Source organism: Streptomyces sp. AC512_CC834 (assembly GCF_019049325.1).
In the GTDB taxonomy this organism is placed as follows: domain Bacteria; phylum Actinomycetota; class Actinomycetes; order Streptomycetales; family Streptomycetaceae; genus Streptomyces.
Map to the genome: position 1 here is coordinate 1 of NZ_JAGMUO010000039.1, position 57,671 is coordinate 57,671.

A 57,671-nucleotide genomic window follows, 5' to 3' on the forward strand; every position below is an offset into this window, starting at 1 on the left:
CCGCCGCCACAGAAACCGACTGAACCACCACAACCACAGACCACATGGGTCACGATTCAATCGGCCAAAGTGGGTCCGCGTTCAGACGCCCCCGACACAGTGGCGCAAAGTCCTGACGGACTGGCGCTCCGCAGGCACCGCAGAACTCGCTGATGAGGTGCGGGTGCGTGACGCGCTCATCTCGCTCGACGACACCGACTACGACATCGGGCAGACCATCCGTCTCGCAGCGGTCGCCATCGAGGAGAACCTCGACTTCCTTCTGCGCAATCGGCCGTGTGTCATCGCATCTGATGGCCGACGTCTGCGGCCGACGGCACCCGGGGTTGCGTTCGCGGAGCCTCAGGACTCCGAACCACGCGGTGCCAGCCCGCTGGAGGCGCTGGGCATTGTCGTGAACCTCCATGCCGGTTACTCGGATGAGTCGCAGTGGTCTCGACGTGTCCTTGACTGGCTGCGGAAACAGGACTCTCTCGTACGGCGTGATGACACCGCGGCCCTACTGCGCCGAATCGAACGGATGGGGCGAGCTGGGAGGCGAATTGGAGGCGACACTGGATGCGGAGTCGAGCAACTCGTGGCGGTCCAAGCTGCCCTGGGAGAAGTGTCGAAGAAGGTACGTGAGCGACTCGGTCCCGGGATCGGAAGGGCCGTGCTCCTCGACGGCTACGAGTACGACTCCGACGGTAACAAGATGCCGTGCAAGGTGCCGCCCGCACACGCCTACCTTCCCCAGGCCCTTGAGAGCACCGACGGAGATCGTTTCTCCGTCGCCTCTGGAAAGACGCCCGGCATCAAGTGGGTGCACCGCTCCTATGCAAGCACTCTGCTGTCCCAAGCACAGTGCGGACTGAGCCGTACGGCCTTCCTGCGCCTCCTCGGGGTGGCGGACGCCCCCCGGCTCAAGGAGCTTCAGACGGGCCGGGATACCAAGGGATACGAGGCGGACTTGCGTATCGGTCTGTCGCGCGACTGCTGGCTGTCCCCCGCTTCGCGCACAAGTGAGCTGCGCCGATTGGGCGCGGGTTACACGTTGGACGACCGCAGCAGTCCGGACTTGGACGCCGTGGTGCAGCACATTGTCGCCGAGCAGAACCCGCAGGAGCGCAGGCGTCGCACGGCGGCCTTGCTTCAGACGCTCGGCAGGCCCGGCATGGTCACCTCCTCCGAACACGCGGACGTGCAGGCGGCGGAGGCGTTCCACCGATGGAAGATACGTGGCCAGACGGCAGCTCTCTGGGTCTGGCGGCTCCGAGAGACCGCCTGGTTGGAGGACACCAGCGGCAAACTCTGCACTCCGGGGCAGGTGCACTTGCGCACGCGTGACGCGCAGGCGCTCTACGGCCAGGACGACCCGGGGTACCTCAACCCTGCGATCCAAGAAGCCACGTCCAACCGGATCGACGTCCTGGCGGCTCTCGGGGTGAATGGAGACCCCGACGTCCCCCAGCTGATCGATCGACTACGGGAACTCCGCCGGCGCTCAACGGCTCCCGGCTTGATGGACGACCGTCTCAAGGCAGAGGTTTACCTTGTCTACCAGGCTTTGGCGGGGCGGCTGAGGAGCGAGACGGCGAGCACGTACGGCAGCGCTCTGCGGAAGGTCCGGGATGCCTTTAGGGGCACCGATTTCGTGCTCACCGACCAGGGGTGGCAAAGGGCCAGCGACTGTTTCCGTGGTCCCACAATCCTCCGCAGCTTCCGGCCCTTCACCATTCCTGACCCCGAGTTGAACCCTCTCTGGGATGCTCTCTGGATCGAGGAGCCAAGCCCCGAGGACCTCGCTGACGTGCTCAGGGAGATCGCGCAATCCGGTACCCAGCTCCAGGCGGACCAGCAGCGCGTGATGCTGGAGGCGCTGAGGTCCCTCGCCGGCACCGTCGCTTCGACTGATGGTCCCGTCTCTCTTGGCCTGCGTTCCAAGCTGCGCTGGCTGCCGCTGCGCACCACCCTCGGTTGGACGAAGCAACGGCCTGTGTACGCGGTAGACCACCCCGCCATCGCACGTACGCTGGGAGATCACCTGCACGTTTGGCAGCCGGGCGGAGATCTCCAGCAATTCACTGGCTTGTTGGGTGTCCTCAAGGTGCACAAGCTGGAGGCTTCGGAAGCGTGTGTCGTCGCCCCGGACAGTGCACGTCCCGATCGGCAGCTGACCGAGGACTTCCGTTGGGCCGTGAGCAGTCTGCAGGACACTCTCGTACGGGATGAGCCGGACGCCGCCGAGGCTTTCACGGGCTGGGACTGGCTGAGGGACCTTGAGGTGCGGGTCGTGCCGGGGCTGCGGATTCGGATGCACCCGGGCGAGGACCATGAGGTGATCGAGGTCCCGGTCGACGCACATGTCGACCGGGAAGCCAAGGCGCTCTTTGTCAGCACCCCCGAGGCGCTGAGAAACACCCGGGGAGGTGGGTTGGCCGTGGCCTCCCTCTTCTCGGCCGAGCGTGCTCACGTCGGCCACCGCTGGCGCGATCTCTGGGAGGAGGACTGGCCGCAGGATGCTCCCGTCACTCCGCTGGTCCCGTCCGGCCAACAAGATCACGAGGACCGCGAGCGGTTGGCCTCGCAGCTGCGGGAGCGGGAATTGTCGCGGCCTCCGGGTCCCGTGGTTCCGGCCAAGCCGAGCAGCCCTGTGAATCCACCCGCAGGAATCCCGTCACCCTCGTCGATGCCTGCGCCTCCGTCGATTCCCCTGCCTCCCGGCGCGGGGTCCCCACCCGTCCCTCCGACGGCTGAGCCTCGCAAGCTGGTGTCCTTGGTCGAACTACAGGCGCGTACGCCACAAGCCACCCGTACTGCGTCCGCATCGCAGCCTCGCTCTGCGCCATCCTCAAGAAGCCGGCGTGCTGCCTCGTTGCCGCAACCGCGTCAGGGCGGGGCCGCGCCCAACGAGCGTTCCGGACTGCTCGGCTATCAGGACCGGGACAAGGAGAAGACCGTCCTGGCACTGCTTGCCGAAATTCTTAGCGCGAGTGGTCGGACACTGGAAGATCAGCGAGGTCTTCAACGCCTGGGGGCGGATGCCGTCGACTCAACAGGACATTTCTACGAGATCAAGGCTCATGGCGGACCAGAGCCTGCCGACGTCTCTCTCACCAGCGCGGAACTTACGCGTGCTCTTGCAGAGGGAAGTAACTACTCGCTCGTCATCGCCTCGAACCTGGAAGAGGGCAGAGGGACTCCGACACTTCGGATCATCACCGATCCGTTGTGCTTCTTCGAGGTCGAATCCATGGCTGACGTGAAGCTGAAGGGCGTACGTGACGCGGATGCCGATGCGGACGTGTGGCAATGGCCGGATGCGGGGGTGTGAGAGGTCTGCCCCGTGCGGCGCGCCGATGCTCGCACCCGCTCGGACGGTTGTGAGGGAGGAAGAGCACGGCTTCCCACTCGCCGCGCTTGGTGAGTGATCGAGCGGCCTTGGCGATGGGGTGATGGGAGCCGTTTGGGAGTCGGCTCCCAAACGGCTCCCAAAATGGCCCAGGAACCACTCAAGGGCCCGACCCGCACTGCGGATCAGGCCCCTGACCTGGTACATCACTGTCGGGGTGGCGGGATTTGAACCCACGACCTCTTCGTCCCGAACGAAGCGCGCTACCAAGCTGCGCCACACCCCGATTGTCGCCGCTCGTCGCGGCGACGTCGTTTACTTTAGCCCACCGGTGGCCGGAGGCGAAATCCGGTTTAACGGGGGCGGCGGAGTGGGTTCGGGCGGATGTGGTCGAGGGCGACGAGGAGGACGGCCAGGGCGTAGAGGGCGAGGCCGATGAGGAGGGCGTTGCCGAGGACGCCCTTGTAGCCGTGCTGGTCGACGTCGAGGAAGGGGTAGAGGTAGCGGCCCTGGGAGCCGGGGACGAGCAGCTCGCCGCGGGCCAGGGAGAAGGCCAGGTAGGCCAGGGGATAGAGGAGCCACACGGGAGCGTGGCGCAGGTGCAGGCGGCCGGGGGTGGTGAGCAGGAGCCAGTCCAGGGCCGCGGCCAGCGGCACCGCCGTGTGCAGGATGTGGGTCGCGGCGGTCTCCCAGCCCGTGCCCGTGCTCCCGCCCGTGCCGTCTGTCACCGCGAAGGGGCTCGACGCGTTCGCCAGGAGTACGTGGTGAACGAGGCCGGCGGCGGCGACGTAGAAGAGGGCCGCGCCCGTGAGGGCACCGGGCAGGGGGTGGTGGGCGGACCAGGCGCACCGGGCGGAGGCGAGCATGGCCAGCGCCAGCAGGATGCCGCTCTGGATCGTGAAGTGGCTCAGGGCCGTCGTGGGTGGACCGCCCGTCACCAGCTCGATCGTCACCCCGGTCAGCGCCAGCAGGGCAGTGAGGAGGCGGAAGGTCGCGACCGGTCTGCGGCGTACGGGGGTCACGACGGCCGTCGCCGGTACGACGGTGGGCAGCAGGGCGGCGTGGCCCGGGACCGGGGGGAGGTCCGGGATGTCCCTGGGTATCGGGGCTGTCATGGCCTCAAGCTAGACAGATCGGACATAGGGGGCGATGTGGGTGGGCCGTGTGGGTTACCCGGCCCGCCTATCCCCCGTCGGCGTAGGCGTAGGCGCGGGCGTCAGTGCTCGCGGCTCACCAGCGTCAGCAGCGAGGCCTCCGGTGGGCAGGCGAAGCGGACCGGCGTGAAGCGGCTCGTGCCGCAGCCGGCCGAGACGTGGAGGTAGGACGTGCGGCCCTCGGCGGTGTGCGTGGACAGGCCCTTCACGCGGTCCGTGTCCAGGTCGCAGTTGGTGACCAGGGCGCCGTAGAAGGGGATGCACAACTGGCCGCCGTGGGTGTGGCCGGCCAGGACCAGTGGATAGTCGTCCGCGGCGTAGGAGTCCAGGACGCGCAGGTACGGCGCGTGCACCACGCCCATCGAGAAGTCCGCCGCGCCGGACGGGCCGCCCGCCACCTCGGCGTACCGGTCCCGCTTGATGTGCGGGTCGTCCAGTCCCGTCAGCTCGACCGACACGCCCTCGACCTTGAGTGTGCCGCGCGTGTTCGTGAGGTTCTGCCAGCCCGCGGCGTCGAAGCCGTCGCGGATGTCCTCCCACGGGTTGTGGACGACCCCCACGGCGGGCGCGTTGCCGTTCAGGCCGTGACGGCCCTGGACCTTCTCGACCAGGTACCGGCCGGGGTTGCGGAACTTGGGGCCGTAGTAGTCGTTGGAGCCGAAGACGTAGGCGCCCGGGAACTCCATCAGGGGGCCCAGCGCGTCCAGGACCTCGGGGACGGCCTGCGGGTCGGACAGGTTGTCGCCGGTGTTGATCACGAAGTCGGGGCACAGCCCGGCCAGCGAGCGCAGCCAGCGCTGCTTCTTGCGCTGACCGCCGACCATGTGGATGTCGGAGACCTGGAGTACGCGCAGCGGGCCCATGCCGGCGGGCAGGACGGGGACCGTCACCCGTCGGAGGCGGAACAAGCGGGGTTCGATCCCCGCCGCGTAGGCCAGACCGGCGGCGCCAACCGCCGTGATTCCCAGGGGCACTCCGTATCGCGCGCGCATACGTCCATCGTGTCAGACCGGGTGGTCAGACGTGGTGACGGGAGGCCGACCGTGCCCGGACGCGCCGGGGTCCGCGAAATGAGCGGGCGCTCTTCCGTGCACACCTGCGACAATCAGGTTCATGACCACGCTCAAGTCGAAGCTGCACGACGACCTCAACGCCGCGATCAAGAAGCGCGACGAGCTCCGCTCCTCGACCCTCCGGCTGACGATCGCCGCGATCACCAAGGAAGAGGTCGCGGGCAAGGAGAAACGGGAGCTCTCCGACGACGAGGTGCAGAAGGTGATCACCCGCGAGGCGAAGAAGCGCCGTGAGGCCGCCGAGGCCTTCGCGCAGGGGGGTCGTGCCGAGAGCGCCGAGCGGGAGAAGGCGGAGGGCGAGGTACTCGCCGCCTACCTGCCCAAGCAGATGTCCGACGACGAGCTGAACGCGATCGTCGCGCAGGCCGTCGAGGAGGCGCGGGCGGCCGGCGCCGAGGGGCCGCGGGCCATGGGTGCCGTGATGAAGATCGTGAACCCGAAGGTGGCCGGGCAGGCCGAGGGCGGCCGGGTCGCCGCCGCGGTCAAGCAGCGCCTGGCCGGCTGAGCCGCAGGGGCGAGAGCACTGGCGTAGAGCACGGGTGTAAAGCACCGGGGTAAAGCACGGGTGCAAAGCAGGCGAGGGCACTCTCCGCGGTCGCGGAGAGTGCCCTCGCCTTCTTTGCCTACGCCAGGTACAGAGGTAGAGGTAGAGGGACAGACGTATACGGGGTTACGGCGTGTCAGTCCCGTCCGCCGGGGCCGTTGCTCCGGCCCTGGATCAGGTTGCCGGGGAAGCCGCCGTCGTTGCCGTTGTCGCCGGTCCCGCCGTCACCCAGGCCGCCGATGAAGCCGTCGTCGCCGTTGTTCCCGTCGTCGGGCTTGTCCTCGTCGCGGCCCTTGTCCTTGTCCTTGTCTTTGTTCTTGTCCTTCTTCTTGTCCTCGTCCGGGATGTCGACGAGGTTGAACGAGGGGGATTCCTTGCCGGACAGGGCGCCGGTCATGGCGTCCTTCCAGATCGGGCCCGGGACCGCGCCACCGAAGACGAGCGGGTGGTAGACGCCGCCGATCGTGATGTTCTTCATCTCGACCTTCTGGGTGGCGCTGCCGACCCAGACGGCGCTCGACATGTTCGGCGTGTAGCCGACGAACCAGGCGTTCCTGCGCTCGTCGGTCGTACCGGTCTTACCGGCGTTGTCGCGGTCGCTCAGGCCGGCCGCCTTACCGGTACCGGAGTCGACCACGCCCTGCAGCAGCGTGTTGACGCTGTCCGCGGTCTTCTCGCTCATGGCCCGCGAGCAGGTCGACTTCGGCACCTCGAGCGACTTCTGCTTGTTGCCGACCTTCTGGGTGATCGACTCGATCACGACCGGCGTGCAGTACATGCCGCGCGAGGCGAAGGTCGCGTAGGCGCTCGCCATGGTCAGGGGGGACATACCCACCGAACCGAGGGCGAGTGCGGAGGGGTTCTGCGGCAGCTTGTCGCCGTTGCCCTGGTGGACGTGGAGCTTGTCCGCCATGTTGGAGACCGGGCACAGTCCGATGTCGGCGAGCATCTGCACGAAGTAGGTGTTGACCGACTTGGCCATCGCCTCCTTCAGCCGGTACGGGCCGACCTCCGACTCGTTCTCGTTCTCGACGTGGTAGCTCTTGTCGTTGATCCAGGGCTTGTCACAGGTCTGGATGGGGCTCGGGTAGTCCATGCCGAACGGCGACGGGTACTCCTTCGTCGCCGGTACGTTCTCCTCCAGCGCCGCGGCCGCCAGGAACGGCTTGAACGTCGAACCCGTCGGGAAGCCGAAGTTGGAGCCGCCGTCGGAGTGGTCGACCGAGTAGTTGATCTCCGTCTCGTTCTTGCCGTAGCCGTACGGCTTCGACTGGCCCATGGCGACGATCCTGCCGGTGCCCGGTTCGACCATCGTGATCGCGGCGGCCACCGAGTCCGACTTGTTGACGTGGTTCTTCAGGGAGTCGTTCACCGACTCCTGGGCCTGCGGGGAGAGAGTCGTGCGGACGGTCAGGCCGCCCTGGTTCCAGACCTTGGCCCGGTCCTTGCGGGTCTTGCCGAAGACCTCGTTGCTCAGGAACACCTCGCGCACGTAGTCGCAGAAGAAGCTCGCGCTGTTCACGGCGGTGATGCAGCCGTTCTTGGGCTTGCTGACCTTCAGCCCGAGCGGCGCCTTCTTCGCCTTGGCGGCCTCCGCCGTGGAGATGTCGCCGACCTGGGCCATGCGCGTCAGGACGACATTGCGCCGCTTGGTGGCCTCCGCCTCGTCGTTGACCGGGTCGTACCGGCTGGGCGACTGGACGATGCCCGCCAGGAGGGCGGACTCCTGGATGTTGAGGTCCTTGGCGTGCTTGGAGAAGTAGCGCTGGGAGGCCGCTTCGACGCCGTAGGCCTGCTGGCCGAAGAAGGTGATGTTCAGGTAGTTCTCGAGGATCTTCTTCTTGCCCAGCTCCTCCTCGACCTGGATCGCGAGCTTCAGCTCCTGGATCTTGCGGCCGATGGTCTGCTGGGTGGCCTGGGCGACCTTCGTCGCGTCGTTGCCCGCCTCCTCCACGAAGACGTTCTTGACGTACTGCTGCGTGAGCGTGGACGCGCCCTCGGAGACCTCGCCGCTGCGCGCGTTCTTGTTGAGCGCGCGCAGGACGCCCTTCAGGTCGATCGCGCCGTGCTCGTAGAAACGCGAGTCCTCGATCGCGACGATCGCCTTCTGCATGTACGGCGAGATGTCCTTGAGGTCGACCACCGTGCGGTCCCGCGAGTACACCGTGGCGATGGTGCCGCCCTCGGCGTCGAGGATGGTGGTGCGCTGGCTCAGCGGGGGAGTCTTCAGATTGGCCGGGAGTGCGTCGAAGCCCTCCACCGACCCCTTGGCCGCCAGCCCCAGCGCGCCAACGGCGGGCAACGCGATGCCGGCCAGCACCGCTCCCGCGAGGACACTGACACCGAGGAACTTGGCGGCCTGCTGCGTTGGCGACAGACCACCGCCCGAGCGCTTCTTTGGCATGGAGGCAGCCTACGTTCTCATTCGCCGGACACGCGTATATGCCTTGGCCTAAGCTGCACTCAACTGTCACAGCAGTGCGGCCACGTATCAATACGTCCGGCGACCCCGAATCGTTCCGGATCCGCTCGAATTTTTTCCGAGAGGCCCCGCTGGGGGGCGCGTTGGGGTGCATCAGCGCGCGTCACGGCGTGTGGGGTACGTGTCCGAATCCGCCTCGTGTGTCAATCGGTGTCCGTTGTGGCGCAACAGAGATGACCTGAATGCCGGGATCGTCACGCATGTCGCCAGCTCACTCCCCCGGGTGATCTGCCGCTTACCCATAGTCCGTTCGGGCCATTCAAGATTGGGCCCGACGGGGGTGTTGCGCTGTGCCCACCTTCCGTAACGTCCTCAACTGGCGGCGGTGAATATGCCGCTGCCGCCGTGGGGGAGCCTCGATTCGGGAGAGGACGGCGCCGGTATGGGCTGGGTAACCGACTGGAGTGCGCAGGCCGCCTGCCGCACTACCGATCCGGACGAACTGTTCGTTCAGGGAGCAGCGCAGAACAGGGCCAAGGCGGTGTGCACCGGATGTCCGGTACGCACGGAGTGCCTGGCCGACGCGCTCGACAACCGCGTCGAGTTCGGCGTGTGGGGAGGCATGACGGAGCGGGAGCGCCGCGCACTGCTGCGCCGGCGGCCCACCGTGACGTCCTGGCGCCGACTGCTGGAAACGGCGCGGACGGAGTACGAACGAGGGGTCGGCATCCTGCCCCTCGACGACGACGAGGTGTACGAGAACTACATGGCCGTGGGCTGAGCTGAGCCTGCCGGGCCCTCCGGTGACTCCGCGGACGCGGAGGCCGCCCGGGGTCGGATGCGCACGCTCCGGTTCGGACGCGGACGCCTCGCTTCGGATATGAGCGCCCCTGTTCCGACGCGCACGCTCCGGTTCGGGATGCGGGCGCCCCGGTGGTTCCGACGCGCACGCCCCGGTCGGATCACACGCCCGTCTCGGGCAGTTCGGGGTGGCCCGTCGCAAGGCGGATGCCGATGTCCCGCAGCCCCGCGAGGTCGTGCACGTCGCCGGGCAGCGCGGCCACTTCGGTGACCGCGACCTCGGGGTGACGCGCGGTGAAGCGGTCACGTGTGCGCTGCTCACGGGCGAGCAACTGCATCCGGTCCGCGTGCAGCCTCAGCAGGCCCGCGGTGAGCCGGTCGACGGACCGCTCCGGAGCCCCGCCCGGCGCGGCGCTCGGTGTGTCGTCGGGTTCGCGGCCGGGCGCGGATCCCGGTGGGTCGGAAACCTCGGGGTCGGGGGAGGACCCGGAGGAATCTGAACTGCCGTACATGTCGGGAGAGTTACGAACTCCAGCTTTCCCGCCGTCCTGATCCACAATGCGGGGATCCTCAAGATTTTCCGCGGCGGCGAGCGCCCGCTCGGCCGACAGCCGGGCGGCGCCGCTGCCGTGGACCCGGTTGAGCACCAGACCGGCCAGCGGCATGTCCTCGGCCGCCAGCCGCTGGACGAAGTACGCGGCCTCGCGCACCGCGTCCCGCTCCGGGGCCGCGACCACCAGGAACGCCGTCCCGGGCGCCTGGAGCAGCTTGTACGTCGCGTCCGCGCGCGTACGGAAGCCGCCGAACATCGAGTCCATCGCGGCCACGAAGGTCTGCACGTCCTTGAGGAACTGTCCGCCCAGCACCTTCCCCAGGACGCCGGTCATCATCGACATGCCGACGTTCAGGAACTTCATGCCGGCCCGGCCGCCGACCTTCGCCGGTGCCAGCAGGACCCGGATCAGTTTGCCGTCCAGGAAGGAACCGAGGCGCTTGGGCGCGTCCAGGAAGTCCAGCGCCGACCGGGACGGCGGCGTGTCGACGACGATGAGGTCCCATTCGTCCTTCGCCCGTAGCTGCCCCAGCTTCTCCATCGCCATGTACTCCTGCGTGCCCGCGAAGCCCGCCGAGAGGGACTGGTAGAAGGGGTTGCCCAGGATCGCCGCCGCCCGTTCGGGGTCCGCGTGGGACTCGACGATCTCGTCGAAGGTCCGCTTCATGTCGAGCATCATGGCGTGCAGCTCACCGCCCGCCGAGTCGTCGACGCCCTTCACCCGGCGCGGGGTGTTGTCGAGCGAGTCGATGCCCATGGACTGCGCGAGCCGCCGGGCCGGGTCGATGGTGAGCACGACCACCTTGCGGCCGCGCTCCGCCGCGCGCAGGCCCAGGGCCGCCGCGGTGGTCGTCTTGCCGACCCCGCCCGAACCGCAGCACACCATGATGCGGTTCTCCGGGTCCTCCAGCAGGAGGTCGACGTCGAGCACGCGCGCGGGGGTCAGGCGCCGCGCGCCCTCCTGGTGGCGGGCCGGGTCGTCCGGGCTCATGCGATCCCCTGCTTCCGCAGCTCGGTGGCCAGTTCGTACAGGCCCGCCAGGTCCATGCCCTCCACGAGCAGCGGGAGTTCGTTCGTCGGCAGGCCCAGCTCGCCCAGGGCCGCCCGCTGCTCGTGCTCCAGTGTGTACCGCTCGGCGTACTCCTCGGCCTGTGCGAGGAGCGGGTCCACCAGCCGCTCGGCGTGTCCGCCCCGCCGCGCCCCGCCGAGTCCCGCCCCGGACAGGGACCGGGCCAGCGCCGTACGCGGTGTGTCCCGTACGTGCTCCAGGTCGGTGGCGTCCAGCACCTGGGGCCGGACCATGTTGACGACGACCCGGCCCACCGGGAGCCGCGCCGCCCGCAGCTCGGCGATGCCGTCCGCGGTCTCCTGGACCGGCATCTCCTCCAGCAGCGTCACCAGGTGCACGGCGGTCTCCCGCGACTTCAGCACCCGCATCACGGCCTGCGCCTGATTGTGTATGGGGCCGACCTTCGCGAGTCCGGCCACCTCGTCGTTGACGTTGAGGAAGCGGGTGATGCGGCCGGTGGGCGGGGCGTCCATGACGACGTAGTCATAGGCGAAACGCCCGTTCTTGTCCTTGCGTCGCACCGCCTCGCACGCCTTGCCGGTCAGCAGGACGTCCCTGACGCCCGGCGCGACGGTGGTCGCGAAGTCGATCGCGCCGAGTTTCTTCAGGGCGCGTCCGGCGCTGCCCAGCTTGTAGAACATCTGGAGGTAGTCCAGAAGGGCCAGTTCCGCGTCGATGGCGAGGGCGTACACCTCCCCGCCCCCGGGAGCGACGGCGATCTTCCGCTCCTCATAAGGCAGCGCCTCCGTTTCGAAGAGCTGCGCGATGCCCTGGCGACCCTCGACCTCGACGAGAAGCGCGCGCTTCCCCTCGGTGGCCAGGGCCAACGCTAGGGCCGCGGCCACCGTGGTCTTGCCGGTACCGCCCTTGCCGCTGACGACCTGGAGCCTGCTCACGTATTCGAGCGTAACCAGTCCGCGCGCCGAGTACGCCCGGGGCTGTGGACAACGGCGTCGTGGTGGGCCCGCGGAGGCGCCTGGGACAACGGCTAGAGTCGGCCGTATGACCAAGTGGGAATACGCAACCGTGCCGCTGCTCGTCCATGCCACGAAGCAGATTCTGGACACCTGGGGCGAGGACGGCTGGGAGCTCGTCCAGGTCGTGCCCGGGCCGAACAACCCCGAGCAGCTCGTCGCCTACCTGAAGCGGGAGAAGCAGGCATGAGCGCCGTCGAGGCGAAGCTGGCCGAGCTGGGTCTGACGCTGCCCGAGGTCGTCCCGCCGCTGGCCGCGTACCAGCCGGCCGTGCGGTCCGGGCCGTACGTGTACACGTCCGGCCAACTGCCGATGCTGGACGGCAAGCTCCCGGTCACCGGCAAGGTGGGCGCCGAGGTCACGCCGGACGAGGCCAAGGAGCTGGCCCGCACCTGCGCGCTGAACGCCCTGGCCGCGGTGAAGTCCGTCGCCGGTGACCTCGACCGCGTCGCGCGTGTCGTGAAAGTCGTCGGCTTCGTCGCGTCCGCGACCGACTTCACCGGCCAGCCCGGCGTGATCAACGGCGCCAGCGAACTCCTCGGCGAGGTCCTGGGCGACAAGGGCGTGCACGCCCGCAGCGCGGTCGGCGTGGCGGTACTCCCGCTGGACGCGCCGGTGGAGGTCGAGGTCCAGGTGGAGCTCGTTCAGGCGTAAAGGCGCAGGCGCAGGCGCAGGCGCGGGTGCGGGGGTGGGTGGTGGCGGAGGCGTTGCCAGGCCGGCAACAAGGCTCGCCATCGCCGATCCGCCCCCGCAGGATCGGAGTCGGCGCCTCGTACGGGGCGGGATGCGGACGCTGTGGCCGGTTCCGGTCTTCGGTCTCCGGTTCCGGTTCCGGTTTCGGTTTCGTTTCGGTCCCGGTCCTGGTCCGTTGGGGCGCCCGACCGACCGTATGCGCCAGGAGGAGCCATGCCGCAGCAGCCCGTGACCGGTCAGCCGACCGATCTGCACCCCGTGCACGATCAGCGCCCTGTGCGCGATCAGCGGTCCGTGCGCGACCAGCAGCCCGTCCACCGTCTGGTGCCCTCGCCCGCCGGCCGGATCCACCTGGTGGAGCAGGGCAGCGGACCCCTGGTCCTGCTCGTGCACGGTTTCCCCGAGTCCTGGTACTCCTGGCGCCGCCAGCTTCCCGCGCTGGCCACCGCCGGGTTCCGCGCCGTCGCCGTCGACGTACGCGGCTACGGGCGCTCCTCGCGGCCGGACGCCGTCGAGGCGTACCGGATGCTCGACCTGGTGGCGGACAACGTCGCCGTGGTCGAGGCCCTGGGTGAGCGCTCCGCCGTGATCGTCGGCCACGACTGGGGTGCGAACATCGCCGCGCACTCCGCGCTGCTGCGGCCCGACGTGTTCCGCGCGGTCGGCCTGCTGAGCGTGCCGTACACCCCGCCGGGCGGCCCGCGGCCCAGCGACGTCTTCGCCGGCATGAGCGACCCCGCCGGGCCCTTCGGCGGGCAGGAGTTCTACGTCTCCTACTTCCAGGAGCCCGGCCGCGCCGAGGCCGAGATCGAGCCCGACGTACGCGGCTGGCTCGCCGGGTTCTACGCCGCGCTGTCCGCCGACACCATGCCCGCCCCTCAGGCACCCGACCCGCACTTCGTCGCCCCCGGCGGCACGCTGCGCGAGCGTTTCCCGGCAGGCGGGCGGCTGCCCTCCTGGCTGACCGAGGCGGAGCTGGACGTCTACGCCGGGGAGTTCGAGCGCACCGGCCTGACCGGCGCCCTCAACCGGTACCGCAACATGGACCGCGACTGGGCCGACCTGGCCGGGCACGAGGGCGCCGCCATCACCCAGCCCTCCCTGTTCCTCGGCGGCGGCCTGGACGCCTCCACCACCTGGCTGTCCGACGCGATCGAGGCGTACCCGGCCACGCTGCCCGGCCTGAGCGCCTCGCACCTGCTCGAGGGCTGCGGCCACTGGCTCCAGCAGGAGCGCCCCGAGGAGACGAACCGGCTGCTCACCGAGTGGCTGACCGGCCTGCCCTCCTGACGCCCGCCCGGCCCCGGGGGTCACTCGAACATCCGCCCGTCACCGGATAGCCTCCGGCCATGGGGAACGATCGGGCGAGTGGTCGGGCAAACGGTCAGTGGTATCCGCCGGAGTGGCCGGATCGCATCCGCGCGCTGGCGGACGGCACCCTCACGCCGGTTACCCCGAAGCGCGCGGCCACCGTCATGCTCCTGAGAGATCCCGGCGCGGGTACGGATCCCGGCGCGGGCGCAGGCCCCGGCCCCGGCCCGGGTACGGATCCCGGCGCGGGCACAGGCACCGGCCTGGGCGCAGGCCCCGGCGCGGGCACGGATCCCGGCGTGGGCGCAGGCCTCGGCACGGACGCCGGCGCGGGCACGGACACCAGCGCGGGCACCGGTTCCGGCGCGGGCACCGGTCCCACCACGAGCACCGGCCCCGCCGTCCACATGCTGCGCCGCCGCACCTCCATGGCGTTCGCCGGGGGCGCGTACGCCTATCCGGGCGGCGGGGTCGACCCGCGCGACGACGACCGCGCCATCGGCTGGGCGGGCCCCACGCGCGCGTGGTGGGCGGACCGGCTCGGGGTCGACGAGGCGGGCGCCCAGGCGATCGTCTGCGCGGCCGTACGGGAGACGTACGAGGAGGCGGGCGTCCTGCTCGCCGGCCCGACCGCGGACTCGGTGGTCGGCGACACCACGGGCGCGGACTGGGAGGCCGACCGGGCCGCCCTGGTCGACCGCGAGCTGTCCTTCGCGGAGTTCCTGGACCGCAGGGGCCTCGTCCTGCGCTCCGACCTGCTGGGCGCGTGGGCGCGCTGGATCACCCCGGAGTTCGAGTCCCGGCGCTACGACACCTGGTTCTTCGTGGCCGTCCTCCCCGAGGGGCAGCGCACCCGCAACGCCTCCACGGAGGCCGACCGCACGGTGTGGATCACGCCGTCGGACGCCGCGGCCGGCTACGACAGGGGTGAGCTGCTGATGATGCCGCCGACCGTCGCGACCCTGCGCGGTCTCGCGGCGTGCGGTACGGCGGCCGAGGCGCTGGCGTCGGCTCCGGGCCGCGACATGACGCCCGTGCTGGCCCGGGCCCGGCTGTCCGGCGACGAGGTCGTCCTGTCCTGGCCGGGACACGACGAGTTCACCAAACACGTCCCGAGTACGGCGCAGGCGCCGGCGACACCATCCGACCCGACCGGGGGAGCCCCCGCATGACGGACGCAGCCGCACTGCCCGGACAGCCGCGGGGTGGTGTCCTGACGGGACCGGCCACCGCGCGCGCGGTGAACGTCCTGGCCCCCAACGCCTCGGCGATGACCCTGGACGGCACGAACACCTGGATCCTCGCCGAGCCCGACTCCGACCTGGCCGTCGTGGTCGACCCGGGTCCGCTGGACGACACCCACCTGCGGCACGTCGTCGACACCGCCGAGCGGGCCGGCAAGCGCGTCGCGCTGACCCTCCTGACGCACGGTCATCCGGACCACGCGGAGGGCGCCGCGCGCTTCGCCGAGCTGACGCGTACGAACGTACGGGCGCTGGACCCGGCGCTGCGGCTGGGCGACGAGGGGCTGGCCGCCGGTGACGTCATCGGGGTCGGCGGCCTGGAGCTGAGGGTCGTACCGACCCCTGGGCACACGGCCGACTCGCTGTGCTTCCATCTACCGGCCGACCGGGCGGTCCTGACGGGCGACACGATCCTGGGCCGCGGTACGACGCTGGTGGCCCACCCCGACGGCCGTCTCGGCGACTATCTGGACTCGCTGCGCAGGCTCAGGTCGCTCACGGCCGACGACGGGGTGCACACGGTGCTTCCGGGCCACGGGCCCGTCCTGGAGGACGCCCAGGGCGCCGTGGAGTACTACCTCGCTCATCGCGCGCATCGCCTCGCTCAGATCGAGACGGCGGTGGAGGACGGCCACCGGACCCCGGACGAGGTCGTCGCCCACGTGTACGCGGACGTCGACCGTTCCCTGTGGCCGGCGGCGGAGCTGTCGGTGCGGGCGCAGCTCGAGTACCTGGGCGAGCACGGACTGATCTAGCTGGGCGGACACGGGCCGCCGATCCAGCGGCCCGGTGCCCGCCGAGGTTCCGGCGTCAGCGGGAGCGCTTTGCGAGCCGTTCCACGTCCAGCAGGATCACCGCGCGGGCCTCCAGCCGGAGCCAGCCGCGCCCCGCGAAGTCCGCGAGCGCCTTGTTGACCGTCTCGCGGGACGCGCCGACCAACTGGGCCAGCTCCTCCTGCGTCAGGTCGTGCACCACGTGGATGCCCTCCTCCGACTGCACGCCGAAGCGGCGGGAGAGGTCCAGCAGGGCGCGGGCGACACGGCCGGGGACGTCCGAGAAGACCAGGTCGGACATGGCGTCGTTGGTCTTGCGCAGACGGCGCGCGACGGCACGCAGCAGCGCGGTGGCCACCTCCGGGCGGACGTTCAGCCAGGGCTGGAGGTCGCCGTGGCCGAGGGCGAGCAGCTTGACCTCGGTCAGCGCCGTGCCGGTCGCCGTGCGCGGGCCCGGGTCGAAGAGCGACAGCTCACCGATCAGCTCGCTGGGGCCGACGACGGCCAGCATGTTCTCGCGCCCGTCGGGGGACGTGCGGTGGAGCTTGACCTTGCCTTCCGTGACCACGTAGAGGCGGTCTCCGGGGTCCCCCTCGTGGAACAGGGTGTCGCCGCGGGCGAGGGTCACCTCACTCATGGAGGCGCGGAGCTCCGCGGATTGCTCGTCGTCGAGCGCCGCGAAGAGCGGGTTGCGCCGCAGAACGTCGTCCACGAGTTCTCTCCTTGTCGACCGGCTCAGAGGATCTTGTTCCCCCGGTGTACCAGGGGTCCGTGGTGCCCATTTTGCCGGACAGTCCAAACAGTGTGATCTGTCACAAGGATGCCGTACTGATGTCCGGAGGTATGCGGCAGGGGTCCAATTGGGCGCCGATCTTCGGGGTCCGGGGCGGATGTCGGTGCCGGGTCGTACGCTGGCCGGGTGTCCAAATCGCCGGTGAGAGCACAGGCCGAGGGGGTTGCGCGGGTGAGTGTACGTCGCGATTCCGCTGTGGGCGAACAGGGTCCCGATGGCGGTAGGAAACCGGCGAAAGCAACAAAGAGGGCAGTGCCTGCCAAGAGGGTGACTGCGGAGAAGGATGCCGTGAAGAAGACCGCCGCGAAGAGCCCGGAGTCCGCCACGAAGGCGGCACCCGCCAAGGACACGAAGGCGGCACCCGCCAGGAAGAAGAAGGCGGCACCCGCCAAGGACAAGACGGCGGCGTCGGCGAAGAAGGCCGCGCCTCTGAAGAGGCAGGCCCCCGCGAAGAAGCCCGCCATCGCCCCCAAGAAGGCCACCGCCGCCGTCAAGGGCGTCGCACCGGCGAAGACCGTCGCCGCGAAGCCCCCGCGCGGCGAGTCGCGCACCGCACTGGTCCGCCGCGCCCGCCGTATCGACCGCGAACTCGCCGAGGTCTACCCCTACGCCCACCCGGAGCTGGACTTCGAGAACTCGTTCCAGCTCGTCGTGGCCACGGTCCTGTCCGCCCAGACCACCGACCTGCGGGTCAACCAGACGACGCCCGCGCTGTTCGCCAAGTACCCCACCCCCGAGGACCTGGCCGCCGCCAACCCGGAGGAGGTCGAGGAGATCCTGCGCCCGACCGGCTTCTTCCGGGCGAAGACCAAGTCCGTCATAGGGCTGTCCAAGGCCCTCGCGGAGGACTTCGGCGGCGAGGTCCCCGGCCGCCTCGAAGACCTCGTCAAGCTGCCCGGCGTCGGCCGCAAGACCGCCTTCGTCGTGCTCGGCAACGCGTTCGGCCGGCCCGGCATCACCGTGGACACGCACTTCCAGCGCCTGGTGCGCCGCTGGCGGTGGACCGAGGAGACCGACCCGGACAAGATCGAGGCCGCCGTCGGAGCGCTCTTCCCGAAGAGCGACTGGACCGACCTCTCCCATCACGTGATCTGGCACGGCCGCCGCATCTGCCACGCCCGCAAACCGGCCTGCGGCGCCTGCCCCGTCGCCCCGCTCTGCCCGGCGTACGGCGAGGGCGAGACGGACCCGGAGAAGGCGAAGAAGCTGCTGAAGTACGAGAAGGGCGGCTTCCCCGGCCAGCGTCTGAAGCCCCCGCAGGCGTACCTGGACGCGGGCGGGAAGCCGGCGCCGCCGCTGGGGGCCGGGTGACGGAACGATCTCGGGGGCGTCGGGCGTTGGAATCGGCAGGACGGGGGTGGAGATGACACGGGCGAGCGACACGCAGGGCCACACTGGGGGCGCGATTCTCGGCAAGGAGGGTCTGCCCGGCTGGCTGGACCCGGTGGTGCGGGCCGTCGAGACGGTGCGTCCCACAGAGCTGAGCCGCTTCCTGCCGCCCGCGGACGGAGCCGGCCGTCAGTCCGCCGTCCTGATCCTCTTCGGCGACGGCGACGGCGACGGCGACAGCCACGGTCACGGCGAGAGCGACGCCGAGCTCGCGGGTGCGGGTGCGGGCGTTGGTGGGGGCGAGGGCGGTCGCGGCCCCGAGCTGCTGCTCATGGAGCGGGCCGGTTCCCTGCGCTCCCACCCCGGCCAGCCCGCCTTCCCGGGCGGCGCCCTCGACCCCGAGGACGGTGATCCCCGCGGTGACGGGCCGCTGCGGGCCGCCCTGCGCGAGGCCGAGGAGGAGACCGGCCTCGACCCGGCCGGCGTACAGCTCTTCGGGGTCCTGCCCAAGCTCTACATCCCGGTGAGCGGCTTCGTCGTCACGCCGGTGCTGGCCTGGTGGCGCGAGCCCACCCCGGTCGGCGTCGTCGATCCCAATGAGACCGCGCGGGTCTTCACGGTCCCCGTGGCGGATCTCACGGATCCGGCCAACAGGGTGACCACCGTCCATCCCAGCGGATACCGGGGTCCGGCATTCCTGGTCGAATCGGCGCTCGTGTGGGGCTTCACCGCCGGCATCATCGACCGGTTGCTGCACTTCGCGGGCTGGGAGCGGCCCTGGGACCGGGAGAAGCACGTCCCGCTGGACTGGCGCGCATGACAGGGTGGCCTGCGTACCGCAGACGACAAGGCGAGGCTTGAATCAGTGAACGTGCTGGACATCCTGTTGCTGCTGGCCGCCGTCTGGTTCGCGATCGTCGGTTTCCGCCAGGGCTTCGTCGTCGGCATCCTGTCCGTGATCGGCTTCCTCGGCGGCGGGCTCGTCGCCGTCTATCTGCTGCCGGTCGTCTGGGACGCGCTGACGGACAACGCTGAGGTGAGCACGACCGCCGCCGTCGTCGCGGTCGTCATCGTCATCGTGTGCGCCTCCGTCGGCCAGGCCCTGACGACCCATCTGGGCAGCAAACTGCGCCGGTACATCACGTGGTCCCCGGCCCGCGCCCTGGACGCCACCGGCGGCGCCCTGGTCAACGTCGTCGCCATGCTCCTGGTCGCCTGGCTGCTCGGCTCCGCCATCGCGCAGACCACGATGCCGACGGTCGGCAAGGAAGTACGGCAGTCCACGGTGCTGGCGGGCGTGCAGGAAGTACTGCCCGCGGACGCCAACTCCTGGTTCGAGAGCTTCACCTCGGTCCTCGCGGAGGACGGCCTCCCGCAGGTCTTCAACCCGTTCTCCGACGAGTCGAGCCCCCCGGTGCCGGCACCCGACCCGGCGTTGGCGAACAGCCCGGTCGCCACCACCGCCAAGCGTTCCATCGTCAAGGTCATGGGCACCGCCCCCGACTGCGGCAAGGTCCTCGAGGGCACCGGCTTCGTCTTCCACGACCGCCGCGTGATGACCAACGCCCATGTCGTGGGCGGCGTCGACGAGCCCACGGTGCAGATAGGCGGGGAGGGCCGGAAGTATGACGCGACGGTCGTCCTCTACGACTGGCGGCGCGACATCGCCGTACTGGACGTGCCGGAACTGGACGCGCCCGCGCTGCGGTTCACGGACGAGGACGAGGACGCGAGCCGCGACGACGACGCGATCGTCGCCGGCTTCCCGGAGAACGGGGCGTACGACGTCCGCGCCGCGCGGGTACGCGGGCGCATCACGGCCAACGGACCGGACATCTACCACCGCGACACCGTGGCCCGAGACGTGTACTCGCTGTACGCGACCGTCCGGCAGGGGAACTCCGGTGGCCCGCTGCTGACGCCCGACGGCGAGGTGTACGGCGTGGTCTTCGCCAAGTCCCTGGACGACCCCGACACCGGTTACGCGCTCACCGCGGACGAGATCCGCGAGGACATCAGCAAGGGCCGCACCGCCAACCAGCAGGTGGACAGCGATAGCTGCGCGCTCTAGAGGTCCCGGAGTCGGCCACGTCGGCCACGTCGGCCACGTCGGTCACGTGGGAGTCGGCCGGGCGGCTCGGGTGCGCTCAGGTGCGTGGATGGCGCAGGCGTACGGAGACCCAGCGGGCCCGGCGGCGCAGGATGCGCGGAATGCCCACCCGTAGGTCCGCACCCGCAAGTTGCGGGGTGCCGCCTCGTCGGTGGGTGCTGCTCACGCCGCTCGTGGAGCGGCCGTCGCGTGCTACGTCACTGTAGTCGTGCGTCCAGCCCATACCCGGACGTGTGCCCCCGCCCCAAGGTCGATAACCGTTCCCAGGGCCCCCAATTGGCCTATGCGCCGGGCAAGTGGCCGCTCATAGGACAAGCGTTCCGGTTCGGATACCGGGTGCGTCCGTTCGGTGACCGATCAGTGATCGGTGAGTCACCGGTCAGTCACCGATCGGGTTCGGGATCCTTCAGCCAGTTGATCAGTTCGGTCGAGAAAGCGACCGGATCCTCTTCGTGCGGGAAGTGTCCGAGTCCGTCGAACAGCCGCCAGCGGTACGGCGCTTCGACGTACTGTCCGGACCCGGCCGCGCTCCGCGTCCGCATCACGGGGTCCAGCGAGCCGTGCAGATGCAGCGTCGGCACGCGCACCGGCCGCTTCATCCGGCGGTAGAACTGGATGCCGTCCGGCCGGGCCAGGGAGCGCACCATCCAGCGGTACGGCTCGACCGAGCAGTGCGCCGTGGACGGGATGCACATGGCGCGGCGGTACGCCGTCACCGCCTCGTCGTCCAGCAGCCGGGGCCCCGACCAGTCGTGGAGCAGCCGGCCGACCAGCGCGCCGTCGTCCGCGGTCAGTTGGCGCTCGGGGACCCAGGGGCGCTGGAAGCCCCAGATGTAGGAGCCCGCGCGGCTCTGGCGGACGTCTCCGAGCATGGCCGAGCGCCAGCGCCGGGGGTGCGGCATCGAGGACACCGCGAGCCGCCGTACGAGCTTGGGCCGCATCGCGGCGGCCGTCCAGGCCAGGTAGCCGCCGAGGTCGTGGCCGACCAGCGCGGCGTCCGGCTCGCCGAGGGAACGGACCACGCCGGTGATGTCGAGGGCGAGACCTGCGGGGTCGTAGCCGCGCGGGGTGCGGTCGCTGCCGCCGACGCCGCGCAGGTCCATGGCGACCGCGCGGAAACCGGCGTCGGCGAGCGCGACGAGCTGGTGCCGCCAGGTCCACCAGAACTGGGGGAAGCCGTGCAGGAGCAGCACCAGCGGCCCGTCACCCAGCTCGGCGATGTGGAAGCGGGCGCCGTTGGCCGCGACGTCCCGGTGGGTCACCTCGGGCCCGCCCGGGATGCCGAGCCGTACGACCGAGGTGGGGTTGGGGTGCTGCGCCGAGGGGGATTGCCCCGAAGGGGTGGTGGAGCCCGTCATGAGGACGAGCGTGCCACAGCCTCGATCGCTTCGGGGGATCGGTCCGCGGGCAGTTCCGGACGCGGGTGCGGCTTGGCGTTCTGGAGTACGCCCGCCGACTCCTTCACCGAGGCGGCGACCTTCTGCGGGCCGCGGCCCTTCTTGGCCTTCTTCGCGAAGACGACGCCGATCAGCGCGAGGAGGCCCGCGACCAGGACGTTGGCCGCGAAGGACAGCAGGAAGCAGACCGCGAGGTTCCAGCCGCTCCAGGTCCGGATGCCGTAGGCCAGCGCGAAGCTCAGCATCGGCAGCGAGAAGAGCAGCAGCAGGCCCGCGGCGGAGAACGCGCCGCCGCTCGTCGCCCCGCGCTTGACGTCCTGCCTGAGCTGCGCCTTCGCCAGCGCGATCTCGTCGTGCACGAGCGCCGACATTTCGGTGGTCGCCGAGGCGAACAGCCGGCCGATGCTGTGTTCGGCGCCGACCGGGCTGCCGTCGGGTGCGCTCATCGCGGTCTCTCCCTTTTCTGCTGGCTTTTCTGCTGGCTCATCTGCGTACGGTTCCGTGGCGTCGTCCCGGGGCCGGTCGTGTTCGGTCCGGCCCGGGTTCGGTTCGACTGCGTACGGTCCCGTCTTTTGTACCGTCTCGTCAGATCATGCCGGACCGCCGCCCTCATCGCCTGCCCCGCCCGCCACTTCGGCAAGCCGCGCCGACTCCATCTCCTCGGCGATCCGGCGGTGCTCGGCGGCCTTGCGCTCGTAGACGGCGGCCACGCGCAGGTGGTAGGCGGGGTCGTCCTCCTCGTATACGTCCGGGACGCCGCTGAGGTCGTCGTCGCGCTCCTCCTCCGCGACCATCCCCCGGTACTTGGCGTTCCGTATCTTCAGCAGCACCGTCGCCAGGGCAGCCGCGATGAGCGAGCCGGTCAGGACGGCGGCCTTGACCTGGTCCGTCATCGTCGCGTCGCCCTCGAAGGCCAACTCGCCGATGAGCAGCGAGACGGTGAACCCGATGCCGGCCAGGGTCGCCACCGCGAACACGTCGGCCCACTGCAGGTCGTCGCTGAGCGACGCTCTTGTGAAGCGGGAGGTCAGCCAGGTGCCGCCGAAGATGCCCAGCGTCTTGCCGACGACGAGCCCGAGCACGACACCGAGGGTCTCCGGTTTGGTGAACACGTCGGCCAGCGCCCCGCCGGAGATGGCCACGCCCGCGCTGAACAGTGCGAACAGCGGCACGGCCAGGCCCGCCGACAGCGGACGCACGAGGTGCTCGACGCGCTCGCCCGGGGAATGGTCCTCGCCCTCGCGCGTGTGGCAGCGCAGCATCAGGCCCATCGCGACGCCGGCGATGGTGGCGTGGATGCCGCTGTTGTACATCAGGCCCCAGATCACCAGGCCGAGCGGGACGTACACGTACCAGCCGCGCACTCCCTTGCGCAGCAGCAGCCAGAAGACGGCGAGGCCGGCGACCGCGCCGCCGAGCGCGGCGAAGTTGAGGCCGTCCGTGAAGAAGACCGCGATGATCAGGATCGCGAACAGGTCGTCGACGACGGCGAGTGTCAGCAGGAAGGCGCGCAGGGCGCTCGGGAGTGACGTGCCGATGACGGCGAGTACGGCGAGCGCGAAGGCGATGTCGGTGGCGGTCGGCACGGCCCAGCCGGACAGGGAGCCGCCGCCGACGCTGTTGGTGAGGGTGTAGACGACCGCCGGTACGGCCATGCCGCACAGCGCCGCCACCACCGGGAGCGCGGCGGCCTTGGGGTCCTTCAGGTCACCGGCGACGAGTTCGCGTTTGAGCTCGATACCGGCGACGAAGAAGAAGACCGCGAGGAGCCCGTCGGCGGCCCAGTGCGCGACCGAGAGGTTGAGGCCGAGGGCGCCGGGCCCGAAGTGGAAGTCGCTGACGCTCTCGTAGCTGTCGTGCAGCGCCGGGATGTTCGTCCACACCAGGGCGGCGATCGCGGCGAGGAGCAGCAGGACACCGCCGACGGTTTCGGTGCGCAGCGCCTCCGCGACGTAGTTCCGCTCCGGGAGGGACAGCCGCCCGAAGGCTTTGCGGGCGGTGCGGGGGGTGCGGGGCGCGGTCACGAGGAGAACCTCCGGTGGGTGGGCAGCACGGAATGCATGCCGACCAGACTTCCCGGCGCACCATGAGGATCTTGATGAGTCTCTTACGTCCTCCCCAGCCTACCCGGGCCGCGGGCTGCGCACATGGCGAGGGCTCGCACCCGGGCCGTGGGCTGCGCACACATGGCGAGGGCACCCGGCGTGTGTGCGACGCCGGGTGCCCTCGGTCCGCGTGCTTCAGTCCTCGCTCGCCGCCGCCGGGAGCTTCGTCTGGATGAGGTCCATGACCGTCGAGTCGGTGAGCGTCGTCACGTCCCCGAGCTGCCGGTTCTCCGCCACGTCGCGCAGCAGGCGCCGCATGATCTTGCCGGAGCGGGTCTTCGGCAGCTCCGCCACCGGCAGGATCCGCTTGGGCTTGGCGATCGGGCCGAGGGTGGTGCCGACGTGGTTGCGCAGATCGGCGACGAGGGTCTCGCTCTCCGCCGCCGTACCGCGCAGGATCACGAAGGCCACGATGGCCTGCCCGGTGGTCTCGTCCGCCGCGCCGACCACGGCCGCCTCGGCGACCGACGGGTGGGAGACCAGCGCCGACTCGACCTCGGTGGTGGAGATGTTGTGGCCGGAGACGAGCATCACGTCGTCGACCCGGCCCAGCAGCCAGATGTCGCCGTCGTCGTCCTTCTTGGCACCGTCGCCCGCGAAGTACTTGCCCTCGAAGCGGGACCAGTACGTGTCGATGAACCGCTGGTCGTCGCCCCAGATGGTGCGCAGCATCGACGGCCACGGCTCGGTGAGGACCAGGTAGCCGCCCCCGCCGTTCGGCACTTCGTTCGCCTCGTCGTCCACGACGGTGGCACTGATGCCGGGCAGCGCGCGCTGGGCGGAGCCCGGCTTGGCGTCCGTGACGCCCGGCAGCGGTGTGATCATCATCGCGCCGGTCTCGGTCTGCCACCAGGTGTCGACGACCGGGGTGCTGTCCGCGCCGATGTTCTTGCGGTACCAGATCCACGCCTCGGGGTTGATCGGCTCGCCGACCGAGCCGAGGACGCGCAGGGACGACAGGTCGAACTTCGCGGGGATGTCGTCGCCCCACTTCATGAACGTCCGGATCGCGGTGGGCGCCGTGTAGAGGATCGTCACGCCGTACTTCTGCACGATCTCCCAGAACCGGCCCTGGTGCGGGGTGTCCGGGGTGCCCTCGTACATGACCTGCGTCGCGCCGTTGGCGAGCGGGCCGTAGACGATGTACGAGTGCCCGGTGACCCAGCCGACGTCGGCGGTGCACCAGAAGACGTCGGTCTCCGGCTTGAGGTCGAAGACGGCCCAGTGCGTGTACGCCGTCTGCGTGAGGTAGCCGCCGGAGGTGTGCAGGATGCCCTTGGGCTTACCCGTCGTGCCGGACGTGTACAGGATGAACAGCGGGTGCTCGGCGTCGAACGCCTCGGGCGTGTGCTCGGCGGACTGCCGGTCGACGGTCTCGTGCCACCACTTGTCGTGGGCGTCGTCCCAGGCGACCTCCTGGCCGGTGCGGCGGACGACGAGCACGTGCTCGACGATGCCGGCGCGCTCGACGGCCTCGTCGACGGCGGGCTTGAGCGCGGACGGCTTGCCGCGCCGGTATCCGCCGTCGGCGGTGATGACGACGCGGGCGTCGGCGTCCTGGATGCGGGTGGCCAGCGCGTCCGAGGAGAAGCCGCCGAAGACGACCGAGTGCGCGGCGCCGATGCGGGCGCAGGCCAGCATCGCGACCGCGGTCTCGGGGATCATCGGCATGTAGATCGCGACCCGGTCGCCCTTCTGCACGCCCAGCTCCAGCAGGGCGTTGGCGGCCTTGGAGACCTCGTCCTTGAGCTGCGCGTAGGTGATGGCGCGGCCGTCGCCGGACTCGCCCTCGAAGTGGATGGCGACGCGGTCGCCGTTGCCGGCCTCCACGTGCCGGTCCACGCAGTTGTAGGCGACGTTCAGGGTGCCGTCCTTGAACCACTTGGCGAACGGCGGGTTCGACCAGTCGAGCGTCTCGGTCGGCTCCTTCGCCCAGGTCAGACGGCGGGCCTGCTCGGCCCAGAAGCCGAGCCTGTCAGCCTTGGCCTGTTCGTACGCCTCTGCCGTGACGTTGGCGTTCGCGGCCAGGTCGGCGGGGGGTGCGAACCTGCGTTCTTCCTTGAGCAGGTTGGCCAAGGATTCGTTGCTCACGACATCTCCCTTTCTCAGGGTTGTCCGTTGTGTCCCAGGCCACAGCTCATCAGACCCGGGGGGCCGATGACAAGGGTCGACGGGCAACTGGTTTAGACCTGTCTGGCGGCCGCGTGTCTCATACGTCCTTGCGCGCCTTGTGCGTCCTTCGTGCTCCGTGGTCATCCGTACCCACGGATGCCGAAGGCGCGGGGTTCAGAGGCTGTAACGCCCCTCACACTCCCCGCGCCCCGGCTCCGGGACCGCTCAGGCGGTCAGATCGGTCTCCAGCACCAGCTTGAACACGCCGTCTCCGGCGTCCTCGGAGAGCAGATACGCCTGGGCCTCGCCCACGTGGAAGTACATGCCGTGCAGCTCCACGTCCCCGGCGGCCAGTGCCCGGGACACCGACTCGTGGGCGCGCAGGTGCTCCAACTGCTGGACCACGTTGGCCAGGCACAGCCGCTCGGCCGCGTCGGCCGGCCCGCGTCCGGCGAGCCGGGGCCGGGCGCGTTCGTCCCCGTCCTCACCCGCGTCCTCGCCCTCGGGCACGCGCTCCAGGCTCGGCAACCCGTGCCGCAGCCACCGCTGGAGCGGCGTCCGCGCGCCTGCGGGCTCGGCGCTGAGCAGCGCCTGCATCGCCCCGCACCCGGAGTGTCCGCACACCGTGATGGACCGCGCCTTCAGCACGTCCACCGCGTACTCGATCGCGGCGGCCACCGAGTCGTCGCCGCTCTCCGCGCCGGGCAGCGGAACGAAGTTGCCGACGTTGCGTACCACGAAGAGGTCGCCGGGGCCGCTGGAGGTGATCATCGACGTGACCACCCGCGAGTCGGCGCAGGTCAGGAAGAGCTGGGAGGGCTGCTGTCCCTCCCGGGCCAGCCGGGCCAGCTCACGGCGCACCAGCGGGGCGGTGTTGCGCTGGAACGCGCTGATGCCACGGGCGAGTTCGCGTCCGCTGGGGCCACTGAGACCACCAGGCCTGCTGGGGTCACCGGGCCCGCTGGGGTCACTGGGTCTGTCGGGCCCGCCTGACTGTGCCTCTCGCTCGGGTGTGCTGGTTGCGCCAGGTGTGCCGGGTGCGCCAGATGCACTGGTTGCGCCGGGAGTGCCAGGTGCGCCCGGGCGGGTCGGGCCAGCCGGGCCGGTCGTGCCGGCCGGGCCGGTCGTGCCGGTCGGGTGGCTCGCTGTGCCGGGGGTCCCTCCGGTGGCGCCCTCCCGGTCCGTACCGGGTGGTGGTGAGGCCGGGGTGCGTTCGCACTGGTGGTTGCGCCAAGGTGTCCAGGGGCGGCAGCGGCAGCCGTCCATCTCGGCCGGTTCGGAGATCCGGGTGCCGGGCCGGCGGCCGGTGATGTCCGCGGAACCGCCCTGCGCGGTGTGCGTCCTCTGCCAGTCCTGCAGCGACTCGTACGCAGCGTGGTCCATGAACGACCCGTCCAGCTCCACGACGGCGTCCGCCCCATGGGGCACCTGGTGCAGGACCCGGCTGAGCCGCGGCACGGCCAGGAACGTCAACTGGCCACGTACATGTACGTGATGGACTCCCTCCGACTCGTCGTGTGTGATCCGGGTGCGGGTCAGGCGGTGCAGGGCGACGCCGACGGCGACGGCGATGCCCAGCGCGACGCCCTCCAGGACGCCGAGGAACACCACGCCGCAGGTGGTGACCGCGTAGACCAGCACCTCACGGTGGCGGGTCACCGTGCGAATGTGGTTCAGCGAGACCATCTTGATGCCGACGGCCATGACCAGGGCGGCGAGCGCGGCGAGCGGGATCAGCTCCAGGGCCGGGACCATCAGCAGTGCGGCGATCACTACGAGAACGCCGTGCAGCATCGTGGAGTTCCGGCTGACGGCGCCCGCCGCCACATTCGTGGAACTACGCACGGCCACACCGGCGATGGGCAGCCCGCCGAGGGACCCGGAGACGATGTTGGCGGCGCCCTGCCCGAGCAGTTCGCGGTCGAGGTCGGAGCGCTTGACGTGGCCGGACGGACCCGGCCGGGCGGCGGCCAGTCTGTCCACGGCGACGGCGCCGAGCAGGGACTGCACACTGCACACCAGCGTGGTGGTGAGGACGGCGGCGATGAGCCCGAGCACCGGACCGTCCGGCAGCGTGGCCAGGGCGTGGCTGCTCCAGGACGGCAGGTCGACCTTGGTCAGGCGGAGCCCGGCGAGCGAGGCGACCGCGGTGGCGCCGGCGACGGCGATCAGGGCGGCGGGGAGCTTGCCCAGAAGCTGTCCGGCCCGGCCGGGGACGCGCGGCCAGAGCAGCAGCAGGGTCAGGGTCAGCACGCTCACCGCCAGGTCGGCGGGGCGCGGGTGTGCCAACTGGGCGGGCAGCGCGATCAGGTTGGCGGGCACGGAGCTCTGCGGGGTACCGCCGAGGACGATGTGGAGCTGGGCGACGGCGATGGTGACGCCGATGCCGGCGAGCATGCCGTGCACGATGGCGGGGCTCACGGCGAGCGCCGAGCGCGCCACGCGCAGGCAGCCCAGGCCCAGTTGGGCGAGCCCGGCGAGAATGGTGATGGCGCAGGTCGTACGCCATCCGTAGTGCTGGATGAGGTCGGCGGTGACCACGGTGAGTCCGGCGGCGGGGCCGCTGACCTGGAGCGGGCAGCCGCCGAGCCGTCCGGCGACGATCCCGCCCACCGCGGCGGCGACGAGGCCGGCCTGGAGGGGGGCGCCGGTGGCGAGGGCGATGCCCAGCGAGAGGGGCAGGGCGATCAGGAAGACCGCGATCGAGGCCGACAGGTCGGCGCCCGCGACGCGGAAGCGCCGGGGGCCGCCGGGCGGCGGGCTGTGGGGTGGGTGGACGTGCTTGGTCCGGGCCGAATCGGCGCGGGCGGGGACGCAGGCAGACATGTTTTCCCGTCTCCTCCGGGGCTGCGCGGTCGCGGTCATGGGATCCCCCGCTGGGCGGGGAGGTGTTCGCGGCCGTGGGTCACGGCATGCAGCGGCGGGATGCCCGAGCGCTCGGTTGTTGCGCTCAGTAAACAGAGCGTAATTCAGAGTAAAGAAGAGGCATAGACTTTTCGCGCAAATGGAGTAACGACCCGCTCACCCGAGTGAATCAGGTATTTCATCGGCTTGTCGTACTAATTCCTTCTCATTTCCGTGTCACCTTGACGGCGCTGACGGCACGGCCCGGCTCAGCACCCGACATCGCCTCGTCGGCGTTGGCCCGAGAGAAGGAAGAAGGTGGGCGGACATGGCCGCCACCCGCAGGATGGCCACCCACAGGACGGCCACGCGTGCCGTGGTCGCCGCGATCTGCGCCGCGTCGCTCGCCGGTTGCGCGATCGACAGCGGCAGCGGTTCCGGCGAAGGGACGCACGGCCCACAGAAGGAAAAGGGAAAAGCGGCCCCGGCGCCCAAGAACGCGGTCCGGCTGATCGGTGACGGCTCCACCGCGTACACCGGCGCCCAGCCGCACCTGCCCCGGCCCGAACGTCTCAAGCCCGGCCAGAAGCCCCCGCAGTTCGTGGTGTTCTCCTGGGACGGCGCGGGCGAGGACAGCCAGAAGTTGTTCTCCCACTTCCGCGAAGTGGCCAAGGAGAACAACGCCACGATGACGTACTTCCTCAGCGGCGTGTACATGCTGCCGACCGAGAAGCGGGACCTGTACGACCCGCCCCAGCACTCCCCGGGCCGCTCCGACATCGGCTTCAACGACGAGCAGGGCATCGCCGACACCGTCAAGCAACTGCGGCTGGCGTGGCAGGAGGGCAACGAGATCGGCACCCACTTCAACGGGCACTTCTGCGGTGCCGACGGCGGGGTCGGCGAGTGGTCCGTCGAGGAGTGGAAGGAGGAGATCAAGCAGGCCAAGCAGTTCGTGAAGACCTGGAAGACCAACACCGGGATGAAGAACGCGGCGCCCCTCCCCTTCGACTACGACAAGGAGCTGATCGGCGCCCGCACCCCATGCCTGGAGGGCCAGAAGAACTTCATGAAGGCCGCGAGCCAGATGGGCTTCCGCTACGACAGCAGCGGGGTGAACAACCAGGTCTGGCCGTCGAAGAAGGAGGGTCTGTGGGACCTCTCGATGCAGCTCGTGCCGTTCCCCGGCCACTCCTACGAGCAGCTCACCATGGACTACAACTACATGGTCAACCAGTCGGGCACCGCCACCCAGGGCGACCCCGCCAAGCGCGAGTTCTGGGGCGACCAGATGCGTGACAGCCTCCTCCAGGGCTTCGAGCGGGCCTACGACGGAAACCGCGCGCCCCTGATCATCGGCAACCACTTCGAGTCCTGGAACGGCGGCACGTACATGCGCGCCGTCGAGGAGGTCATCGAGACGGTGTGCAACAAGAAGGAGGTGCGCTGCGTCTCCTTCCGGCAGCTCGCGGACTGGCTGGACGCCCAGGACCCGAAGGTCCTGAAGAAGCTGCGCACCCTCGGCGTCGGGGAGGCTCCCAAGAAGAGCTGGGCGTCCTTCCTGTCGGCCGCGCCCGCGCCGGCGCCCAAGGGGGTGCCCGGGGCGCCGGCCGCCAAGCAGTAGCGGCCGCCCGCCCGAAGGGCGTCACGCCGGGGCGACGACCTCCTCGCCCAGGACGAAGCCGGGGTCGACCTGCGCCGCCAGGTCGTCCCCGGTGCGCTCATTGCCCCAGCTCTGGGCGTTCTTCAGGTGGAAGTGGACCATCTGCCGCGTGTAGCGCGTCCAGTCCCGCAGCCCGTACGTGGCGTCGGCGGCCGTGTGCAGCGCGCGCAGCGCGCGGACGTTGGCCTCCTCCAGGAGCTCGAACCGGGGCGGGCGGCCCTTCTCCATGGCGCGCACCCAGTCCGAGTGCCCGACGGTGACCAGCAGGTCGTCCCCGACCTGTTCACGCAGGAAGTCCAGGTCGTCCGGCCCCTGCACCTTGTTGCCGACGACTTTCAGGGTGACGCCGAAGTCGCGGGCGTACTCCTTGTACTGGCGGTAGACGGAGACTCCCTTCCGGGTCGGCTCGGCGACGAGGAACGTGATGTCGAAGCGGGTGAACATGCCGGAGGCGAACGAGTCCGAGCCGGCGGTCATGTCCACCACGACGTACTCGTCACGTCCGTCGACCAGGTGGTTCAGGCAGAGCTCCACCGCCCCCGTCTTGGAGTGGTAGCAGGCGACTCCCAGGTCGGCGTCCGTGAAGGGCCCGGTGACCATCAAACGGACGGCCCCGCCGTCGAGTTCCACCTGCCGGGCGCAGGCCTCGTAGACCGGGTTGTCCTCGCGCACCCGCAGCAGGCGCGAGCCCTCGCCGGGCGGGGTCGTCTTGATCATCTTCTCGGTGGAGGAGATGCGCCGGTTGGTGCCGCGCAGATGGTCCTTGATCAACGGCAGGTGCTCGCCCAGCGCGGGCAGACCGGCCGCTTCGGCCTCCTCGAGGCCCAGCGCGGCCCCCAGGTGCTGGTTGATGTCGGCGTCGATCGCGACGACGGGTGCGCCGGTGGTGGCGAGATGGCGGACGAAAAGGGAGGACAGGGTGGTCTTGCCGCTGCCGCCCTTCCCGACGAAAGCAATTTTCATGTTCACCAAGCGTAGTGGCTCAATAGCTGTACGTGGCACGAGAGCCTGGTGGCGGGTGAAGAAGACCACTCATTCGTGGGGCGCGGTGCCCGGGTGCGTAGGGTCGTACTCATGAGTACGACAGGCGCGAACGCCGATCCGCTCGCGGCCCTGGGCGCACTGCCCGGCGTGGCCGAGTCCGTGGAGTCCGTACGCAAGGCCGTGGACCGCGTCTACGGCCACCGGATCATGCGGCGCCGCAGCAACGAGATCACCTCCGAGGCGGCACTGCGCGGCGCCCGGGGCTCGGCGGCGCTGTCCGGGGCGGACTGGGCCCTGGAGGAGGTGCGCCGGCGCAGCGACTTCGGCGGCGGCGACGAGGCGCGCGCGGTGGGCGCGGCGCTGCGGCTGACCGCGGAGGCGGGGCAACTGCTCTCCATCTGGCGCCAGTCGCCGCTGCGGGTGCTGGCCCGGCTGCACCTGGTGGCGGCAGCGGACAACGCCGACCAGGTGGGACGGCCCCGGCAGCCGGGCGAACCGGTGGACGAACCGCTCGTCGAGCTGCCGCTTCCCGACGCCGAAGAAGCACACGGCCGGCTGGACGGGCTGGCCGCGCTGGTCATGGCCGGCGGCTCCGCGCCGGCGCTGGTGACGGCCGCCGTGGTGCACGGGGAAATCCTCGCGCTGCGCCCCTTCACCTCCCACAACGGCCTGGTCGCGCGCGCGGCCGAGCGCATCGTTCTGGTCGGCAGCGGACTGGATCCCAAGTCGGTCTGCCCGGCCGAGGTGGGCCATGCCGAGCCGGGGCGCGCGGGCTACCTGGCGGCGCTCGACGGCTACGTCTCCGGAACCCCGGAAGGCATGGCCGCGTGGATCGCCCACTGCAGCAGGGCGGTCGCACTGGGCGCCCGGGAGTCGACGGCGGTGTGCGAGGCGCTCCAGCGCGGGGCGGCGTAGCACGAACGGGGCGCGTCGTAGGGCCGACGGAGCGGCGTAGGGCCAACGGAGCGTCGCAGGACGAGCGAGACAGAAATGCGGCGGTACGAGTGTTCGTACCGCCGCTGGCATGACCACCCGGTTACCAGGCGTCCTCGATATATGCCCATCAGGTCGGGAACTTTGCCCGTCACCTGGTGCGGCTGGCCCGTAATCGACGGGTCGACGTCGCGTGGGTGCCCAGTGTCCATGCTCGGTCCGTGGGGCCAAATGCGGTTTTAAGGTGATCCTTTCGGATGTCCTTGGTCTCGCGGGCCGTTGACTCCTTTGTACTCCTGGGCCCGAGCAAGCGGAAGTGCTCGCCGCACTTCTTTACTTTTGCGCGCATACGACGGTGAAAGGGCCGATCAGGCCGCAGCGGACCGCCGACGGTTCGCGTACCAGACGAGGCCCGCGGTGGCCGCCGCGGCGCCTATCGCCGCGGCGGCGACGAGTGCCGGCCGCGGCGGCACGGAGAATTTCCCAAGCCGCTGCTTGAGCCGCACCGGACGGTGGAAATCGAGAATCGGCCACTCGCGCGCGAGAGCCTCCCGGCGCAGCGCCCGGTCCGGGTTGACCGCGTGGGGGTGCCCGACGGCCTCCAGCATCGGCAGGTCGGTCGCCGAGTCGCTGTAGGCGTAGCAGCGGGACAGGTCGTACCCCTCGGACCGGGCCAGCTCCCGGATCGCCCCCGCCTTGGTCGGGCCGTACGCGTAGTACTCCACCTCCCCGGTGAAGCAGCCGTCGTCACCCACGATCATGCGGGTCGCCACCACCCGGTCCGCACCCAGCAGTTCACCGATCGGCTCGACGACCTCGGCACCCGACGTGGAGACGATCACGACGTCGCGGCCGGCGGTGTGGTGCTCCTCGATCAAGGAGGCCGCCTCGTCGTAGATGATCGGGTCGATCAGGTCGTGCAGGGTCTCGGCGACGAGCTCCTTGACCAACTGGACGTTCCAGCCGCGGCACAGCGCGGAGAGGTACTCGCGCATCCGCTCCATCTGGTCGTGGTCGGCTCCGCCGGCGAGGAAGACGAACTGGGCATATGCGGTACGCAACACAGCCCTGCGGTTGATCAGCCCGCCTTGGTAGAACGACTTGCTGAACGTGAGCGTGCTCGACTTCGCAATGACCGTCTTGTCCAGGTCAAAGAAGGCCGCTGTGCGGGGCATGGAGTGGGTCAAGGAGTGGTTTTCCACAACCCTGAGCATAGGCGCAGCCCATTCGGCGTAAGCTGGGGCGCGTGGGTTTGCCTGAGAGGGCTCTCGGGTACACCATGGAAGTCACGGATCGTTCGCGACCGTGCTAACCCGGTCCGACTCCTCCCCCCCCGAGTCGGCCGTGGAGACGACCCCCGCTCTCCCCCCCGGCGGGGGTCGTCGCATGTCCGGGTGGGTTTCTTCGCACTACCCGTGATCCGGGCCCCGCGCCGTGACGGCGCGGGGCCCACATGCGTACTGCCCGCCATCGGCTACACAACGTAGTCGCCGGACTGCTCTGCGGGAGTCGCACAGAGGGCGGAGCGGGACCGGACGAGGCTCACCGGTTTGGGTGAGTCGATATTCACAACCGTCGAGTTGTCCACAGATTTTGACCAAGATCCACATGATTTTCCGGATCGCTGCACCGTGATTCCCATGCGTTCGGGCCGCGCCGAGTTCTACGGCCGGATCTGTTTGCCGGACGCGTGTTGTCGGCCGTTGATGCGGGGACCGGTTTCCGGTTCTTCACACGGCTGCGAATCGCGGGGCCGCAGGGGCTGCGCGAGAGACCAGGAGACATCGGGCGCGCCCGCGGGAGGCGCGCCGAAGGGGGAGGCATCCATGACCGGAATCATCACGCACGACCCGCCGCCCGCAGCCGGAGGGCGGCAGAGCGGTCCCTTGATCGTCACCGAGGACACGGAGCTCCTCGACGACCTGCTGCGCCTGTGCGCGGCGGCCGGCGCCACGCCCGAGGTGCACCACTCGGTGCCCGTGACGCCTGCGACGCCTCCGACGTCGGCGACGCACTCCGCGTCCTCGGCGTCCTCGGCACCCTCGGTGTCCGGGCAGCGGACCGGCTGGGAGGCCGCGCCACTCGTCCTCGTCGGGGACGACGCGGCGCGGCGCGTGCGCGGAGCCGTGCGGAGGCGAGGAGTGGTCCTCGTGGGCCGCGACCAGGACGACTCGGGGGTGTGGCAGCGGGCCGTCGAGATCGGCGCCGACCATGTCCTGATGCTGCCCGACGGCGAGCAGTGGCTGGTCGACCGCATCGCGGACGTGGCCGAGGGCGCCGGCCGTCCGGCGCTCACCGTCGGCGTCATCGGTGGCCGGGGCGGCGCCGGGGCGTCCACGCTGGCCTGCGCGCTCGCCGTCACCTCCGCACGCGAGGGGCTGCGCAGTCTGCTGGTGGACGCCGATCCGCTGGGCGGCGGCCTCGACGTCCTCCTCGGCGGAGAGACAGCCGACGGGCTGAGGTGGCCGGCGTTCGCGGCCTCCCGCGGGCGGGTCGGCGGCGGCGCCCTGGAGGAGTCGCTGCCCGAGCTGCATTCGCTGCGAGTGCTGAGCTGGGACCGGGGCGACTGCGTCGCGGTGCCCCCGCAGGCCGTACGTGCGGTGCTCGCGGCGGCCCGGCGCAGGGGCGGCACGGTCGTCGTCGACCTGCCGCGCCGGATCGACGACGGCGTCGCCGAGGTCCTCGCGCAACTCGACGTCGGCATCCTCGTCGTCCCCGCCGAGCTGCGGGCCGTCGCGGCGGCGGGCCGGGTGGCGGCCGCGGTCGGCATGGTCCTGCGCGACCTGCGAGTCGCGGTACGCGGGCCATACGCCTCCGGACTGGACGACCGCGAGGTGGCCCGGCTGCTCGGCCTCCCCCTGGCCGGCGAAGTGCCGGTCGAGTCGGGACTCCTGCGGGCCGCGGAGAGCAAACGCCCGCCGGGCACGTCCGCCCGCGGCCCGCTGGCGCGCTTCTGCCGGGGGTTCTGGGAGCGCGCACTGGCGGAGACGGCGGGGCGGGGTGAGGGCGGCTGATGAGTGACGTGGCGCAGGGGGTGAGCGAGACGGGCGAGGCGGGCGAGATGAGCCTGGCCAGTACCGGTGAGCACGGAATGACGCCCTTGGCCTTGGCGTGGCGAGGGGCGGGTGCGGCCGACGTGGCGGGGGCGGTGCGTGCGGGGAGCGGTGGAAGGCGGGTTGAGGTGCACGTGACGGTTGCGGGTGAGTCGGGCGGGACTTCTGAGGCGCCCGCGAGGCCGGCCTCCGGAGAGGGCGTGGTCGGCCGAGATTCCGGGACACCCGGTGGACTGACCGCGCGAGTGGCCCCGAGCTGGGCTTCCCGGGCGCCCGGAGGGCCGGCCGCTGGAGGGTCTGTGGGTGGGGCTTCCGGGGCTTCCGGGGCTTCTGGGGCATTCGGGGGGTCGGCTGGAGGGCCTGAGGAGGTTTGGGCTTCTCATCCGTCCGGGCGATTGGGTAGTGGAGCCTCCGCGGGTTCGGTTGCCCGGACCTCTGCGGGACCGGCCCCCGCCGGGGGCACGGGATCGGCTTCCGGGGGAGTCGCCGGGGCGGCCGATGAGCGGTCTTCAGGGCCGCCTTCGGCGTGGGATTCCGGGCGGGTTCAGGGGCGCGTCGAGGAGCGGGTTTCGGGGTGGTCCGCCGGGCCGGCTTCCGGGCGGGGGCAACTTCCGGGCTCCGGTCGGTTGTCAGCGTCGGCCTCCGGGCGGTACCCCGGACCTGCTTCCGGGCGATGGCCAGCGCCAGTCTCCGGGGAGTCCCCCGGACCTGCCTCCGTGAGGTCACCGGCACCAGTCTCCGGACGGTCCCAGGGTCCTGCTTCCGGGAGGTCACCGGCGGCGGCTTCCCAGGGCGGCCCGGGTCCCGCGCCCGGGATGCTCGACGGCGTACGGCGGTGGCTTGCCGAGAGTGGGGCGGAGCCGACGCCCGCCCGTGTGGCGCAGGCTCTGCGGGAGCAGGGGCGGGTGCTCGGGGACGCCGAGATTCTCGGTGCCGCCGAACAACTCAGGTCGGAACTCGTCGGCAGCGGACCACTGGAACCGCTGCTCGCCGACCCGTTGGTGACCGACGTACTGGTGTCCGCTCCGGACCGGGTCTGGGTGGACCGGGGCGGTGGCCTGGCGCTGGCACCGGTCTCCTTCCCCGACGCGGGAGCGGTACGGCGGCTCGCACAGCGCCTCGCCACCGTCGCCGGACGCCGGCTCGACGACGCCCGGCCGTGGGTGGACGCAAGGCTGCCCGACGGCACCCGGCTGCATGCGGTACTGCCACCGGTCGCCGTCGGCTGCACCTGCCTGTCGCTACGGGTCGTACGGCCGCGCGCCTTCACCCTCGACGAACTGGCGGCGGCGGGCACCGTGCCGCCCGGCGGCGACCGCGTGCTGCGCGCGCTGCTGCGGGCCCGGCTGTCCTTCCTCGTCAGCGGCGGTACAGGCAGCGGCAAGACGACGCTGCTCAGCGCCCTGCTCGGGCTCGTCGGGCCGGACGAGCGCATCGTGCTGGCCGAGGACTCGGCGGAACTGCGCCCGGACCATCCGCACGTTGTCCGTCTGGAGACAAGACCCGCCAACCAGGAGGGCGCGGGCCTGGTCACCCTGGAGGACCTGGTGCGGCAGGCGTTGCGCATGCGACCGGACCGACTGGTCGTGGGCGAGGTGCGCGGGCCCGAAGTGGTCCATCTGCTCGCCGCGTTGAACACCGGCCACGAAGGCGGGTGCGGGACGGTGCACGCCAACGCGGCCGCCGACGTGCCGGCGCGGCTGGAGGCACTCGGCACGGCCGCAGGTCTGGATCGCGCGGCCCTGCACAGCCAGCTCGCGGCGGCCCTCTCGGTGGTCCTGCACCTGGTCCGTGACCGTGCGGGACGACGCCGGATCGCCGAGGTGCACGTATTGGAACGGGACCCGTCAGGGCTGGTGCGGACGGTACCAGCGCTGCGATGGGGCACGGAGTCCTTCGTGGCCGAACGCGGCTGGGAGCGGCTGCGGGGGCTGTTGCGCGGTGACGGACTCGAAGGGCGAGTCGTCGGACGGGAGGCGCGGAGGCCCGGAGGTGGCGGGGATGACGGAGGTGACAGGGATGACGGAGGTGGCGGGGATGACGGAGGTGGCGGGGATGACGGGAACGGGTGAGCTGTCGACGGGCGTGGCGCTGGCCTGCCTGGGGGCGGCCGCGTGGCTGGCGGGCGGGTGGCACTCCGGCGTACGGCGGGCGCGACTGGTGCTCGCCGAAGGCCGGACGGGCGGGGCGGTCGGTACCGGGCCGCCCCCGGCCCGCCGGGTGACGGACGAACTGCGGCGCGTCCGCGGCCGGCTGAGGGCCGAGTGGTGGTCACTTGCCGCCGGGGTGGCGCTGGCGCTCCTGGGCCACTCGGTACTGCCGGTCGTCGCGGGGGCGGCCGGAGTGCCGGTGCTACGGCGGACGCGGCTGGCCGGTCGGGCGAGGCAGGCCCGGGAGCATCGGCAGGACGCGGTGATCGCGCTGTGCGGGACGCTCGCCGGCGAGGTGCGGGCGGGGCGTCAGCCGGGCGCGGCGCTGATGTGCGCCGCGCACGACTCCGGGGGACTCGGTGACGCGCAGGCGGCGGTGCTGGCTGCGGCCCGGTTCGGCGGGGACGTCCCCGGGGCGCTTGCGGCGGCGGCCGGGCAACCCGGCGCCGAGGGACTGCGGGCTCTCGCGGCGTGCTGGCGGGTTGCGGTCGACCAGGGCGCGGGACTCGCGGCCGGTCTCGACCGGCTGGAGGGCGCACTGCGCGCCGAGCGGGACCAACGTTCCGACCTGCGCGCACAGTTGGCGGGCGCCCGCGCCACGGCCGTGATACTCGCGGGCCTGCCGGTCCTCGGCCTCCTGCTCGGCGTCGCCCTCGGGTCCGACCCCTTGCACGTGCTGCTGCACACCGGAGCCGGGCTGGGCTGTCTGCTGGCCGGCGGAGTCCTGGAGAGCCTGGGCGTGTGGTGGGTGACGCGGATCGTGCGCGGAGCGGAGGCGGCGTCGTGAACGGTGACCTTGTCCACAGGCTGTGGGCGGTGGCGGGGACACTGCTGGCCGCCGGCTGGCTGGTGCGGCGCTTCGGAGCCGCCCGGCGGGAGCGGGCGGTAAGCAGACGTCTCACCGGACTGCTGACACCCGAGCAGGACCGCCCCGGCCCGCGACGTGCGGAGGTGTTGAGCGCCGCCCGCGGATGGCTGCCACTGGTGGGTACGGCGGTCGCCGGTTGGGCCGTGATCGGCGGTGTCGCCGGAGTCGTGGTGGGGCTGGCGGGTGCTGCCGCACTGTGGCGTTGGAGCGTCCGACGCTCGGCCGCCGGTACGTCGGCAGCGGAGACCGCTGCCGCTGAGGCCGCACGTCAACTGCCCTTGGCGGCCGATCTGCTGGCGGCCTGCATCGCGGCGGGCGCGAGCCCGGTGGCGGCCGCTCGGGCGGTCGGCGATGCCCTGGGCGGGCCGGTCGGACACGCGCTGGGCCGTGGCGCCGCGGAGGTGCGGCTCGGCAGCGAACCGGACGAGGCCTGGCGCGGGTTGGCCGCGATTCGAGGCGCCGGGCCTCTGGCGCGGCTGCTGGAGCGGGCCGACGTGTCCGGCCTGCCGGCGGCGGGCCCGGTCGCCCGACTCGCCGCCCAGGCCCGTGCCGACTGGGCACGCACCACGACGACCCGGGCCCGGCGAGCGGCCGTCATGGTCACCGCGCCGGTGGGGCTGTGCTTTCTGCCCGCGTTCATCGCGGTCGGCGTGCTGCCGGTGGTCATCGGGCTGGCCGGCGGAGTGCTGGGACACGGGTAGGTGACGGCTGACGGATCGGGGACGACGTACCGGCGCGGAGCCGGCGACTGAGTGGCCTACGGACGACTGGCCGACCGGACGACCGGACGACCGGACGACCAAGTGAGCAACAGGATCGAGCCTTACGGGGGTTGCGATGTATCAGGTGGTACGGGCACGGCTGCGTGCCCTGGTGGGCGGAGTACGGACGGCGCTGCTGCGGCAGGTTGTGCGGCGGGACGCTGGAATGGTCACTTCCGAGTACGCGATGGGGATCGTCGCGGCGGTGGCCTTCGCCGTGGTCCTCTACAAAGTCGTGACGAGCGGCACGGTCAGCGCGGAGTTGCAGGGCATCGTGAAGCGGGCACTCGATGCGGAAATGTGAGCGGGCGGCGACCGCGCGGGCCCGCGGTGCCCGCGGACGCCACTCGGACAGAGGATTCGTGACGGCGGAGACGGCCGTGGTGCTTCCGGTGCTGGTGGTCTTCGCTATGGCGCTGGTGTGGGGACTGCTCGTGGTGGCCGCTCAGATCCAGTGCGTGGACGCGGCCCGGACGGGCGCCCGCGCGGCGGCGCGTCAGGATTCGGCCGACGCGGTCGTAAAGGTTGCCCGTGAGGCGGCACCGCGCGGGGCGCGGGTCACCCTCAGCCGCGAGGCGGACCTGGTCCGCGTGGTCGTGGTGGCCGACCCACCGGCTCTGCACGGGCTGCCCTTCGAGGTACGGGAAGAGGCCGTGGCATCGGTCGAGCAGACGGTGGGGGCGGAGCCGTGAGGGGCGGCGCGACGCTCAGGTCGGTAACCGACCGGAGCCCCGGCCCCCGCACAGACACCGGCACCGGGGATGGCCGTCGCCATGCCTTCGCCTCCGACCGGGGGTCGGCCACCGTGTGGAGCGTTGCCGCCATCGCCGTTCTGTGTCTGGTGTTCGGCATCGTGCTGGCCCTGGGGCAGGCGGTCGTCGCCCGGCATCGCGCGGCCGGCGGCGCCGATCTGGCGGCGCTCGCGGCGGCGGACCGCTGGGCACAGGGCGGCACGGCGGCCTGCGCCGGGGCTGAGCGTGTCGCGCGGGCCCAGGGCGCACGATTGGTGCGGTGCGTGCTCACCGGGCAGGTCTCGGACGTGACGGCGGCCTCGGGAAGGGGGCCGTTCGCGGCGGAGGTCCGGGCGAGGGCGGGTCCGGCAACGGAGGCACCGGGGGCCGTGAGTCCGGACCCGGGCGCCCCGGCGACTGCGGACCCGGCGACAGGCGTCCCGTGACGGCGGGTCCGGCAGCCGTCGGCCCGGTGTCAGGCGCTCGACCGGCCGGACCGGGCAGACCCGGCGGCCCGGCCCGGCCCCGCCTACACCACCTCTGCCACATCCGCTGCCCCTGCCACTTCCGCCGTCCCTGCCGCCTCTGCCGCTCCCCGGTTTCCGGCGCCTCCCCCACCTCTTCCGCCTACCCTGCCTACCCCGCCTCCGCGGCTCCCCGCAGCAGCACCGTGAGCAGCCGTACCGCCCCCCGCTTGTGCAGTGGCTCGTTGCCGTTGCCGCACTTGGGGGACTGGATGCAGGACGGGCAGCCGGCGTCGCACTCGCAGGAGGCGATGGCCTCCCGGGTCGCGGTGAGCCATTCGCGAGCCGTGTGGAAGGCGCGCTCGGCGAAGCCCGCGCCGCCGGGGTGGCCGTCGTACACGAAGACCGTCGGCAGCAGCGTGTCCGGGTGCAGGGGCACCGACACGCCGCCGATGTCCCAGCGGTCGCAGGTCGCGAACAGGGGCAGCATGCCGATCGAGGCGTGCTCGGCGGCGTGCAGGGCCCCGCCGAGGATCTCCGGGTTGATCCGGGCCGCGTCCAGTTGGTCCTCGGTGACCGTCCACCACACCGCACGCGTCCGCAGCGTCCGGGGAGGGAGGTCGAGCTTCGACTCGCCCAGGACTTCGCCGGTGATCAGGCGCCGGCGCAGGAAGGAGACCACTTGGTTGGTGACCTCGACGGAGCCGTAACACAGGCGTCCGTCGCCCCAGGGGACCTCGATGTCCGTCTCCAGGACCGAGATCGCCGTCGTGTCGCGAGCCACCGTCGAGTAGGCGGGGGTGGCCTGCTCGACCAGCGCGACGGAGTCCTCCAGGTCGAGGGAGCGGACGAGGTAGGTGCGTCCCTGGTGGAGGTGCACGGCGCCCTCGTGGACGCTCGTGTGGGCGGCGCCGGCGTCCACCGTGCCCAGCAGCCGCCCCGTACCGGTCTCGACGACCTGGACCGGACGTCCGCCCTCCCCGCGGATGTCCGTGAGGTCGGCGGCCCGCTCACGGCGCGTCCAGTGCCAGGCCCGGGTCCGCCGGCGCAGCAGCTTCGCCGCCTCCAGTTGGGGCAGCAGTTCCTCGCAGGCGGGGCCGAAGAGCTTCAGGTCCTCCTCGGTCAGGGGCAGCTCGGCCGCCGCGGCGCACAGGTGCGGGGCGAGGACGTACGGGTTGTCGGGGTCGAGGACCGTGGACTCCACCGGCTGGTCGAACAGCGCCTCCGGGTGGTGGACGAGGAAGGTGTCCAGTGGGTCGTCACGGGCGACCAGTACGGCCAGCGCCCCCTGCCCGGAGCGCCCCGCCCGGCCCGCCTGCTGCCACAGGGACGCCCGGGTGCCCGGATACCCGGCGATCACGACGGCGTCCAGGCCGGAGATGTCGAGGCCGAGCTCGAGGGCGTTGGTCGCCGCGAGGCCGAGGAGTTCGCCGGAGTGCAGGGCGCGTTCCAGGGCGCGGCGCTCCTCGGGGAGGTAGCCGCCACGGTACGCCGCCACGCGCCGGACCAGGGAACGGTCGACCTCGGCCAGGCGTTCCTGGGCGATCACCGAGATCAGTTCCGCGCCACGCCGGGAGCGAACGAAGGTGATCGATCGCATGCCCTGCACGGTGAGGTCGGTGAGCAGGTCGGCCGCCTCGGCGGTGGCCGTACGGCGGACCGGTGCGCCCTTCTCGCCCTCCAGTTCGGTCAGGGGCGGCTCCCAGAGGGCGAACACCAGTTCACCGCGGGGTGACGCGTCGTCGGCGACCTCGACCACCGGCACTCCGGTGAGCCTGCGGGCCGCCACCGAGGGCTCGGCGGCGGTGGCGGAGGCGAGCAGAAACACGGGCGACGCGCCGTAGCGGGCACACAGTCTGCGCAGTCTGCGCAGCACCTGGGCGACGTGGGAGCCGAAGACGCCGCGGTAGGTGTGGCATTCGTCGATGACGACGTACTTCAGCGACTTCAGGAAGGAGGACCAGCGGGAGTGGGAGGGCAGGATGCCGCGGTGCAGCATGTCCGGGTTGGTCAGGACGTAGGTGCCGTACTGGCGGATCCACTCGCGTTCCTCGAACGGTGTGTCGCCGTCGTACACCGCGGTCCGCACGGAGGTGCCGAGAGGTTGTGAAAGTTCCTTCACGGAACGGCACTGGTCGGCGGCGAGCGCCTTGGTCGGAGCGAGGTAGAGGGCGGTGGCGCCACGCCCGTTCGGGGCCTCGGAACCGTCCAGGAGCGTCGACAGCACCGGCACCAGGTAGGCCAGCGACTTGCCGGACGCGGTGCCCGTGGCGACGACCACCGAGTCGCCGTCCAGGGCGTGCTCGGCCGCGCGCGCCTGGTGGGCCCAGGGGTGTTCGATGCCCGCGGCCTGCACCGCGGCGACGATCTCCGGCCGAATCCGGTCCGGCCAGACGGCATGACGGCCCGCACGCGGGGGCAAGTGCTCCGTATGAGTGATGCGCGCAGCCCGGCTCGGTCCCGCGGCGAGCCGGTCCAGGAGCATGCCCGGTTCCGGCCGGGAGCCGGGCTCCGCCGGGGGAAGATCGGGTCGGTGATTCTTGGCCATCGGCACCGAGTCTGTCACTGGCGTGACGGACAATGGGACCAAGGCGTCGTGCACGCCTGCCGGTAAGTGATTGAATGCCATCGCGGCTGGCGAACCGTCCTGGGGGCTTCAAGCCGAGGTGTCCCGAAGGGCGACCGCTCGATAGCAAGGTGCTGGAGGATCCGTGGACCTGTCCCTGTCGACCCGTACCGTCGGCGATCGTACGGTCGTCGAGGTCGGTGGCGAAATTGACGTATATACCGCGCCCAAGCTGCGTGAGCAGCTGGTCGAGCTCGTGAACGACGGGAGTTTCCACCTCGTCGTCGACATGGAGGGCGTGGACTTCCTCGACTCCACAGGGCTCGGCGTGCTGGTCGGCGGACTGAAGCGGGTGCGTGCCCATGAGGGCTCGCTGCGCCTGGTCTGCAACCAGGAGCGCATTCTCAAGATCTTCCGTATCACCGGCCTCACCAAGGTGTTCCCCATTCACACCTCGGTCGAGGAAGCGGTGGCGGCCACCGACTGACGACCGGTTCCGGGCCCCTGAGGCCCGGGACAGCAACAGAACGAGGGGGGTCCGGGCTGTCGGCGGCCCGGACTCTCGAAAGCACGCCCGTAGTCCGAGGGGGATGCATGGCCACCGTCGAACTCCGCTTCAGCGCGCTGCCCGAGCACGTCCGCACCGCCCGTCTGGTGGCGGCTGCGGTGGCACGCAGGGCCGGAGTGGACGAGGCCGTCCTCGACGAGGTCAGGCTCGCCGTCGGCGAGGCCTGCACCCGGGCTGTGGGCCTGCATCAGCACGTCGGCATCACGGCGCCGGTCACGGTGTCGCTGATCGAGGAGGAGAAGCAGTTCTCCATCGAGGTCGGTGACGAGGCGCCGCACGCGGTCCCCGGGGTCAAGGCCTCGGGCGACCGTGCCGAAGATCTGGAGGTGGAGGAGGACCAGATGGGCCTCGCGGTCATCAGCGGGCTCGTCGACGACGTGGAGGTCACGGCCGGTGAGGGCGGCGGACTGATCCGCATGACCTGGCCGACCGCTCCGGCGGTGCTGCCGCCGGTCTGACAGCCGCGTCACCTGCGTCACCCGCTTCAACGCATCACCGCTTCACCGCTTCACCGCTTCACCGCTTCACCCGAAGGGCCCTACCTCGTAGGGCCCTTCGCCATGTGCGGAAGGTGAGGGCCGCGCATACAGTGAGAAAATCGCGAAAAGGATCACGCTATTAATGCCGGAAGGGCATTACTACTCCTGGTCCCCTTGCGGTTGACAGGTCAATTCCTTTTGTCGTGCACTGTTTTGATCAGCTTCCGGTACCTACAATCCCGTCCACATCTTGAGCTCAGCCCAAGCGTCAAGGAGGACGAATGGCGGAGCTTTCCACCCCTCATCAGTTGGGCCCCCACCAGTTGGGCGATCCCTCGACCGTCGCAGCCGCCGTGCTGACCGACTCGAACCGCGCCCTGGTCGCGGTCATCGCGGTCGTCGCGCTGGCCGCGCTGGTGCTCGCGGGAGTCCTGGTACGCCAGGTGCTCGCGGCGGGCGAGGGAACCGACAGCATGAAGAAGATCGCGGCGGCCGTACAGGAAGGCGCGAACGCCTATCTGGCCCGGCAGCTTCGCACGCTCGGCGTATTCGCCGTCGTCGTGTTCTTTCTGCTCATGCTGCTGCCCGCGGACGACTGGAATCAACGTGCCGGACGTTCGATCTTCTTCCTGATCGGCGCGGCGTTCTCGGCGGCCACCGGCTATATCGGCATGTGGCTGGCCGTACGCAGCAACGTGCGCGTCGCCGCGGCGGCGCGGGAAGCGACACCGGCCCCCGGCGAACCGGAAAAGGATCTCACTCTCGTCTCGCACAAAGCGACGAAGATCGCGTTTCGTACGGGCGGCGTGGTCGGCATGTTCACGGTGGGGCTCGGCCTGCTGGGCGCCTGCTGCGTGGTGCTGGTCTACGCGGCCGACGCGCCGAAGGTCCTGGAGGGCTTCGGTCTCGGTGCCGCGCTGATCGCGATGTTCATGCGGGTCGGCGGCGGCATCTTCACCAAGGCCGCCGACGTCGGCGCCGACCTGGTCGGCAAGGTCGAGCAGGGCATTCCGGAGGACGATCCGCGCAATGCCGCGACCATCGCCGACAACGTGGGCGACAACGTCGGCGACTGCGCGGGCATGGCCGCGGACCTCTTCGAGTCGTACGCCGTCACCCTGGTGGCGGCGCTGATCCTCGGCAAAGTGGCCTTCGGCGATGCCGGACTGGCGTTCCCCCTGCTGGTCCCGGCCATCGGCGTGCTCACCGCCATGATCGGCATCTTCGCGGTGGCGCCGAGGCGGTCCGACCGCAGCGGCATGAGCGCGATCAACCGGGGATTCTTCATCTCCGCGGTGATCTCGCTGGTGCTGGTGGCGGTGGCCGTCTTCGTCTACCTGCCCGGGAAGTACTCGGAGCTGGACGGCGTCACCGACGCGGCGATCGCCGGCCGGGAGGGCGACCCGCGCGTCCTCGCGCTCGTCGCGGTGGCGATCGGCATCGTGCTCGCCGCCCTGATCCAGCAGCTCACCGGCTACTTCACGGAGACCACCCGGCGCCCCGTCAAGGACATCGGCAAGACCTCGCTCACGGGTCCCGCCACCGTCGTGCTCGCCGGAATCTCGCTCGGTCTCGAATCCGCCGTCTACACCGCTCTGTTGATCGGACTCGGCGTCTACGGGGCCTTCCTGCTCGGCGGTACGTCGATCATGCTGGCGCTGTTCGCGGTGGCGCTGGCCGGCACCGGCCTGCTCACCACGGTGGGCGTCATCGTCGCGATGGACACCTTCGGGCCGGTCTCCGACAACGCGCAGGGCATCGCCGAGATGTCCGGCGACGTCGAGGGCGCCGGCGCCCAGGTGCTCACCGACCTGGACGCGGTCGGCAACACCACCAAGGCCATCACCAAGGGCATCGCCATCGCCACCGCCGTCCTCGCGGCGGCGGCCCTGTTCGGGTCGTACCGCGACGCCATCACCACCGGCGCGGCGGACGTGGGCGAGAAACTCAGCGGCGAGGGCGCGCCGATGAGCCTGATGATGGACATCTCGCAGCCCAACAACCTCGTCGGGCTCATCGCCGGCGCGGCGGTCGTCTTCCTCTTCTCGGGGCTGGCGATCAACGCGGTGTCGCGGTCGGCGGGCGCCGTGGTCTTCGAGGTGCGGCGGCAGTTCCGGGAGAAACCCGGGATCATGGACTACAGCGAGAAACCCGAGTACGGCAAGGTCGTCGACATCTGTACGAGGGACGCCCTGCGGGAACTCGCCACGCCCGGGCTGCTCGCCGTGCTGGCACCCATCTTCATCGGGTTCACGCTCGGCGTGGGCGCGCTCGGCGCGTTCCTGGCGGGCGCGATCGGCGCGGGCACGCTGATGGCGGTGTTCCTCGCCAACTCCGGTGGCGCCTGGGACAATGCCAAGAAACTCGTCGAGGACGGCCACCACGGCGGCAAGGGCAGTGAGGCCCACGCCGCGACCGTCATCGGCGACACCGTCGGCGACCCCTTCAAGGACACCGCCGGACCGGCGATCAACCCGCTGCTGAAGGTCATGAACCTGGTGGCGCTGCTCATCGCGCCTGCGGTCATCAAGTTCTCCTACGGCCCCGACAAGAGCATCGGCGTACGGGTGCTGATCGCCGTCGTCGCGTTCGTCGTCATCGCTGCGGCGGTCTACGTGTCCAAGCGGCGCGGCATCGCCATGGGTGACGAAGACAACTCCGACCAGGAACCCAAGTCGGCCGATCCGGCGGTGGTTTCGTAGAATCCCACCGCGCAGCGTCCTACGAGGGCAGCTCAAAGGACGGGCGGACGGCGCGTGTTGACGCGTCGTCCGCCCGTTTCGCGCGTACAAGCGCCCCTCACCGTGAGCCTTCTCTCTCTTGGTGCAAATGGCTTCAATACGGTCTTAACGGATGTTCGTCCGGCGGATGTCCCCCATCCGGCGTGTATGTTCCGGGGCCGAGAGCCATGGAAGGGGCCAATCCGGTGAACAAGAAGCTCGCGGCCGCACTGTCCGGCGGTGCGGTACTGGCACTGGCGCTGACGGGATGCGGCGGCAGCGACGACAACGAGAAGCTGGACGCCTGGGCGAAGCAGGTCTGCGAGGGGGTGCAGCCGCAGGCCAAGAAGATTGCGGCGGCCAACTCGGCGATCCAGAAGGAGACCTCGGACAACAGCACGCCTGCGGAGGTCCAGAAGACCGACGCCAAGGCCTTCCAGGACATGTCCGACGCCTACAAGGCGATGGGCGCCACCGTCCAGAAGGCCGGTGCTCCCGATGTCGACGACGGCGAGAAGAAGCAGAAGGACGCGGTCAAGGAGCTGAACGGCCTCTCCACCTCCTACGCCTCCCTGCGCGAGCAGGTGGAGGACCTCGACACCAAGGACCAGGCGAAGTTCGCCGACGGCCTCAAGGACATCGCCACCGAGCTGAACAAACTCAGCAAGAGCGGCAGCGACGCGCTCAAGACCCTGGAGGAGGGCGACGTCGGCAAGGCGATGGCCGAGCAGCCGAGCTGCAAGTCGGCCACCCCGTCGGCGTCGACGGCCAAGAGCTGACGCCGACGGCCAAGAGCTGACGTCGACGGCCAAGGGCTGACCGGTCCTGGTCGGTCCGGCCACGAGCTGACCGGGCCGATCAGGAACCGGCGTCCGCTGCGGAGGCGCGGGGCGGGGTGCGGGCCACAATGGAGGTGTGAGTAACGCCAGCCTGTCCCCCCTGCCCTCCGCCGACCACCCCGACGTCACCGCCCGGCTGCGGGGCGCCCTGCTCGGGGCGTCCTTCACCGCCGACGGACTGCTGGAGCTGCTCGGCGCCCCCGCCTACGCGGCGCTGTCGCGCAGCGAGACCGTGCCCGCGCTCCGGGCGACCCGCGGCGACACGCCGCTCGAACTGCTCGTCCGGCTGTTCCTGCTCCAGCAACCCGTCCTCCACGCGCGCGTGGACGACGTTCTGCCCGTCGACGCCTGCCTGGAGAGCGGGTGGCTCGTCCGCGCGGGCGACGAGGTGGCGGCCACCGTGGACGTACGTCCCTACGGAGGGCCCGGCGGCGAGGACTGGTTCATCGTCTCCGACCTGGGCTGCGCGGTCGGCGGCGCCGGTGGCATCGGCAGCCACGCCGAGGGCGTCGTCCTCGGCGTGGGCGGCGCCTCCACGACCCTCGCGGGCCTCACCGTCCGTACGCCCGTCTCCGCGGCCCTCGACCTCGGCACCGGCTCCGGCATCCAGGCGCTGCACGCCGCCGCGCACGCCACGCGCGTGACGGCCACCGACGTCAACCCGCGCGCGCTGCACATCACCGCGCTCACGCTCGCCCTGTCGGGGGCACCGGCCGCCGAACTGCGCGAGGGCTCCCTCTACGAGCCGGTCCACGACGACGAGACGTACGACCTGATCGTCTCCAACCCGCCCTTCGTGATCTCACCGGGCGCCCGCCTCACCTACCGCGACGGCGGGATGGGCGGGGACGATCTGTGCCGCTCGCTCGTTCAGCAGACGGGGGAGCGCCTGAACGAGGGCGGGTTCGCGCACTTCCTCGCCAACTGGCAGCACGTGGAGGGGGAGGACTGGACGGACCGGCTGCGCTCCTGGGTGCCGCGCGGCTGCGACGCCTGGATCGTGCAGCGCGAGGTGCAGGACGTCACGCAGTACGCCGAGCTGTGGCTGAGGGACGCGGGCGACCACCGCGGCGACCCGGCCGAGTACCAGGCGCGGTACGACGCGTGGCTGGACGAGTTCGAGGCACGCAAGGTCAGGGCCGTCGGCTTCGGCTGGATCACCCTGCGCCGGACCGGGGCCGCCGAGCCCTCGGTCATCGCCGAGGAATGGCCGCACCCGATCGAGCAGCCGCTCGGCGAGACCGTGCGCACGCACTTCGACCGCGTCGACTACCTGCGCGCCCACGACGACGCGGCCCTCCTCGAAGCGCACTTCACGCTGGCCGGCGAGGTCGTCCAGGAACAGGTCGGGCTGCCCGGCGCCGAGGACCCGGAGTACGTCGTCCTGCGCCAGAACCGCGGCATGCGCCGGGCCACCCGGGTCGACACGGTCGGCGCCGGCTTCGCCGGGGTCTGTGACGGCACCATGAGCGCCGGCCGCATCCTGGACGCCATCGCCCAGCTCGTGGGCGAGGACCCGGTGGCCCTGCGCGACCGCACGCCCGCCCAGATCCGGCTGCTGGTGGAGCAGGGCTTCCTCGAACCGGCGTAGGAGGCCGGCGTAGGAGGCCGACGCGGGAGACCGGCACAGAGCCGCCGCAGACCGGCACAGAAGCCGCAGACCGCCGAAGAAGACCGCCGCAGAAAGCCGCCGTAGAAAATCGGCGTGGCAGCGCGTCGTCGGTCCGCGCCGCCCGGCACCCGTCGCCGTACGGGAAGAACGAGCCGGGCGCGCGGGACCGGTGATCCGTCGGCTCCCCGTTCACCTCGGGTTCGCCTGGCCGCCGCCCGTGCGTGACAGCCTCCCGGAGACTGGACAGTCGCGAGCTGGAAAAGGGGCACGGGGACCATGGAGAGCGGACCGGCGATCTTCGCGGGATTGGTGTTCGCCCTGTTCGGGGCCGGTCTGCTGGTGTGGACCACGACGCGCGTACGGCACGGCCGGCCCGTCGCGCACGGTGTGAGCCCCGTCGCATCGGCGGCCGTCGCGAGCGTCGCCGCCGTGGTCGCGCTGGCCCTCGGCGCATGGTGCCTGACGCGCGTGTGAGAGGCCTGTTCCGGCCCCTGCCCGAGGCGGTGCCCGAGTAATCGGGGGATCGCGCTCCGGATGCACGCGTCGGGACGGGTGAGCACTCCGGGCGGCAGGAACCGGGTTCGTCGGGTTACCGTTCGAGTGGCCGTTGCGGGCTTTTCCCGTTTGACACGGGGGCGGGAGGTACCGTCACACTCCGCAGCGTCACGACCGAAATGCAGCACGACCCGACCCCGGGACCACGGCCTGGGGAGGCCCAGCGTCGACCGGAGAGAAGAGCGAAGTTGTCCCCGACCAGCGAGACCGCGAAGGGCGGCCGCCGACTCGTCATCGTCGAGTCGCCTGCCAAGGCGAAGACGATCAAGGGCTATCTCGGCCCTGGCTACGTCGTCGAGGCGAGCGTCGGGCATATTCGCGACCTTCCCAGCGGCGCCGCCGAGGTGCCGGAGAAGTACACCGGTGAGGTCCGCCGCCTCGGCGTGGACGTCGAACACGACTTCCAGCCGATCTATGTGGTCAACGCCGACAAGAAGGCACAGGTCAAGAAGCTCAAGGACCTGCTGAAGGACTCCGACGAACTCTTCCTCGCCACCGATGAGGACCGCGAGGGCGAGGCCATCGCCTGGCACCTCCAGGAAGTCCTCAAGCCGAAGATCCCGGTCAAGCGCATGGTGTTCCACGAGATCACCAAGGACGCGATCCGGGCCGCCGTCGCCAACCCGCGCGAGCTCAACCAGAAGCTCGTCGACGCCCAGGAGACCCGCCGCATCCTCGACCGCCTCTACGGCTACGAGGTCTCGCCGGTCCTGTGGAAGAAGGTCATGCCGAAGCTGTCGGCGGGCCGTGTCCAGTCCGTCGCCACGCGCCTCGTGGTCGAGCGGGAACGCGAGCGCATGGCGTTCCGTTCCGCCGAGTACTGGGACCTGACCGGCACCTTCGCGACCGGCCGCGCGGGGGACGTCTCCGACCCGTCGTCGCTGGTCGCCCGCCTCCAGACCGTCGACGGCCGGCGCGTCGCGCAGGGCCGCGACTTCGACTCCCTGGGGCAGATCAAGAGCGCGAACACCCTCCACCTCGACGAGGCGAACGCCCGCGCGCTCGCCGCCGCCCTGGAGAACACGCGCTTCGCCGTCCGCTCCGTCGAGTCCAAGCCGTACCGCCGCTCGCCGTACGCCCCGTTCCGTACGACGACGCTCCAGCAGGAGGCGAGCCGCAAGCTCGGCTTCGGCGCCAAGTCGACCATGCAGGTCGCCCAGAAGCTGTACGAGAACGGCTACATCACCTACATGCGTACGGACTCGACGACCCTGAGCGACACGGCGATCACCGCCGCCCGCGCCCAGGTGACGCAGTTGTACGGCGCCGACTACCTCCCGGACCGGCCGCGGACGTACGCCGGCAAGGTCAAGAACGCGCAGGAGGCGCACGAGGCGATCCGTCCCTCGGGCGACCGCTTCCGCACGCCCGCCGAGACCGGGCTGACCGGCGACCAGTTCAAGCTCTACGAGCTGATCTGGAAGCGGACCGTCGCCTCCCAGATGAAGGACGCGACCGGCAACAGCATCACGGTGAAGATCGGCGGCGCCGCCTCCGACGGCCGGGACGTCGAGTTCAGCGCCTCCGGCAAGACCATCACCTTCCACGGCTTCCTCAAGGCCTACGTCGAGGGCGCGGACGACCCGAACGCCGAGCTGGATGACCGCGAGCGCCGCCTGCCGCAGGTCGCCCAGGGCGACGCGCTGACGGCCCAGGAGATCACGGTCGACGGCCACGCCACCAAGCCCCCGGCCCGCTACACCGAGGCGTCGCTGGTCAAGGAGCTGGAAGAGCGCGAGATCGGCCGCCCGTCGACGTACGCGTCGATCATCGGCACCATCCTGGACCGCGGCTACGTCTTCAAGAAGGGCACGGCGCTCGTCCCGTCCTTCCTGTCCTTCGCCGTGGTCAACCTCCTGGAGAAGCACTTCGGGCGGCTCGTCGACTACGACTTCACCGCCAGGATGGAGGACGACCTCGACGCCATCGCCCGCGGCGAGGCCCAGGCGGTGCCGTGGCTGCGGCGCTTCTACTTCGGTGAGGGCGAGGGCGAGGGTGCCGGCCACGGCGGCGCCGCCGACGCGGGCAACGGCGACGGGGACCACCTCGGCGGCCTCAAGGAACTGGTGACCGACCTCGGCGCGATCGACGCGCGCGAGGTGTCGTCCTTCCCCGTCGGCAACGACGTCGTGCTGCGCGTCGGACGCTACGGCCCCTACGTCGAGCGCGGCGAGAGGGACTCCGAGAACCACCAGCGCGCCGACGTCCCCGAGGACCTGGCACCGGACGAGCTGACCGTGGAGCTTGCGGAGGAACTGCTCGCCAAGCCGAGCGGCGACTTCGAGCTGGGCCCCGACCCGGCGACCGGCCACGCCATCGTCGCCAAGGACGGCCGCTACGGCCCCTACGTCACCGAGGTGCTCCCCGAGGGCACCCCGAAGACCGGCAAGAACGCCGTGAAGCCGCGGACGGCCTCGCTGTTCAAGTCGATGTCGCTGGACACGGTGACGCTGGACGACGCCCTCAAGCTGATGTCGCTGCCGCGCATCGTCGGCGCCGACGCGGAGGGCGTCGACATCACCGCGCAGAACGGCCGCTACGGCCCGTACCTGAAGAAGGGCACGGACTCGCGGTCCCTCCAGGCCGAGGAGCAGCTCTTCACGATCACGCTGGAGGAGGCGCTGGCGATCTACGCCCAGCCCAAGCAGCGTGGCCGGGCCGCGGCCAAGCCGCCGCTGAAGGAACTGGGCACCGACCCGGTCAGCGAGAAGCCGGTCGTGGTCAAGGACGGCCGCTTCGGCCCGTACGTCACCGACGGCGAGACCAACGCGACCCTGCGCTCCGGCGACAGCGTCGAGGAGATCACGCCGGAGCGGGGCTACGAGCTGCTCGCCGAGAAGCGCGCCAAGGGGCCCGCCAAGAAGACGGCGAAGAAGACGGCCGCGAAGAAGGCCCCGGCCAAGAAGGCGACGGCGAAGAAGACCGCCGCCAAGACCGCCGCCAAGAAGACGACCGCCAAGACCGCGACCAAGACCGCGGTCAAGAAGACGGCGACCAAGACGGCGACCAAGACGGCCACCAAGAAGACGACCGCCTCCGAGGCGGCGTCGGAGGACTGAGCCCGGCTCAGAAACTTCGCGAAACGAACGCCCCGGCATCATTTCGGTGTCGGGGCGTGCGTACGTTCGGCCGGGCACGCCGGACTGTCGGTGACGACCGATAGGCTGAACGCATGACGCGAGCCGAGCAACCAACGGCCCCTCACCCCGCCCCGGACGACGCTCTGGTCGCGGACTCCCGCGAGCGCGCCGTCCGCGCCCTGCTGCGACGTCCGCAGCTAAGGCGTTTGTGGAGCGCACAGCTCGTGGGGGGTGTCGGCGACATCCTCGCCCTCCTGGTGCTGGTCCTCCTCGCCGTGCAGGCCGCGATCGCCGCGGGCTCGTTCGGCGGGGGCTACCGGGGCGTGGCGTTCGCAGTGGCGACCGTTTTCGGCGTACGCATCCTGGCGACGCTGCTCTTCGGCGCCGTACTGCTCGGGCCCCTCACCTCCCTCACCTCGCAGGACGGTCCGCTCGACCGCCGCTGGACCATGGTCGGCGCCGACGGTCTGCGGGCCGCGCTGCTCATCGTGGCGCCGCTGTGGATCGACTGGACGCCCGACGACGCCCTCGCCGTCCTCCTGGTGACCGTCTTCGTCACCGGGGTCGCCGAGCGCTTCTGGACGGTGTGCCGGGAGAGCGCGGCCCCCGCGCTGCTGCCTGCGCCGCCCCTGGAGGGCGCGACGGTACGACCGCTGCCCGACCACATGGACGCCCTGCGCCGCCTGTCGCTGCGCACGGGCTTCGTGGCGATCCCGCTGGCCGGGGCGGCGCTGGTCGTCGCGGGGCTGCTGAACAACCTGCTGGGCTCCGGCATCGACTGGTTCGCCGAGCACCAGGCGGCGCTCGGTTCGTACGTGGCGGCCGGACTGTTCGCCGCGTCCCTGTCCGTGGTGGCCTTCCTGGAGCTGCCCGGCGTGCGCACCCCGCGCGCGCGCTCGCCCCTGGAGGGCATGCGCCGCCCGAAGAGCGGCACCGGTGTCGACAAGGGCCGCACCGCGGTGCTCCCGCTCCTGGTGTTCGCCTGCGCCGCGGTCGCCGCGGTGGTGGCGGCCACGGTCGCCGTGGCGGTGCTGCACGCCAAGGACCTGGGCGGCGGCCCCGTGCTGTACGGGCTGATGGTGGGCGCGCTGACCGGCGGCGTCGTCGTCGGCATCCGCACGGCCCCCGCCCTGCTGCCCTCCCTGTCCCGCCGGCGACTGCTCGCACTGGCGATCGCCTTCGTCGGCGTCGCCCTGCTGGCCGCCGGGCTCGTCCCGGACGACACCACCGTGCTGCTGCTCCTCGCGCTGGCCGGCGTCGGCGCGGGCGTGGCCGCGAACACCGGGCACGCGCTGCTCGACCAGGAGAGCGAGGACCACCGCCGGGCCCGCACGACCGAGCACCTGCACGCGGTCGTCCGGGTCTACGTGGCGCTCGGCGCGGTCGTCGCGCCCGTGCTGGCCGCGGCGATCGGACCGCACCGGCTGGAGAACGGCAAGTTCGTCTTCGCCCACGGCGGCGCCGCGTTCGTCCTGATGCTGCTCGGCGCGCTGCTGCTGCCGCTGGCCGCGCTGGTGCTGGCCAAGGTCGACGACCGCTCCGGCGTGCCGTTGCGGCACGACCTGCGGGACGCGCTGCTCGGCGGCGACGACCCGGTGCCGACGCCCGCCACCGGCGGCTTCTTCATCGCCCTGGAGGGCGGCGACGGCGCCGGCAAGTCCACCCAGGCCGAGGCACTCGCGGAGTGGATCCGGGGCAAGGGACACGAGGTCGTGCTGACGCGCGAGCCCGGGGCGACCCCGGTGGGCAAGCGCCTGCGCTCCATCCTGCTGGACGTCTCGAGCGCCGGTCTGTCGCACCGCGCGGAGGCGCTGCTGTACGCCGCCGACCGCGCGGAGCACGTCGACACCGTGGTCCGGCCCGCCCTTGAGCGCGGTGCCGTGGTCGTCTCCGACCGCTACATCGACTCCTCGGTGGCCTACCAGGGGGCGGGACGCGACCTGTCGCCCACCGAGATCGCCCGCATCAACCGCTGGGCCACCAACGGGCTCGTACCGCATCTGACCGTCCTGCTGGACGTCGCGCCCGAGACGGCGCGCGAGCGGTTCACCGAGGCTCCGGACCGGCTGGAGTCGGAGCCCGCCGAGTTCCACGCGCGCGTGCGCTCCGGTTTCCTCACCCTGGCCGCCGCCGACCCCGGTCGCTACCTCGTCGTGGACGCGGGCCAGGAGCCCGAGGCCGTCACCACCGTCGTACGCCACCGGCTCGACCAGGTGCTGCCGCTGTCCGAGGCCGAGATCAAGGCCCAGGAGGAGGCGCGCCGCAAGGCCGAGGAGGAAGCCCGCCGCAAGGCCGAGGAAGAGGCCGCGCGCAAGGCCGAGGAGGAGCGCCTGGAGCGCGAGCGCCTCGAGGAGGAGGCGCGGGTGCGCGCCGAGGAGGAGGAGCGCAAGCGGCGCGAGCTGGAGGAGGCGCAGCGGCGCGAGGCCGAGCGCCAGGCCGAGGAGGCCCGGCGGCGGGCCGAGGAAGCGCGGCGGAAGGCCGAGGAGGAGCGGGTACGGCTCCTCGCGGAGGAGAAGGCGCGGGCCGAGGAGGAGGCGCGGCTGCGGGCCCAGGAGGAGCGGCGCCGCAAGCAGGCCGAGGAGGAGGAGCGGCTGCGCGCCGAGGCCGAGGCCCGGCGGCTGGAGAAGCAGCGCAAGGCCGAGGAGGCCCTGATGCGGGCCGAGCAGGCACGCCGGGCGGCGGAGCAGGCGGCGGCCGCGGCCGCGGTCGGTCCCAAGTCGGCGGCCCCCGCGGCGGCGGACACCCCCCGGCCGAAGCCGGCCGCTTCGCCCCCCTCCGACGCGGCGACCGTGCCGACGCCGGTCGTGACCCCGACGAACGCCTCCGGCGGCCCCGTGGAGGACACGGCGGTACTGCGGCCGGTGCGGGACACCAGGGACGACGACCGTGCCGGCGCCGGGGACGACACCCGGGGCGGGCATGGCGACGGCGGCCGGGCGCCAGGGGTGTCCGAGTCCGGGTCCGAGTCCGAGTCCGAGGTGACGACCGAGCTGCCCGTGCCGCAGGTGCCGTCCGGCGCCACGGACGAGACGGCCGTGCTGCCGGCGGTGGAGCCGAGGGACGCCGACGAGACGGCGGTGCTGCCGCCCGTGACGCCGGGAGCCACCGACGAGACGGCGGTGCTGCCGCCCGTACGCGGGGACGACCCCGCCGACCGTGTCCCACCGGGCTACTTCCGGGAGGACGGCCCGGCCGCCGGTGCCGACCGGACCGGGGAACCGCAGGACACCACGCGCGAGCTGCCCCAGATCGACCCGGACCGGGCCCCGTCCCGCAGGCGCCGTTCCGACTGGGCCGAGGAGACCCCGCTGGACGACCTGCCGACGCTGGCGGACGAGCTGCTCGGACCGCACGACGAGGACGACGACGGCCGGAACGACGACGGCCGGAACGACGACGGCCGCGGGGGACCCGGCGGCGAGGGCGGCCGTCGGGGCAAGGGCCGGGGACGACGCTGAGGAGCGGGGACGCCCGGGGCCCGTGCCCCGGGCGTCCCCGCCGCGTTGTCAGTGCCGCCCCGCACAATGGAGGACGCGGCGCCGATCGGGGCGGCGCGCAGTGCGACGGCGGGACGTGACGGAAGGACGGCGTGACCCATGACCGTGTGGGACGACCTCGTCGGGCAGGAGAAGGTGAGCGAGCAGCTCGCCGCCGCTGCCCGGGACGCCGACGCCTTCGTCACCGCCGCCGCGGCGGCGGGCCCCCTCCCGGACTCGTCGAGCATGACGCACGCCTGGCTGTTCACCGGCCCGCCCGGCGCCGGGGTGACACAGACGGCGCGGGCCTTCGCCGCCGCACTCCAGTGCGTGAGCCCCGACCGGGCACTCGGCGGCGTCCCCGGCTGCGGCTTCTGCGACGGATGCCACACGGCGCTCGTCGGCACCCACGCGGACGTCAGCACGGTGGCCGCCGTGGGCGCCGAGATCCTCGTGAGGGACATGCGGGACACCGTCCGCAAGTCGTTCACCTCGCCGGCGACCGGCCGCTGGCAGATCATCCTCGTCGAGGACGCCGAGCGGCTGAACGAGAAGTCGGCCAACGCCGTCCTCAAGGCCGTCGAGGAGCCCGCCCTCCGTACGGTCTGGATGCTGTGCGCCCCGTCCATCGAGGACGTCCTGCCCACGATCCGCTCCCGCTGCCGCCACCTGAACCTGCGCACACCCTCGGTCGAGGCCGTCGCCGACATGCTCGTACGCCGTGAGGGCATCGAGCCGGACGTCGCCGCCGCCGCGGCCCGCGCCACCCAGGGCCACGTCGACCACGCCCGCCGGCTGGCCACCGACCCGGCCGCCCGCAACCGCCGCGCCGCCGTGCTGAAGCTGCCCCTGCGTGTCGAGGACGTCGGCGGCGCGCTCAGGGCGGCCCAGGAGCTGGTGGACGCGGCGGCGGAGGACGCCAAGCAGCTCGCCGAGGGGATCGACGTCAAGGAGGCCGACGAGCTGAAGGCGGCCCTGGGCGCGGCCCAGGGCGGCCGGCTGCCGCGGGGCACGGCGGGTGTGATGAAGGACCTGGAGGACAAGCAGAAGCGCCGCAGAACGCGCACGCAGCGTGACAGCCTCGACCTCGCCCTGACCGACCTCACCGCCTTCTACCGCGATGTCCTCGCGTTCCAGCTCGGCTCCCGCGTGGCGATCGCCAACGCCGACGCGCAGGACGCCCTGGAGCGCCTCGCCCGCGGCGGCACACCCGAGTCCACCCTGCGCCGCATCGAGGCGATCGCCGCCTGCGGGGAGGCCCTGGACCGCAATGTGCCCCCGCTGCTGGCGGTTGAGGCGATGACGATGGCGCTCAGAGCGGGCTGAAAGCCCCGGCGAGGAGCGCGGCCAGGAGCCCCGGCGAGGAGCGCGGCGAGGAGCGGGGACACGGTTGACGGCGTAACACGTACGAGGCACGCGAATCACACACCGCGTCAGTCCCGTCGCGGAGAGTTACGCTCGCTGAATGCACACAAGGCGCACTCACCGCAGGACCCGCACCGGCAGCACCCGCTTGCGAGCCACGCTGCTCGCCACC

45 protein-coding genes and 1 tRNA gene (1 of these 46 running past the window's edge) are annotated in these 57,671 nt (G+C 71.3%); 30 read left to right on the forward strand and 16 right to left on the reverse strand.

Going from position 1 to position 57,671, the window contains the following annotated elements; all coding sequences use genetic code 11:
* Window positions 1–163: 163 nt before the first annotated feature.
* Window positions 164–3,313 (forward strand): hypothetical protein, encoded by a 3,150-nt coding sequence (locus tag KUM40_RS16470; RefSeq protein WP_217166725.1) that lies wholly within the window; start codon window positions 164–166, stop codon window positions 3,311–3,313.
* Between the two features lie 230 nt (window positions 3,314–3,543).
* Here KUM40_RS16470 and KUM40_RS16475 read toward each other — a convergent pair.
* The 3 genes from KUM40_RS16475 to KUM40_RS16485 form a co-directional block, all read right to left on the reverse strand.
* Window positions 3,544–3,617: transfer RNA gene (locus tag KUM40_RS16475), tRNA-Pro, on the reverse strand.
* Between the two features lie 67 nt (window positions 3,618–3,684).
* Window positions 3,685–4,446, reverse strand: coding sequence for a Pr6Pr family membrane protein (locus KUM40_RS16480; RefSeq protein WP_217166726.1), 762 nt, complete (start codon window positions 4,444–4,446; stop codon window positions 3,685–3,687).
* A 101-nt stretch (window positions 4,447–4,547) separates the two neighbouring features.
* Window positions 4,548–5,477 carry a metallophosphoesterase gene (locus KUM40_RS16485; protein ID WP_217166727.1) on the reverse strand — a complete coding sequence of 310 codons (930 nt, stop codon included), beginning with the start codon at window positions 5,475–5,477 and terminating at the stop codon, window positions 4,548–4,550.
* Window positions 5,478–5,598: 121 nt separating this feature from the next.
* Here KUM40_RS16485 and KUM40_RS16490 point away from each other — a divergent pair, with 121 nt between their 5' ends.
* Window positions 5,599–6,063 carry a GatB/YqeY domain-containing protein gene (locus KUM40_RS16490; RefSeq protein ID WP_217166728.1) on the forward strand — a complete coding sequence of 155 codons (465 nt, stop codon included), beginning with the start codon at window positions 5,599–5,601 and terminating at the stop codon, window positions 6,061–6,063.
* A gap of 175 nt (window positions 6,064–6,238) precedes the next feature.
* Here KUM40_RS16490 and KUM40_RS16495 read toward each other — a convergent pair whose 3' ends face one another.
* On the reverse strand, window positions 6,239–8,506 hold the full coding sequence (locus KUM40_RS16495) for a transglycosylase domain-containing protein (RefSeq protein ID WP_217166729.1): 2,268 nt from the start codon (window positions 8,504–8,506) through the stop codon (window positions 6,239–6,241).
* Window positions 8,507–8,966: 460 nt separating this feature from the next.
* Here KUM40_RS16495 and wblA point away from each other — a divergent pair, with 460 nt between their 5' ends.
* Window positions 8,967–9,305: a transcriptional regulator WblA gene (gene wblA / locus KUM40_RS16500; RefSeq protein ID WP_217166730.1), complete on the forward strand. Its 339-nt coding sequence runs from the start codon at window positions 8,967–8,969 to the stop codon at window positions 9,303–9,305.
* Window positions 9,306–9,486: 181 nt separating this feature from the next.
* On the opposite strand, the gene KUM40_RS16505 is transcribed toward wblA, so the two are convergent.
* Window positions 9,487–10,869, reverse strand: coding sequence for an ArsA family ATPase (locus KUM40_RS16505; protein ID WP_217166731.1), 1,383 nt, complete (start codon window positions 10,867–10,869; stop codon window positions 9,487–9,489).
* Complete coding sequence (locus KUM40_RS16510) at window positions 10,866–11,843, reverse strand: ArsA-related P-loop ATPase (protein WP_217166732.1); 978 nt, start codon at window positions 11,841–11,843, stop codon at window positions 10,866–10,868. The genes KUM40_RS16505 and KUM40_RS16510 overlap by 4 nt, the downstream gene beginning before the upstream one ends.
* Before the next feature lie 106 nt (window positions 11,844–11,949).
* Here KUM40_RS16510 and KUM40_RS16515 point away from each other — a divergent pair, with 106 nt between their 5' ends.
* The 5 genes from KUM40_RS16515 (at window position 11,950) to KUM40_RS16535 (ending at window position 15,924) form a co-directional block, all read left to right on the forward strand.
* The gene (locus KUM40_RS16515; protein ID WP_003975360.1) at window positions 11,950–12,111 is read left to right on the forward strand and encodes a DUF4177 domain-containing protein; all 162 of its coding nucleotides are present in this window, start codon (window positions 11,950–11,952) and stop codon (window positions 12,109–12,111) included.
* A complete protein-coding gene (locus KUM40_RS16520; protein ID WP_217166733.1) occupies window positions 12,108–12,575 on the forward strand; it encodes a RidA family protein in 468 nt (155 codons plus the stop codon). Before KUM40_RS16515 ends, KUM40_RS16520 begins: the two co-directional genes overlap by 4 nt.
* 252 nt (window positions 12,576–12,827) lie before the next feature.
* Window positions 12,828–13,904: an alpha/beta fold hydrolase gene (locus KUM40_RS16525; RefSeq protein ID WP_254395208.1), complete on the forward strand. Its 1,077-nt coding sequence runs from the start codon at window positions 12,828–12,830 to the stop codon at window positions 13,902–13,904.
* Window positions 13,905–13,963: 59 nt separating this feature from the next.
* A complete protein-coding gene (locus tag KUM40_RS16530) occupies window positions 13,964–15,097 on the forward strand; it encodes an NUDIX hydrolase (RefSeq protein ID WP_217166734.1) in 1,134 nt (377 codons plus the stop codon).
* Window positions 15,094–15,924: an MBL fold metallo-hydrolase gene (locus KUM40_RS16535; RefSeq protein WP_217166735.1), complete on the forward strand. Its 831-nt coding sequence runs from the start codon at window positions 15,094–15,096 to the stop codon at window positions 15,922–15,924. The genes KUM40_RS16530 and KUM40_RS16535 overlap by 4 nt, the downstream gene beginning before the upstream one ends.
* Window positions 15,925–15,979: 55 nt before the next feature.
* Here the strand turns inward: KUM40_RS16535 and KUM40_RS16540 are convergent, their stop codons facing one another.
* Complete coding sequence (locus KUM40_RS16540) at window positions 15,980–16,654, reverse strand: Crp/Fnr family transcriptional regulator (protein WP_064729047.1); 675 nt, start codon at window positions 16,652–16,654, stop codon at window positions 15,980–15,982.
* A 369-nt stretch (window positions 16,655–17,023) separates the two neighbouring features.
* Between KUM40_RS16540 and nth the strand changes: the two genes are divergently transcribed.
* The 3 genes from nth to KUM40_RS16555 are packed head-to-tail and all read left to right on the forward strand — an operon-like array spanning window position 17,024 to window position 20,135.
* A complete protein-coding gene (gene nth, locus KUM40_RS16545) occupies window positions 17,024–18,046 on the forward strand; it encodes an endonuclease III (protein WP_308401167.1) in 1,023 nt (340 codons plus the stop codon).
* 52 nt (window positions 18,047–18,098) lie between these two features.
* The gene (locus KUM40_RS16550) at window positions 18,099–18,884 is read left to right on the forward strand and encodes a CoA pyrophosphatase (RefSeq protein WP_217166737.1); all 786 of its coding nucleotides are present in this window, start codon (window positions 18,099–18,101) and stop codon (window positions 18,882–18,884) included.
* A gap of 45 nt (window positions 18,885–18,929) precedes the next feature.
* Window positions 18,930–20,135, forward strand: coding sequence for a MarP family serine protease (locus KUM40_RS16555; RefSeq protein WP_217166738.1), 1,206 nt, complete (start codon window positions 18,930–18,932; stop codon window positions 20,133–20,135).
* A 76-nt stretch (window positions 20,136–20,211) separates the two neighbouring features.
* Here KUM40_RS16555 and KUM40_RS41360 read toward each other — a convergent pair whose 3' ends face one another.
* From KUM40_RS41360 to KUM40_RS16580, 6 genes are all read right to left on the reverse strand, one after another.
* The gene (locus KUM40_RS41360) at window positions 20,212–20,397 is read right to left on the reverse strand and encodes a hypothetical protein (RefSeq protein ID WP_078582024.1); all 186 of its coding nucleotides are present in this window, start codon (window positions 20,395–20,397) and stop codon (window positions 20,212–20,214) included.
* Window positions 20,398–20,557: 160 nt separating this feature from the next.
* Window positions 20,558–21,532 (reverse strand): alpha/beta fold hydrolase, encoded by a 975-nt coding sequence (locus KUM40_RS16560; RefSeq protein WP_217166739.1) that lies wholly within the window; start codon window positions 21,530–21,532, stop codon window positions 20,558–20,560.
* Complete coding sequence (locus KUM40_RS16565) at window positions 21,529–22,017, reverse strand: phage holin family protein (RefSeq protein WP_217166740.1); 489 nt, start codon at window positions 22,015–22,017, stop codon at window positions 21,529–21,531. The genes KUM40_RS16560 and KUM40_RS16565 overlap by 4 nt, the downstream gene beginning before the upstream one ends.
* A gap of 144 nt (window positions 22,018–22,161) precedes the next feature.
* A complete protein-coding gene (nhaA, locus tag KUM40_RS16570) occupies window positions 22,162–23,595 on the reverse strand; it encodes a Na+/H+ antiporter NhaA (protein ID WP_217166741.1) in 1,434 nt (477 codons plus the stop codon).
* A 216-nt stretch (window positions 23,596–23,811) separates the two neighbouring features.
* Window positions 23,812–25,767, reverse strand: a complete 1,956-nt coding sequence (gene acs / locus KUM40_RS16575) for an acetate--CoA ligase (protein WP_217166742.1) — start codon at window positions 25,765–25,767, stop codon at window positions 23,812–23,814.
* A gap of 246 nt (window positions 25,768–26,013) precedes the next feature.
* Window positions 26,014–28,614, reverse strand: a complete 2,601-nt coding sequence (locus KUM40_RS16580) for a SulP family inorganic anion transporter (protein WP_217166743.1) — start codon at window positions 28,612–28,614, stop codon at window positions 26,014–26,016.
* Window positions 28,615–28,960: 346 nt separating this feature from the next.
* Here KUM40_RS16580 and KUM40_RS16585 point away from each other — a divergent pair, with 346 nt between their 5' ends.
* Window positions 28,961–30,256 carry a hypothetical protein gene (locus KUM40_RS16585; RefSeq protein WP_217166744.1) on the forward strand — a complete coding sequence of 432 codons (1,296 nt, stop codon included), beginning with the start codon at window positions 28,961–28,963 and terminating at the stop codon, window positions 30,254–30,256.
* A gap of 21 nt (window positions 30,257–30,277) precedes the next feature.
* Here KUM40_RS16585 and KUM40_RS16590 read toward each other — a convergent pair whose 3' ends face one another.
* Window positions 30,278–31,258: an ATP-binding protein gene (locus KUM40_RS16590; RefSeq protein WP_217166745.1), complete on the reverse strand. Its 981-nt coding sequence runs from the start codon at window positions 31,256–31,258 to the stop codon at window positions 30,278–30,280.
* A gap of 111 nt (window positions 31,259–31,369) precedes the next feature.
* Here KUM40_RS16590 and KUM40_RS16595 point away from each other — a divergent pair, with 111 nt between their 5' ends.
* On the forward strand, window positions 31,370–32,194 hold the full coding sequence (locus KUM40_RS16595) for a Fic family protein (protein WP_217166746.1): 825 nt from the start codon (window positions 31,370–31,372) through the stop codon (window positions 32,192–32,194).
* 386 nt (window positions 32,195–32,580) lie between these two features.
* On the opposite strand, the gene KUM40_RS16600 is transcribed toward KUM40_RS16595, so the two are convergent.
* On the reverse strand, window positions 32,581–33,426 hold the full coding sequence (locus KUM40_RS16600) for an HAD family phosphatase (RefSeq protein ID WP_217166747.1): 846 nt from the start codon (window positions 33,424–33,426) through the stop codon (window positions 32,581–32,583).
* Window positions 33,427–34,038: 612 nt separating this feature from the next.
* Here KUM40_RS16600 and ssd point away from each other — a divergent pair.
* From ssd to KUM40_RS16635, 7 genes are all read left to right on the forward strand, one after another.
* Window positions 34,039–35,226: a septum site-determining protein Ssd gene (ssd, locus tag KUM40_RS16605; RefSeq protein ID WP_217166748.1), complete on the forward strand. Its 1,188-nt coding sequence runs from the start codon at window positions 34,039–34,041 to the stop codon at window positions 35,224–35,226.
* A gap of 854 nt (window positions 35,227–36,080) precedes the next feature.
* Window positions 36,081–37,337 carry a TadA family conjugal transfer-associated ATPase gene (locus KUM40_RS16610; protein ID WP_254395209.1) on the forward strand — a complete coding sequence of 419 codons (1,257 nt, stop codon included), beginning with the start codon at window positions 36,081–36,083 and terminating at the stop codon, window positions 37,335–37,337.
* Window positions 37,321–38,202 (forward strand): type II secretion system F family protein, encoded by an 882-nt coding sequence (locus KUM40_RS16615; RefSeq protein ID WP_217166781.1) that lies wholly within the window; start codon window positions 37,321–37,323, stop codon window positions 38,200–38,202. The genes KUM40_RS16610 and KUM40_RS16615 overlap by 17 nt, the downstream gene beginning before the upstream one ends.
* Window positions 38,199–38,984 carry a type II secretion system F family protein gene (locus KUM40_RS16620; protein WP_217166749.1) on the forward strand — a complete coding sequence of 262 codons (786 nt, stop codon included), beginning with the start codon at window positions 38,199–38,201 and terminating at the stop codon, window positions 38,982–38,984. Before KUM40_RS16615 ends, KUM40_RS16620 begins: the two co-directional genes overlap by 4 nt.
* A gap of 136 nt (window positions 38,985–39,120) precedes the next feature.
* Window positions 39,121–39,348, forward strand: coding sequence for a DUF4244 domain-containing protein (locus KUM40_RS16625; protein WP_217166750.1), 228 nt, complete (start codon window positions 39,121–39,123; stop codon window positions 39,346–39,348).
* Entirely contained in the window at window positions 39,335–39,736 is a 402-nt protein-coding gene (locus tag KUM40_RS16630) for a TadE family type IV pilus minor pilin (RefSeq protein ID WP_217166751.1), read from the forward strand. Before KUM40_RS16625 ends, KUM40_RS16630 begins: the two co-directional genes overlap by 14 nt.
* Window positions 39,737–39,849: 113 nt before the next feature.
* Complete coding sequence (locus KUM40_RS16635; RefSeq protein WP_308401168.1) at window positions 39,850–40,221, forward strand: Rv3654c family TadE-like protein; 372 nt, start codon at window positions 39,850–39,852, stop codon at window positions 40,219–40,221.
* 190 nt (window positions 40,222–40,411) lie between these two features.
* Here the strand turns inward: KUM40_RS16635 and KUM40_RS16640 are convergent, their stop codons facing one another.
* Window positions 40,412–42,868, reverse strand: a complete 2,457-nt coding sequence (locus tag KUM40_RS16640; RefSeq protein WP_217166753.1) for a DEAD/DEAH box helicase — start codon at window positions 42,866–42,868, stop codon at window positions 40,412–40,414.
* 82 nt (window positions 42,869–42,950) lie between these two features.
* Here KUM40_RS16640 and bldG point away from each other — a divergent pair, with 82 nt between their 5' ends.
* The 10 genes from bldG to KUM40_RS16690 all read left to right on the forward strand — a co-directional run.
* Window positions 42,951–43,292 carry an anti-sigma factor antagonist BldG gene (gene bldG / locus KUM40_RS16645; protein ID WP_003975386.1) on the forward strand — a complete coding sequence of 114 codons (342 nt, stop codon included), beginning with the start codon at window positions 42,951–42,953 and terminating at the stop codon, window positions 43,290–43,292.
* A 107-nt stretch (window positions 43,293–43,399) separates the two neighbouring features.
* Window positions 43,400–43,831 (forward strand): ATP-binding protein, encoded by a 432-nt coding sequence (locus tag KUM40_RS16650; protein WP_217166754.1) that lies wholly within the window; start codon window positions 43,400–43,402, stop codon window positions 43,829–43,831.
* A gap of 302 nt (window positions 43,832–44,133) precedes the next feature.
* Window positions 44,134–46,554 carry a sodium-translocating pyrophosphatase gene (locus tag KUM40_RS16655; protein ID WP_217166755.1) on the forward strand — a complete coding sequence of 807 codons (2,421 nt, stop codon included), beginning with the start codon at window positions 44,134–44,136 and terminating at the stop codon, window positions 46,552–46,554.
* 206 nt (window positions 46,555–46,760) lie between these two features.
* Window positions 46,761–47,351, forward strand: a complete 591-nt coding sequence (locus KUM40_RS16660) for a small secreted protein (RefSeq protein ID WP_217166756.1) — start codon at window positions 46,761–46,763, stop codon at window positions 47,349–47,351.
* A 136-nt stretch (window positions 47,352–47,487) separates the two neighbouring features.
* The gene (locus tag KUM40_RS16665) at window positions 47,488–49,002 is read left to right on the forward strand and encodes a class I SAM-dependent methyltransferase (protein ID WP_217166757.1); all 1,515 of its coding nucleotides are present in this window, start codon (window positions 47,488–47,490) and stop codon (window positions 49,000–49,002) included.
* Window positions 49,003–49,299: 297 nt separating this feature from the next.
* A complete protein-coding gene (locus KUM40_RS16670) occupies window positions 49,300–49,497 on the forward strand; it encodes a hypothetical protein (RefSeq protein ID WP_217166758.1) in 198 nt (65 codons plus the stop codon).
* Window positions 49,498–49,766: 269 nt separating this feature from the next.
* A complete protein-coding gene (gene topA, locus KUM40_RS16675; RefSeq protein WP_217166759.1) occupies window positions 49,767–52,637 on the forward strand; it encodes a type I DNA topoisomerase in 2,871 nt (956 codons plus the stop codon).
* A gap of 113 nt (window positions 52,638–52,750) precedes the next feature.
* Window positions 52,751–56,116 carry a dTMP kinase gene (gene tmk, locus KUM40_RS16680; RefSeq protein ID WP_217166760.1) on the forward strand — a complete coding sequence of 1,122 codons (3,366 nt, stop codon included), beginning with the start codon at window positions 52,751–52,753 and terminating at the stop codon, window positions 56,114–56,116.
* A 138-nt stretch (window positions 56,117–56,254) separates the two neighbouring features.
* A complete protein-coding gene (locus tag KUM40_RS16685; protein WP_217166761.1) occupies window positions 56,255–57,460 on the forward strand; it encodes a DNA polymerase III subunit delta' in 1,206 nt (401 codons plus the stop codon).
* Between the two features lie 139 nt (window positions 57,461–57,599).
* Window positions 57,600–57,671, forward strand: the 5' portion of a protein-coding gene (locus tag KUM40_RS16690; protein ID WP_217166762.1) for an alpha/beta hydrolase. 1,548 nt of this gene lie beyond the right edge of the window; only the first 72 of its 1,620 coding nucleotides appear in the window; it begins with the start codon at window positions 57,600–57,602; its stop codon lies off the right edge, out of view.

What these genes read in the sequence shown, in the direction of transcription:
- KUM40_RS16585 (WP_217166744.1), top strand. Translation starts at nt 28,961, where the DNA reads ATGGCCGCCACCCGCAGGATGGCCACCCACAGGACGGCCACGCGTGCC.
- KUM40_RS16480 (WP_217166726.1), bottom strand. Translation starts at nt 4,446, where the DNA reads ATGACAGCCCCGATACCCAGGGACATCCCGGACCTCCCCCCGGTCCCG.
- ssd (WP_217166748.1), top strand. Translation starts at nt 34,039, where the DNA reads ATGACCGGAATCATCACGCACGACCCGCCGCCCGCAGCCGGAGGGCGG.
- KUM40_RS16625 (WP_217166750.1), top strand. Translation starts at nt 39,121, where the DNA reads ATGTATCAGGTGGTACGGGCACGGCTGCGTGCCCTGGTGGGCGGAGTA.
- KUM40_RS16590 (WP_217166745.1), bottom strand. Translation starts at nt 31,258, where the DNA reads ATGAAAATTGCTTTCGTCGGGAAGGGCGGCAGCGGCAAGACCACCCTG.
- KUM40_RS16640 (WP_217166753.1), bottom strand. Translation starts at nt 42,868, where the DNA reads ATGGCATTCAATCACTTACCGGCAGGCGTGCACGACGCCTTGGTCCCA.
- KUM40_RS16515 (WP_003975360.1), top strand. Translation starts at nt 11,950, where the DNA reads ATGACCAAGTGGGAATACGCAACCGTGCCGCTGCTCGTCCATGCCACG.
- KUM40_RS16660 (WP_217166756.1), top strand. Translation starts at nt 46,761, where the DNA reads ATGGAAGGGGCCAATCCGGTGAACAAGAAGCTCGCGGCCGCACTGTCC.
- KUM40_RS16580 (WP_217166743.1), bottom strand. Translation starts at nt 28,614, where the DNA reads ATGTCTGCCTGCGTCCCCGCCCGCGCCGATTCGGCCCGGACCAAGCAC.
- KUM40_RS16615 (WP_217166781.1), top strand. Translation starts at nt 37,321, where the DNA reads ATGACGGGAACGGGTGAGCTGTCGACGGGCGTGGCGCTGGCCTGCCTG.
- KUM40_RS41360 (WP_078582024.1), bottom strand. Translation starts at nt 20,397, where the DNA reads ATGGGCTGGACGCACGACTACAGTGACGTAGCACGCGACGGCCGCTCC.
- KUM40_RS16485 (WP_217166727.1), bottom strand. Translation starts at nt 5,477, where the DNA reads ATGCGCGCGCGATACGGAGTGCCCCTGGGAATCACGGCGGTTGGCGCC.
- KUM40_RS16530 (WP_217166734.1), top strand. Translation starts at nt 13,964, where the DNA reads ATGGGGAACGATCGGGCGAGTGGTCGGGCAAACGGTCAGTGGTATCCG.
- KUM40_RS16560 (WP_217166739.1), bottom strand. Translation starts at nt 21,532, where the DNA reads ATGACGGGCTCCACCACCCCTTCGGGGCAATCCCCCTCGGCGCAGCAC.
- KUM40_RS16565 (WP_217166740.1), bottom strand. Translation starts at nt 22,017, where the DNA reads ATGAGCGCACCCGACGGCAGCCCGGTCGGCGCCGAACACAGCATCGGC.
- KUM40_RS16630 (WP_217166751.1), top strand. Translation starts at nt 39,335, where the DNA reads ATGCGGAAATGTGAGCGGGCGGCGACCGCGCGGGCCCGCGGTGCCCGC.
- wblA (WP_217166730.1), top strand. Translation starts at nt 8,967, where the DNA reads ATGGGCTGGGTAACCGACTGGAGTGCGCAGGCCGCCTGCCGCACTACC.
- KUM40_RS16495 (WP_217166729.1), bottom strand. Translation starts at nt 8,506, where the DNA reads ATGCCAAAGAAGCGCTCGGGCGGTGGTCTGTCGCCAACGCAGCAGGCC.
- KUM40_RS16525 (WP_254395208.1), top strand. Translation starts at nt 12,828, where the DNA reads ATGCCGCAGCAGCCCGTGACCGGTCAGCCGACCGATCTGCACCCCGTG.
- KUM40_RS16650 (WP_217166754.1), top strand. Translation starts at nt 43,400, where the DNA reads ATGGCCACCGTCGAACTCCGCTTCAGCGCGCTGCCCGAGCACGTCCGC.
- KUM40_RS16490 (WP_217166728.1), top strand. Translation starts at nt 5,599, where the DNA reads ATGACCACGCTCAAGTCGAAGCTGCACGACGACCTCAACGCCGCGATC.
- KUM40_RS16535 (WP_217166735.1), top strand. Translation starts at nt 15,094, where the DNA reads ATGACGGACGCAGCCGCACTGCCCGGACAGCCGCGGGGTGGTGTCCTG.
- KUM40_RS16685 (WP_217166761.1), top strand. Translation starts at nt 56,255, where the DNA reads ATGACCGTGTGGGACGACCTCGTCGGGCAGGAGAAGGTGAGCGAGCAG.
- tmk (WP_217166760.1), top strand. Translation starts at nt 52,751, where the DNA reads ATGACGCGAGCCGAGCAACCAACGGCCCCTCACCCCGCCCCGGACGAC.
- KUM40_RS16520 (WP_217166733.1), top strand. Translation starts at nt 12,108, where the DNA reads ATGAGCGCCGTCGAGGCGAAGCTGGCCGAGCTGGGTCTGACGCTGCCC.
- KUM40_RS16610 (WP_254395209.1), top strand. Translation starts at nt 36,081, where the DNA reads ATGCTCGACGGCGTACGGCGGTGGCTTGCCGAGAGTGGGGCGGAGCCG.
- KUM40_RS16670 (WP_217166758.1), top strand. Translation starts at nt 49,300, where the DNA reads ATGGAGAGCGGACCGGCGATCTTCGCGGGATTGGTGTTCGCCCTGTTC.
- KUM40_RS16505 (WP_217166731.1), bottom strand. Translation starts at nt 10,869, where the DNA reads ATGAGCCCGGACGACCCGGCCCGCCACCAGGAGGGCGCGCGGCGCCTG.
- KUM40_RS16655 (WP_217166755.1), top strand. Translation starts at nt 44,134, where the DNA reads ATGGCGGAGCTTTCCACCCCTCATCAGTTGGGCCCCCACCAGTTGGGC.
- KUM40_RS16595 (WP_217166746.1), top strand. Translation starts at nt 31,370, where the DNA reads ATGAGTACGACAGGCGCGAACGCCGATCCGCTCGCGGCCCTGGGCGCA.
- KUM40_RS16600 (WP_217166747.1), bottom strand. Translation starts at nt 33,426, where the DNA reads ATGCTCAGGGTTGTGGAAAACCACTCCTTGACCCACTCCATGCCCCGC.
- KUM40_RS16550 (WP_217166737.1), top strand. Translation starts at nt 18,099, where the DNA reads ATGACACGGGCGAGCGACACGCAGGGCCACACTGGGGGCGCGATTCTC.